The 57671-nt window shown below is 34.5% G+C and carries 38 protein-coding genes; 27 read left to right on the top strand and 11 right to left on the bottom strand.

Translation table 11 applies throughout. The features are described 5' to 3' along the window. The first annotated feature begins 456 nt into the window (after positions 1 to 456). The 9 genes from AC1VAQ_RS09265 to AC1VAQ_RS09225 all read left to right on the top strand — a co-directional run bounded on the left by AC1VAQ_RS09265 (position 457) and on the right by AC1VAQ_RS09225 (position 12402). Positions 457 to 936 (top strand): HTH domain-containing protein, encoded by a 480-nt coding sequence (locus AC1VAQ_RS09265; protein ID WP_302596611.1) that lies wholly within the window; start codon positions 457 to 459, stop codon positions 934 to 936. Positions 937 to 1083: 147 nt separating this feature from the next. After that, positions 1084 to 2214 (top strand): AAA family ATPase, encoded by a 1131-nt coding sequence (locus AC1VAQ_RS09260; RefSeq protein ID WP_302596612.1) that lies wholly within the window; start codon positions 1084 to 1086, stop codon positions 2212 to 2214. Between the two features lie 98 nt (positions 2215 to 2312). After that, on the top strand, positions 2313 to 3569 hold the full coding sequence (locus tag AC1VAQ_RS09255) for a chloride channel protein (protein WP_302596613.1): 1257 nt from the start codon (positions 2313 to 2315) through the stop codon (positions 3567 to 3569). A 782-nt stretch (positions 3570 to 4351) separates the two neighbouring features. Further along, positions 4352 to 4480 carry a hypothetical protein gene (locus AC1VAQ_RS09250; protein WP_479903833.1) on the top strand — a complete coding sequence of 43 codons (129 nt, stop codon included), beginning with the start codon at positions 4352 to 4354 and terminating at the stop codon, positions 4478 to 4480. Between the two features lie 12 nt (positions 4481 to 4492). Beyond that, a complete protein-coding gene (gene kdpA, locus AC1VAQ_RS09245; protein WP_479903832.1) occupies positions 4493 to 6229 on the top strand; it encodes a potassium-transporting ATPase subunit KdpA in 1737 nt (578 codons plus the stop codon). Positions 6230 to 6241: 12 nt separating this feature from the next. Further along, positions 6242 to 8284 (top strand): potassium-transporting ATPase subunit KdpB, encoded by a 2043-nt coding sequence (gene kdpB / locus AC1VAQ_RS09240; protein WP_302596616.1) that lies wholly within the window; start codon positions 6242 to 6244, stop codon positions 8282 to 8284. Positions 8285 to 8300: 16 nt separating this feature from the next. Further along, the gene (gene kdpC / locus AC1VAQ_RS09235; protein ID WP_302596617.1) at positions 8301 to 8903 is read left to right on the top strand and encodes a potassium-transporting ATPase subunit KdpC; all 603 of its coding nucleotides are present in this window, start codon (positions 8301 to 8303) and stop codon (positions 8901 to 8903) included. A gap of 110 nt (positions 8904 to 9013) precedes the next feature. Then, positions 9014 to 11695, top strand: a complete 2682-nt coding sequence (locus tag AC1VAQ_RS09230; protein WP_330697503.1) for a sensor histidine kinase KdpD — start codon at positions 9014 to 9016, stop codon at positions 11693 to 11695. Further along, positions 11692 to 12402: a response regulator gene (locus AC1VAQ_RS09225; RefSeq protein WP_302596618.1), complete on the top strand. Its 711-nt coding sequence runs from the start codon at positions 11692 to 11694 to the stop codon at positions 12400 to 12402. The genes AC1VAQ_RS09230 and AC1VAQ_RS09225 overlap by 4 nt, the downstream gene beginning before the upstream one ends. Before the next feature lie 79 nt (positions 12403 to 12481). Here AC1VAQ_RS09225 and AC1VAQ_RS09220 read toward each other — a convergent pair whose 3' ends face one another. Continuing rightward, the gene (locus AC1VAQ_RS09220; protein WP_303244378.1) at positions 12482 to 14611 is read right to left on the bottom strand and encodes a pectate lyase family protein; all 2130 of its coding nucleotides are present in this window, start codon (positions 14609 to 14611) and stop codon (positions 12482 to 12484) included. Between the two features lie 371 nt (positions 14612 to 14982). Here AC1VAQ_RS09220 and AC1VAQ_RS09215 point away from each other — a divergent pair, with 371 nt between their 5' ends. The 7 genes from AC1VAQ_RS09215 (at position 14983) to AC1VAQ_RS09185 (ending at position 31492) form a co-directional block, all read left to right on the top strand. Further along, positions 14983 to 16977 (top strand): methyl-accepting chemotaxis protein, encoded by a 1995-nt coding sequence (locus AC1VAQ_RS09215; RefSeq protein WP_302596620.1) that lies wholly within the window; start codon positions 14983 to 14985, stop codon positions 16975 to 16977. A gap of 325 nt (positions 16978 to 17302) precedes the next feature. Continuing rightward, positions 17303 to 20401, top strand: coding sequence for a non-ribosomal peptide synthetase (locus tag AC1VAQ_RS09210; protein ID WP_302596621.1), 3099 nt, complete (start codon positions 17303 to 17305; stop codon positions 20399 to 20401). A 17-nt stretch (positions 20402 to 20418) separates the two neighbouring features. Beyond that, complete coding sequence (locus tag AC1VAQ_RS09205; protein ID WP_479903831.1) at positions 20419 to 25884, top strand: amino acid adenylation domain-containing protein; 5466 nt, start codon at positions 20419 to 20421, stop codon at positions 25882 to 25884. A gap of 1 nt (position 25885) precedes the next feature. After that, on the top strand, positions 25886 to 26950 hold the full coding sequence (locus AC1VAQ_RS09200; protein ID WP_302596623.1) for a saccharopine dehydrogenase NADP-binding domain-containing protein: 1065 nt from the start codon (positions 25886 to 25888) through the stop codon (positions 26948 to 26950). A gap of 31 nt (positions 26951 to 26981) precedes the next feature. Next, complete coding sequence (locus AC1VAQ_RS09195) at positions 26982 to 27683, top strand: ABC transporter ATP-binding protein (protein ID WP_302596624.1); 702 nt, start codon at positions 26982 to 26984, stop codon at positions 27681 to 27683. Positions 27684 to 27697: 14 nt separating this feature from the next. Next, positions 27698 to 30265, top strand: a complete 2568-nt coding sequence (locus AC1VAQ_RS09190; protein ID WP_479903830.1) for an FtsX-like permease family protein — start codon at positions 27698 to 27700, stop codon at positions 30263 to 30265. 48 nt (positions 30266 to 30313) lie between these two features. Further along, positions 30314 to 31492 (top strand): HlyD family efflux transporter periplasmic adaptor subunit, encoded by a 1179-nt coding sequence (locus AC1VAQ_RS09185; RefSeq protein WP_302596626.1) that lies wholly within the window; start codon positions 30314 to 30316, stop codon positions 31490 to 31492. Between the two features lie 105 nt (positions 31493 to 31597). Here the strand turns inward: AC1VAQ_RS09185 and AC1VAQ_RS09180 are convergent, their stop codons facing one another. Then, on the bottom strand, positions 31598 to 32815 hold the full coding sequence (locus tag AC1VAQ_RS09180) for a L,D-transpeptidase (protein WP_479903829.1): 1218 nt from the start codon (positions 32813 to 32815) through the stop codon (positions 31598 to 31600). 174 nt (positions 32816 to 32989) lie between these two features. Between AC1VAQ_RS09180 and AC1VAQ_RS09175 the strand changes: the two genes are divergently transcribed. The 3 genes from AC1VAQ_RS09175 (at position 32990) to AC1VAQ_RS09165 (ending at position 35047) form a co-directional block, all read left to right on the top strand. Next, on the top strand, positions 32990 to 33136 hold the full coding sequence (locus tag AC1VAQ_RS09175) for a hypothetical protein (RefSeq protein ID WP_479903828.1): 147 nt from the start codon (positions 32990 to 32992) through the stop codon (positions 33134 to 33136). A gap of 78 nt (positions 33137 to 33214) precedes the next feature. Next, entirely contained in the window at positions 33215 to 33967 is a 753-nt protein-coding gene (locus AC1VAQ_RS09170; RefSeq protein ID WP_479903827.1) for a M15 family metallopeptidase, read from the top strand. A gap of 291 nt (positions 33968 to 34258) precedes the next feature. Then, positions 34259 to 35047: a DUF4037 domain-containing protein gene (locus AC1VAQ_RS09165; protein ID WP_302596630.1), complete on the top strand. Its 789-nt coding sequence runs from the start codon at positions 34259 to 34261 to the stop codon at positions 35045 to 35047. 104 nt (positions 35048 to 35151) lie between these two features. Here the strand turns inward: AC1VAQ_RS09165 and AC1VAQ_RS09160 are convergent, their stop codons facing one another. The 5 genes from AC1VAQ_RS09160 to AC1VAQ_RS09140 form a co-directional block, all read right to left on the bottom strand. Continuing rightward, positions 35152 to 35466 (bottom strand): nitrous oxide-stimulated promoter family protein, encoded by a 315-nt coding sequence (locus AC1VAQ_RS09160; RefSeq protein WP_302596631.1) that lies wholly within the window; start codon positions 35464 to 35466, stop codon positions 35152 to 35154. Positions 35467 to 35468: 2 nt separating this feature from the next. Beyond that, complete coding sequence (gene cydC / locus AC1VAQ_RS09155; protein ID WP_479903826.1) at positions 35469 to 37169, bottom strand: thiol reductant ABC exporter subunit CydC; 1701 nt, start codon at positions 37167 to 37169, stop codon at positions 35469 to 35471. Continuing rightward, on the bottom strand, positions 37162 to 38904 hold the full coding sequence (locus AC1VAQ_RS09150; RefSeq protein ID WP_302596633.1) for an ABC transporter ATP-binding protein/permease: 1743 nt from the start codon (positions 38902 to 38904) through the stop codon (positions 37162 to 37164). Before AC1VAQ_RS09150 ends, cydC begins: the two co-directional genes overlap by 8 nt. A gap of 99 nt (positions 38905 to 39003) precedes the next feature. Further along, entirely contained in the window at positions 39004 to 39363 is a 360-nt protein-coding gene (locus tag AC1VAQ_RS09145; protein WP_302596634.1) for a YbaN family protein, read from the bottom strand. A gap of 10 nt (positions 39364 to 39373) precedes the next feature. Then, positions 39374 to 40009, bottom strand: a complete 636-nt coding sequence (locus AC1VAQ_RS09140; protein WP_302596635.1) for a Crp/Fnr family transcriptional regulator — start codon at positions 40007 to 40009, stop codon at positions 39374 to 39376. 356 nt (positions 40010 to 40365) lie between these two features. Here AC1VAQ_RS09140 and AC1VAQ_RS09135 point away from each other — a divergent pair, with 356 nt between their 5' ends. The 5 genes from AC1VAQ_RS09135 to AC1VAQ_RS09115 all read left to right on the top strand — a co-directional run bounded on the left by AC1VAQ_RS09135 (position 40366) and on the right by AC1VAQ_RS09115 (position 48459). Continuing rightward, positions 40366 to 44526, top strand: a complete 4161-nt coding sequence (locus AC1VAQ_RS09135; protein ID WP_479903825.1) for an NEAT domain-containing protein — start codon at positions 40366 to 40368, stop codon at positions 44524 to 44526. A gap of 16 nt (positions 44527 to 44542) precedes the next feature. Beyond that, entirely contained in the window at positions 44543 to 45664 is a 1122-nt protein-coding gene (locus AC1VAQ_RS09130) for an NEAT domain-containing protein (protein WP_302596637.1), read from the top strand. A gap of 10 nt (positions 45665 to 45674) precedes the next feature. After that, on the top strand, positions 45675 to 46574 hold the full coding sequence (gene isdE / locus AC1VAQ_RS09125) for a heme ABC transporter substrate-binding protein IsdE (RefSeq protein ID WP_302596638.1): 900 nt from the start codon (positions 45675 to 45677) through the stop codon (positions 46572 to 46574). A 91-nt stretch (positions 46575 to 46665) separates the two neighbouring features. Continuing rightward, positions 46666 to 47637, top strand: coding sequence for a FecCD family ABC transporter permease (locus AC1VAQ_RS09120; RefSeq protein WP_303243883.1), 972 nt, complete (start codon positions 46666 to 46668; stop codon positions 47635 to 47637). A 51-nt stretch (positions 47638 to 47688) separates the two neighbouring features. Then, the gene (locus AC1VAQ_RS09115; RefSeq protein ID WP_302596640.1) at positions 47689 to 48459 is read left to right on the top strand and encodes an ABC transporter ATP-binding protein; all 771 of its coding nucleotides are present in this window, start codon (positions 47689 to 47691) and stop codon (positions 48457 to 48459) included. A 64-nt stretch (positions 48460 to 48523) separates the two neighbouring features. Here the strand turns inward: AC1VAQ_RS09115 and AC1VAQ_RS09110 are convergent, their stop codons facing one another. The 4 genes from AC1VAQ_RS09110 to AC1VAQ_RS09095 form a co-directional block, all read right to left on the bottom strand. Next, positions 48524 to 49147 (bottom strand): lysophospholipid acyltransferase family protein, encoded by a 624-nt coding sequence (locus tag AC1VAQ_RS09110; protein ID WP_303243884.1) that lies wholly within the window; start codon positions 49145 to 49147, stop codon positions 48524 to 48526. After that, positions 49134 to 50381 carry a glycosyltransferase gene (locus AC1VAQ_RS09105; RefSeq protein WP_479903824.1) on the bottom strand — a complete coding sequence of 416 codons (1248 nt, stop codon included), beginning with the start codon at positions 50379 to 50381 and terminating at the stop codon, positions 49134 to 49136. The genes AC1VAQ_RS09110 and AC1VAQ_RS09105 overlap by 14 nt, the downstream gene beginning before the upstream one ends. 13 nt (positions 50382 to 50394) lie before the next feature. After that, positions 50395 to 50904 carry a DedA family protein gene (locus AC1VAQ_RS09100; RefSeq protein ID WP_302596643.1) on the bottom strand — a complete coding sequence of 170 codons (510 nt, stop codon included), beginning with the start codon at positions 50902 to 50904 and terminating at the stop codon, positions 50395 to 50397. 261 nt (positions 50905 to 51165) lie between these two features. Then, a complete protein-coding gene (locus AC1VAQ_RS09095; RefSeq protein WP_479903823.1) occupies positions 51166 to 52350 on the bottom strand; it encodes a pyridoxal phosphate-dependent aminotransferase in 1185 nt (394 codons plus the stop codon). A gap of 425 nt (positions 52351 to 52775) precedes the next feature. Between AC1VAQ_RS09095 and licT the strand changes: the two genes are divergently transcribed. From licT to AC1VAQ_RS09080, 3 genes are all read left to right on the top strand, one after another. Next, on the top strand, positions 52776 to 53609 hold the full coding sequence (gene licT / locus AC1VAQ_RS09090; RefSeq protein WP_302596645.1) for a BglG family transcription antiterminator LicT: 834 nt from the start codon (positions 52776 to 52778) through the stop codon (positions 53607 to 53609). A 164-nt stretch (positions 53610 to 53773) separates the two neighbouring features. Further along, positions 53774 to 55654, top strand: coding sequence for a beta-glucoside-specific PTS transporter subunit IIABC (locus AC1VAQ_RS09085; RefSeq protein WP_302596646.1), 1881 nt, complete (start codon positions 53774 to 53776; stop codon positions 55652 to 55654). A 449-nt stretch (positions 55655 to 56103) separates the two neighbouring features. Beyond that, positions 56104 to 57525: a 6-phospho-beta-glucosidase gene (locus tag AC1VAQ_RS09080; protein WP_302596647.1), complete on the top strand. Its 1422-nt coding sequence runs from the start codon at positions 56104 to 56106 to the stop codon at positions 57523 to 57525. Positions 57526 to 57671 lie beyond the last annotated feature (146 nt).

The following is a 57671-nucleotide window of genomic DNA, read 5'->3' as shown; positions in this document are numbered from 1 at the left end:
AAAGCATCTGCTGTTTTTATGCCTTGGTGCTGTTTAATCATCAGTAAAATATTGGAAATGGGTGGTGATTAAGCTAGTGTTATCAATGGATTGAGTAAAAAAGGTTTATTGGGGGCCGAAAGTGGGTAAAAAAATGCTCAAAAACCACAATCATGACATCATCACTAAATAATCACTAAATAATCACTAGGTGATGAAATTGTAATGAAAGGTGATTATATATGATTAATAATAATCGCAAGTTGATGAAGTGATGATTGAAGTGTGATGGTAAAAATAGGATAAATGATGGAAGAAGATGGAGGAGGATGCAAAGTATTTAGGAATAGTATAAAAATGGGATTATTGGTATTGATTAAGTGATGAAACATCTTTTATAATAGAAAAATAGGCTTTTTACAGAGAAATGAGCTATAAATATCCTAGGATTTATAACGGAAGATAAGAGGCAATATGATGGACAAGACAATTACAATACAACAGGCAGCAGCTCAGCTTTTGGCTGAACATAAGAAACCTCTGAAATCTAAAGATTTAGCAAGGTTGGCGCAAGAAAGAAAACTAGTGGCACCGAGTGCTGCAAAAGATCCAATTCAATCGTTATCACAGGTGATTGAACGTAATATTAGATTGGACAAAGGAAATAAACCAAGATTAGTGTTCGTAGAGACCAGTGCTGGGCGCTGTATTGCTTTACCAGCATGGTATGAAAAGAAGAAAGTAGAAGAAGTAGAAAAGAAAGAAGTCGTTAGTCAAAAAGTAGAAAAGGTAGAGATTGGAATACCAGTCGACATTTTAAATAAGGTACAGCTTTATCAAACAAGCTTTAAACTACCTTCTATAGAAGCAGCTATTGTGCAACTTACGAAAAAAGGTTTAGGTGCAACGGCTGATGATCTTATTGAAAGATTAAAGGTAGAACTAGAAGGCTTGTAGGACAAAGGATAGAGTAAGATGTAAAAAAATTACACTTGAAAAATTTGTAAGTGTAATTTTTTTGCACTTAAATTTAGTGTCATCACAGGCAAGGACTTAGATGGATAAGTCTGAGTGGGATTTATATTAGGAAGTGAGCAGAATAGGATGTTAACGAAATTAGAAATAGAGAATTTTAAATCATTTAAGCATAAGACAGTGTTTGATTTTGAGAGTACAAACTATAAAATACTAAGAAATATTAATGTAACAGATGATGGCGTATTGAAGGGGGCAATATTCGTTGGAGGAAATGCAGCTGGAAAGAGTAATGCTATTTTGGCTTTAAGTGTTCTGCTGGATTTGCTATTTAGAGAAAGGAGAATTAATCTAGGTGCTTATAAATGTTTATTTAGTAAGCGTGATACGATGAATTTAAACTATGCTTTTAAGATAAAAGGGAGTCAAATTGTATATCAAATAGAATATGATACTAAAAACCGCATGTTAAGTGAAAAACTATTAGTTAATGAAGAAATGCTATTAGAAAGAATAGGTGAAACAACCAGGTCTCTTATTACCCATGTGAAACACTTTAAGCAAGATAAAGAAACATTGGCCTTAAGAACCATTTATTTTAACACAGGATTTCAGGAGTATCCACTGCTAGAGGCTTGGTTCAGGTATCTTAGAAATTCTATTTACTTAGATGCAGAGAATATACGTGCTAATGATGATAATAATATAGGGCTTAAGCAGTATTTGGATGAGTATGGGACAGAGCAAATTAATATGTTTCTTAAAGAGTATAATTTTAAATATAAAATCGAGTACCAAGAAAAGCGTAAAGAAAGTTTCATGGGATTATATGATGAGAGTGAAAAGACATTATTTTTTAGAAGACAAGGAATGAATACGCAAATTCCTTTCTTTATGGAATCGCTAGGTAATAGAAAATTATTAAGTATATTACCAGCCATTTTTAAAGTAATAGAAAATGGCGGTATGCTAATTATTGATGAATTTAGCAGTGCTTTTCACAATGAATTAGAGAAGCTTCTTATAAAATACTTTATGCATCAATCTCAGGCGGCTCAAATATTTTTAGTCTCTCATTCCACTAATTTATTATCAAATACAATTTTTAGACCAGACCAAGAATATGCAGTAGAATTTGTTGAAGAGGAAGGAAGTAAAGTCAATAGATTTTCTAATATGAAACCAAGGGAAGCTCAAAACATTGAGAAGATGTATAACCAAGGAAACTTCGGTGGTGTCCCACTTTATAATGAAATATAGTATGTAAAACTGCTAAAAGCTATCGCTCAAGAATTATTTTTTTGATATAAGCAAACAATATGCTTTATAAAAGTGTCAGAAGGATAAGGGGTATAAAGATGGCAGAAAGCAAGAATGACTATTATAAATTAATAAAAGAAATTTTAAGGTGGGTAATCTTAAGCATTGCGATGGCAATTCCTATAGGGCTTGTAGTAGGTGCCTATAATATAATTTTAACGGCAGCTAACAAATACCGTAAAGCCAATGAGTATTTGATATACTTTTTGCCCTTAGCAGGTCTAGCCATTACTTATATGTATGTTCACACTAAGCGAAATGCCTATTCAGGAGAAAACTTGTTAAAGTCAGAGGTACAATCTGCGGCAAAAGATATTCCTTTTTATATGACTTTCGTTGTATTCATAGGCTCATTAGTAACCACTTTCTTTGGTGGTAGTGCAGGTAAGGAAGGATCAGCAATTGCTATGGGTGGTACCTTAGGGGACTGGATTGCAAGGAAACTTAAGCTTAATGATGATGAACAAAGAACGTTAGTAATCTGCGGCGTAGGGAGTGCTTTTGGTGTCATTTATGATGTCCCCTTTGCAGGTGCGATATTAGGAATGGAACTTGTTTTAAAAGGAAGATTTCATTATCAGGCACTTATTCCAGCATTTTTAACAACGGTTATATCCAATGAAATTAGTACTTGGATAGGCAGTAAAAGTATAGACTTTCCTAAGTTAGCACTAGATGATTTAACCATTTTACTTATTTTAAAGCTAGTACTTGCAGGCATTATCTTTGGGATAGGTGGATTTTTATTTAATTTAGCCCTTGATAATAGTAGTAAGCTTTATGAGAGAGTAACTAAAAGTCCTTATTTAAAGGCACTTATAGGTGGTGTCATTACGATTACTTTATTTTTAATCGTAGGAGATGACTACAATGGTTTAGGCCAAACCTTTATTAGAGATTCCTTTGACAAGCCAGCTACGCTTATGGATTCTATTTGGAAAATTATTTTTACAGCCATTGCATTAGGTTCAGTCTTTCAAGGCGGTCGCGGAAATCCAACATTCTTCGTAGGGGCAGCATTAGGTAGTGCTGTAGCAAAATATATTAGATTGCCATTGGCATCTTCAGCAGCTTTAGGAATGGTAGGTGTATTTTGTGGTGCAACTTCCTTGCCGATTACTTCTATTGCTTTAGCTCTAGAATATTTTGGCGGCGATGAAATGGTAGCTATAATGATTGTTATGACTATAAGTTATATTGTCTCAGGTTTTTATGACTTAGTGACTAAAAATAAATTGCCAAAGGAAAAGAGCAAAATTTTTGCTGGTCAGGTGCATAAAGGGGATAGCAAGTAAGTAAATAAGTACATAAGTAAATAAGTAAGTAAATAAGTAAGTATGAAAAAATAATTTATAGTATCCTAAGGTGCTAATTGAAATAGAATAAGAAATTTGAAATAGGGTAGAAGGGTTAAAAAACTTTTCTGCCCTATAAATGATCAAGGGCAAAATAGATGACACAATATTTTAAATTTTATCATGCTATGCGAGATGAGAGGGGGATAAGAAGTTATCAGCTAGAAGAAGGAGAACCACTAAAAACTAGTTTTGGTATGGACTTATATAAATAATACTTACTTAATGAGGCTGACAAGAAAAGGTATATCATGCAAGGTTAGGGCTTGAAACGCTACTGCTAGAAAATGATATCATTGGCTATGTCATCGTAGGCTTCGAAAAAGCCCAAACCGATGCAACATTAGCAGAAACGAATAAATAATAAAAGAAGGCGGTATCACAAAGTTGACAATGCTACCTTTTTAGTAGACACGGTAAAAAAAGACCGTGTCTATTTTTTTGATTATTATGTGTCCTACTAAATGGGGTGAATTCTCCCAGTGGTTTCGCAACCTTTCCTTTTTGGGTTAAAGGCCCTCTAATTTTAATGCAAATTTAATGTGATATAAAATTTTTCTAATCCTACTTTAATTTCAGATGCTATAAAATAAATCGCAGATAAGATATAGAGAAACCAACTAAAAACTATGAATAACTAAAATTTATAAATGTGAAATCTATAATACTTCAAGTTTATTTTAGGTGAGTAAAAGAAATTAAGAGGGGGGACCTGATATGGAATGCCTGTGCGACACAACTTAGATTTATATAGCAGTTTTTATCCTACAGGTGCAGTAGCCTATGATGAAGGAGATTGCATGCAAGGGACAGAGAAAAAAGCCTTAAAATCAAGGAAAAATAATAAATAAGAGGTGGAGAAAATGAGTGATGTTATACAGTATGTATTATACTTGGTAATTTTAATATTACTTGCAATGCCTTTGGGCAAATATATAGGAAAGGTTATGAATGGAGAAAAAACATTTTTAACTAAAATCATAGGATCAGTGGAAAGATTAATTTATAAGATTATACATGTGGATGAAAATGAGGATATGGACTGGAAAAGGTATGCAATGAGTGTAGGGGTATTTAGCATTGTGTCCTTGGTCGCATTATTTTTAATTCTTGTTTTTCAAGGCGTACTACCTTTAAATCCTGAGAAAGTTGATGGTATGAGCTGGCATTTAGCCTTTAATACTGCAGTAAGCTTCATTACAAATACGAACTGGCAAGCTTATAGTGGTGAGATGCAGTTATCTTATCTATCACAGATGTTAGGGTTAGGGGTACAAAATTTCGTATCAGCAAGTGTTGGCATTTGTGTACTTTTTGCTTTGATTAGGGGATTTCTTCGTGCTAGAGAAAAGGGGATTGGAAGCTTCTGGGTAGATTTAACTAGAGTCGTTTTATATGTCTTAATCCCCTTATCACTTGTTCTTTCACTTGTACTTGTATCACAAGGTGTTGTACAAAATTTAAAATCCTATGAAACAGTACAACTTGTAGAACCTGTAATCTTAGAAGATGGCACGGTTATTACAGAAGAAGTGGTACCTATGGGACCAGCAGCAAGTCAGATTGCAATTAAACAATTAGGGACTAATGGCGGGGGATTCTTCGGTGTTAACTCAGCACATCCATTTGAAAATCCTACACCGTTATCAAATTTACTTGAAATGATATCTATTTTACTAATACCCGCAGCATTATGTTTCACATTTGGTAGAAATATTAAGGATATGAAGCAAGGTAAGGCAATATTTTTAGCCATGCTGATTATGTTAGTGGCAGCTATGACAGGAGTAGCTGTGAGTGAAAGGGCTGCAACACCACAATTAGAAAATAATTATTCAGTTGAATTAGATACAGATGGGCAAGCAGGCGGTAATATGGAAGGCAAAGAATCGAGATTCGGTATAGCTTCTTCTGTTACATGGGCGGCATTTACAACGGCAGCATCTAATGGTTCTGTAAACTCTATGCACGATTCATATACACCACTTGGCGGCATGATTTTAATGTTACTAATGATGTTAGGTGAAGTGGTATTTGGTGGTGTAGGCTGTGGACTTTATGGCATGATAGGCTTTGCAGTACTTACCGTATTTATAGCAGGGCTAATGGTAGGGCGAACACCTGAATACCTAGAAAAGAAAATAGAGCCTTTTGAAATGAAAATGGCAGTAATCATGTGTCTTGCAACACCAGTAGCCAATTTAATAGGTAGCGGTATCGCAGTAACTATACCTAATGTCGTAAATAGTTTAAATAATTCAGGGGCACATGGCCTTTCAGAAATCTTATATGCTTTTGCTTCTGCATCAGGTAATAATGGGTCAGCATTTGCGGGATTCGGAGCAGATACATTATTCCTCAATATTTTAATAGCACTTTGTATGTTGGTGGTTCGTTTTGTACCGATGATTGCCACATTAGCAATGGCAGGTAGTTTAGTAGGCAAGAAAAAGATTGCGACAACAGCAGGAACACTTTCTACATCAAATGCTATGTTTATTGGTTTACTCATATTTGTAGTGTTACTTATTGGTGCATTAAGCTTCTTCCCAGCTTTAGCACTTGGACCAATTGCAGAACATCTACAAATGATAGGTTAGGGGGAATAAATAATGAATAATAAAATGATAAAGCGTGCACTAAAAGATTCATTCTTAAAGTTATCACCTAAAGTTCAAATTAGTAATGCGGTTATGTTTTTAGTTTATGTTTGTGCCATTATTACAACTGGTCTATATGTCTTATCGTTATTTGGGATTAAGGATGCACCATCAGTTTATATAGCTGGTATTGCCATTGTTTTATGGTTCACTGTACTTTTTGCAAATTTTGCAGAAGCTATAGCAGAAGGACGCGGTAAAGCACAGGCAGATACCCTAAGGGCTTCTAAGAAAGATGTAGAAGCTAAGAAATTAGTTGATAAAAAAGATAGAAGTGTCTACGATATCGTTGCATCTTCAACATTAAAAAAAGGTGATGTTGTGATAATAGAAGCAGGGGATCAAATACCTGCTGATGGCGAAGTAATCGAAGGGGCAGCTTCTGTAGATGAAAGTGCTATAACAGGTGAATCAGCCCCTGTTATTAGAGAAGCCGGTGGTGATAGAAGTGCTGTAACAGGTGGAACATTAGTTACATCTGACTGGATTATAGTAGAGGTTACAAGTGAAGCGGGTGAAAGTTTCCTAGATAAAATGATTGCCATGGTAGAAGGTTCTTCTAGAAAGAAGACCCCTAATGAAATTGCACTACAAATCTTCTTAATTGCTTTAACCATTATCTTTATCTTAGTAACCGTTTCTTTATATGCATATAGTGAATTTTTATCTAAACAGTTTGATATGAGTAATCCTACCTCTATTACATCATTAATTGCTTTACTTGTATGTTTAGCACCTACCACAATAGGGGCACTCCTTTCAGCTATTGGAATCGCTGGAATGAGCAGATTAAATGCAGCAAATGTATTAGCTATGAGTGGTAGAGCCATTGAGGCAGCTGGTGATGTAGATATCTTAATGCTTGATAAGACGGGTACAATCACTTTAGGAAATCGTCAAGCAGCAGAATTTATTGCAGTAGATGGACACAGCGTAAAAGAACTTGCAGATGCAGCGCAACTTGCTTCATTAGCAGATGAAACACCAGAAGGAAGAAGTGTCGTTGTTTTAGCTAAAGAGAAGTTCGGTATTCGTGAACGCAATTTAAAAGAGTTAGATATTAAATTTGTACCTTTTACAGCCAACACAAGAATGAGTGGTGTAGACTCAAAAGAGGGTGAAATTCGTAAAGGTGCAGCGGATGCTATGAAAAAATATATTATGCAAGCAGGTGGAACTTATAGCAAAGAATGTGAAAGTGTTGTGACAAACATTGCAAATAAAGGTGGGACACCTCTAGTTGTTTCAAAGAATCATGAAATATTAGGTGTTATTTATCTTAAAGATATTATTAAAGTAGGCGTTAAAGAAAAATTTGAAGACCTTAGACGTATGGGAATTAAGACAATCATGATTACTGGAGATAATCCACTTACAGCAGCGGCTATTGCAGCAGAAGCGGGTGTAGATGACTTTTTAGCAGAAGCAACACCAGAAGGCAAACTTCAAATGATACGTGATTTCCAAGCACAAGGGCATTTAGTTGCTATGACAGGTGATGGCACCAATGATGCGCCAGCTTTAGCCCAAGCGGATGTGGCAGTAGCTATGAACACGGGGACACAAGCAGCTAAAGAAGCAGGAAATATGGTAGATTTAGATTCTTCACCAACCAAACTTATTGATATCGTAAGAATAGGTAAACAGCTTCTTATGACAAGAGGTAGCCTTACAACATTTAGTATTGCCAATGACCTTGCAAAATACTTTGCCATTATTCCAGCATTATTTATGGCAATATTTCCAGAACTTAATGCACTTAATATCATGCATTTGCATAGTGCAGAAAGTGCAGTATTCTCAGCGATTATTTACAATGCGTTGATTATCGTAGCTTTAATACCATTGGCATTAAAAGGTGTGAAATACCGTGAAGTATCATCAGGAAAACTTTTATCATGGAACCTTGTAGTTTATGGTTTAGGTGGCATTATTACACCATTTATCTTTGTAAAATTAATTGATATGTTTATTGTCGCTATTGGGTTAGTATAGTGGGGAGGCCTTTATAATGAAATTTATTAAATCCGTTTTACTAAAAACGATTCTAATCTTTTTTATCTTTAGTTTACTATGTGGTGTGATTTACCCTCTCATTGTAACGGGAATTTCACAAGTTTGCTTTAAAGATAAGGCAAATGGGAGCATCATAGAAGTAGATGGCGTGCGATATGGTAGTGAACTATTAGCACAAGAATTTACAGGTAATCAGTATTTATGGGGGAGGGTAATGATTTCAAATCCTATTTCACTTGAAGAAGATGAAAATCTTCTATATTATGCAGGTCCTTCTAACTTAACACCAGCTAGTGAAGCATATGGTGATTTAATAGCAGAAAGGGTTAGTAAAATTCAAGCAGCCAATCCAGATGCAAAGTCAGAGGAGGTACCTGTTGATCTCGTAACAGTTTCAGGAAGTGGATTAGACCCTCAAATCAGTGTAAATGCAGCTGATTATCAAATTCCAAGGATTGCGAAAAGTAGAGGTATGAGTGAAGAAGAAGTACAGAAAATCATTGATAAATATACTGATCATAAGTTATTTGGTATATTTGGAGAAGAGGTTGTAAATGTACTTGAAGTAAATTTAGCGTTGGATGGTATTTTAAAATAATAAGTGATAGAATAATGGAAATTATCAATATGTAAGAGGGTTAATTTATTTGTTTATATAGAGAAAGTTTATAAATAAGATTTTAAAAATAATTAAAGGGAGAATATATAGTGGAAGAATTGTATAGAAATCCAGATATTATTTTAAAGCAAATTGAAGATGACCAAGCAAGAAGTAAAAAAGGGAGATTTAAAATATTTTTTGGTTACGCAGCTGGCATAGGAAAAACCTATGCCATGTTGTCGTCTGGGCATTTGATTAAGGAGCAGGGCATCGATGTAGTCGTAGGTTATATAGAGCCTCATGCAAGGCCCGAGACGATGGCGTTATTAAAAGGACTAGAAGTCATTCAGCCTAAAATAATTAATGAAAATAATATTGCAGTCAAAGAGTTTGATATAGATGTAGCTTTAGAGAGAATGCCTGAAGTGATTTTAGTAGATGAATTAGCTCATACTAATGCTAAAGGGAGTCGCCATGAAAAGCGTTATGAAGATATTAACGAATTACTAAATGCAGGGATTGATGTATGGACCACTGTAAATGTACAGCATATTGAAAGTTTAAATGATGTGATAGCGGGCATTACAGGCATAACGGTAAGAGAGCGTATCCCAGATTTTGTATTTGATAAGGCAACGCAAATAGAAATGGTAGACCTTGAACCCCAAGAACTTATAGAACGTTTAAAACAAGGTAAAGTCTATAGACAGGATAGAGTGGGAAAAGCAGTAGAAAACTTTTTTACGATGCAGAACTTAGTTGCTCTTCGTGAAATTGCCTTAAGACGCATGGCAGATTGGGTCAATCAAGAGCAAGTAGCAACTCTGGGAGTAGAAAGAGAGGGCGCGGCTTCGGAACATATTTTGATGTGTTTATCGTCTTCGCCGTCTAATGCTAAGGTAATTAGGCAGGCAGCTAGGATGGCAAAAGCGTTCCATGGACATTTTACAGCTATTTATGTAGAGACGTCTGAATATAGTTATATGAGTAAGGAAGATTTAGCAAGGCTTCAAGAGAACACAAGGCTAGTTGAACAATTAGGTGCAAAGGTTATTATTTCTTATGGTGATGACATTGTACAGCAGATTGCAGAGTATGCTAAGATTGCAAAGGTTACGAAAATTGTTTTAGGAAGGACATATACAAAAAGGAGTATCTTTGGCGTAAAGGAAAGCTTTTCGGAACGTTTAACTAAGCTAGTGCCACAGCTAGAAATCTTTTTGATTCCAGATACCTTTAATAAGAAATATGTAAAACCTAAAAAGTTGAAATTTATAGGAGAGGGCATAACAACTGACTGCTATATTGCAGTAACTAATCTAGTAGTTGCGACCATCATATGCAGTTTATTTGCCAGATATAATTTTAAAGAAGCAAATCTGATATTGATTTATATTTTAGGTGTATTAATGACATCGATGCTTACTAGATATAGGGGAACTAGTATTATTTTTAGCATAATTAGTGTGTGTGCTTTTAACTTTTTCTTCACAGCACCGATTTACACATTTTCAGTAGATGACACTGGTTATATTATCACCTTCGTAGTGATGCTTATTACAGCTTTTGTAAGTTCTACATTAACTCAAAAGGTAAAATTAATTGCGAAAGAGGGAGCTAAAAAAGCTTATCGTACAGAGGTATTACTAGAAACTAGTCAAAAGTTACAGCAAGCTAATAATTTTAAAGAAATAGGTGAAACAACGATTAATCAGTTAGGAAAACTGTTAGACCGTAGTATTTATTGTTACATAGGAAGTCCAGAGGAGCATCCTATCCCATTAGTCTACAAAGTGGCGCCAGAGGCTAAAGATAGGTTGCCAAAGGAAGAGTTAGCAGTAGCACAGTGGACTTATAAAAATAATAAGCATGCAGGTGCTACAACAACTACATTGCCAGGTTCTAAATATTTATATCTTAGTATACGTAATGGAGAAAAAGTATTTGGTGTAGTAGGGATTGAGATGAAGAAGGGCAAGATTCCAGCTTTTGAAGAAGGTATTATGTGTGCCATGTTAAATGAAGGAGCACTTGCTTTCGAGAAGGGAGAGTTAATTTATAGAGAAAGGAAAGTAGCCATTAAGTTAGAGCAAGAACAGCTACGTGCTAATTTATTGCGGTCAATTTCCCATGACTTAAGGACCCCACTTACAAGTATTTCTGGCAATGCAGGTATGCTAATGAATAATGAAGATAAAATATCGCAGGAACAAAAGAATCGCATCTATGAAGATATTTACGATGATTCTATTTGGCTTATTAATTTAGTTGAAAATTTATTGTCAGTAACGCGTATTGAAAATGGTGTTATGAAATTAAATCTGCAACCAGAGCTTATTGATGATGTGATTACAGAAAGCTTAAAATATGTGGATAGGCGCAGTGTAGGGCATGAGATTATAGTAGAGGAAGACGATGATATGCTCATGGCAAATATGGATGCTAAGCTTATTATACAGGTCATCAATAATTTACTGGATAATGCCATTAAATATACAGAAAGGGGCTCCCAAATCAAGATAAGTACACGAAAAATAGGACGTACTATTCAAATAGATGTGGCAGATAGCGGCGAGGGTATAGTAGATGATCAGAAACGTGAGATATTTAATATGTTTTATACTGTTAATAATCAAGTGGCAGATGGCAGAAGAGGCATGGGTTTAGGGCTTGCACTATGCAAGTCTATAGTCAATGCGCATGGTGGTGAAATTTATGTGTTAGATAATAAACCTAAAGGTACTATTTTTCGATTTACCTTAAAAGCGGAGGAGGTTCATATTAAATGATAAATGGAAAACCGAATATATTAGTTGTGGAAGATGACAAACCTATCCGTAGTTTGATTACAACCACATTAGAAACTCAAAATTATAAATATATTACAGCAGAAAATGGTGCAATTGCTATATTACAAGCTGTTACGCATAAACCAGATATTATATTGTTGGATTTAGGTTTGCCAGATATAGATGGAGTAGAAGTGATTAAAAAAATACGTACATGGTCTATGATGCCTATTATTGTTATTAGTGCTAGAAGTGATAGTAAAGATAAAATATTAGCATTAGATGCGGGGGCTGATGATTACCTTACAAAACCTTTTAGTGTAGAAGAACTCTTAGCAAGGTTAAGGTCTACTTTAAGGCGAATTCAATATCTAGAAATGAGAGGTGCTGATGAGGAAAATAGTTTTACAAATGGGAGTTTAACTATTGATTATGCAGCAGCTGAGGTGAGAGTAGATGGGAAAGAGGTTCATTTAATGCCTATAGAATATAATCTAATATGCTTATTGGCTCAAAATGTAGGAAAGGTGCTAACCCATCAATTTATATTAGATAAGGTATGGGCTAATGCTATTGAAAGTGATGTGGCATCTCTTAGAGTATATATGGCATCATTAAGAAAAAAAATAGAAGGAACAGAAAACAAAGGGAAGTATATCCAGACACATATAGGTATCGGATATCGTATGATTAAAATAGAAAAATAAGTTAAGGATAAATTAAAGAGAAAAAGGCTACTGCACGCAGGTGCAGTAGCCTTTTTTATATAATAAAGTTATGAAAAAACTAGTTTAAAGCAATGTAATATAGATTTGCTGAATCTGCTTTAGTAATGATATGGTAACCAGCACTTAGGTCTACTGTTAGGATACCGTTAGTAGCTGTATAATTGACACCATCAATTTTAATGTCTTTGTTAAAGTTAGAGTTAAAGACTAAAGTTAAAGTTGCATCTTCAGCAGCAGTGAATTGAATACTTGTAGAAGATTCAATCTTTAAGCAAGTTGATAAATCTAATCCATTGTAATTAACAGTACCTTTGCTTGTAGAAAGATTACCATTTATAGTGAAGAAACTACTATTTGTGCCATCAGCTGTAAAGTTTTGAACTTGTGTACCAGTTGTTACTCCGCCGTCATTATCAGAGCCGCCATTATTATCAGAACCGCCATTGTTATCAGAGCCGCCATTATCAGGTTCTGAAGGAGATGTTTCTACAGAATTTCCACCAATAGAAACAAGGTCTGATTCATAGCTTTTAATAGCTGACATAAGTGCTTCATTTACACTGTAGTCTGTATCATCATCTGAAGTAAATGACCAAGAGAAGTCTCCACCATTAGTACGTCCTGCATAAGTTGTTACCATGTATTCTACACTTGCAGGATCATCTGGCGTATAGTTGTACATTGATGAACTTGTATCGAAGTTATTGTATTTATTGCCACCGCTTGCTGATTGATATGAACTTGGTACAGCTTCATATCTAGAGGTTGCAAGATAAGCATCAAATTCTTTGCTATCTTGTGTTTGGTATACAAGGCGTTTAGCACCTTCGATATAGTTGTTGTAAGCTTTAATCATACCGCCAGCTTCGCCAGAGAAAGTACCTTGGTTACCATCTGCAATATCGCTACCTTGAAGTGAGATGAGCATTGGGTATTTACAATTTCTAAAGTAGTTAGCTTCTACAAAAGCAGAGCCGCCTTTTGTAATACCAACGCCATATTTAGAGTTGCCATCGAAATAGTTGTTGTAAATATGTATAGTACCTACACGGATACGAGGATGTCTAGAATCTGAGTGGTCATACCAGTTGTGATGGTAAGTTACAAAGAATTCTTCAGAGTCGCTCATACCGCAAAGAGAACATTTTCCTGAGTCATAGAAGTGGTTATAAGAAACTGTTACATAATTAGAGAATCCTTTTACGTCACAAGAGCCATCCCCTTTTGCTTGGTCTTTATCACTACCAGCTGTACCATAGAAGATGTCATTATTATGTACCCAGATATTTTCATTATCTGTATCAAGAGAAATACCATCATCTGGGAAGAGCATAACACCTAGATTTCTAATTTCTACATTATGCGAATCCCTTACAAGAAGTCCCCAACCATTAATTGTAGCATCTTCACCTACACCTTCAAAAGTTGTATTATAAGAACCTTTGATTTGAATATATCCGTTGCTATTAAGTCCTGAAATATCAGAGCTCTTAATTGTTCCGATCATACGGATAATAAGTGGAGATTTATCATAGCCTTTTTGACGTTTTGCCAAGATATCTGTAAGACCTGTACATGTTGTAGTAGAACCTTTTGAGCTTGTAACAACATCAAGTTGTACAGTATTTACTGTATCAGCTGAGATATAAATAATTTGTGCATTAGCAGGAATGCTACCATCATCATTATAACCACCAGAACCTGTACCCATTGGTGAGTTAGGTGAGAATGCGAAACCTTCTCTAGTATGAGCAGTTACATTAACTGCTGATGTAATAGCTTGTTTAGCTACTGCTTCACTGCCATTAATAATAGGAACAACTTTAATAATATAGTCGCCTTCTGGAAGTCCGAGTACATCGGCTCTCATATAAGATGAGTATTGTCTAATAAGCTCAGTGTCTAATTGTTTATAAGTGCTATCAGAAGCATTAGCTGATTTGTAGTAAACATTGTAGCCAGTTGCATCTGCAACCATATTCCAAGTAACAGCAACTGATTCTAAAAAGCCTTCGCTAGAAGTGATAGCAACAGAAGAAGTAACATTTGTTGATGAAGCATAACTTACAGAGTAGTCTGCTGTATTAGCATATAAAACAGGTGAAGCTACGACAGTAGTAGCTAAAGCAGCAAACATTAATTTTTGAGAAAACCTATTAATTTTTCTTGCAAAATGATTATTTTTCATATTGAAAACACCCCTCAGTATTATTTGATTACTTCAAATTAAACATAGACATTGCGCATGGGTATATTTAAGAAGAATTAATTGCTAAATATTTAATAGAATTATCACAAAAATTTATAAATTTGTCAATAAGCATAATGAAAAATGAGTATAATTGTATTAAGTTGTATAAAAATAATGTATGAAATGTAGAAACTACATGGTGGGTAGTAAAAAAATAATTAATATATATTGAAGAATTCAAGAAAAATATGGTGAAAATGTACAAGTAAAAATAACTGGATAAAAAAAGGAAAATAGCCGATATATTGAAGGGCAATATGAGCGCTAAAAGAAAACATAAAATTGGACTAGACAGTCAGGGAGGACATATGAGGAAATTAAGCATAAGAAAACAGCTGATTATTAAGTATGTGAGTATTATTTTAATATTTGCAGCAGTCAGCTTAGGTGGCGGAATAAAATTAGCGGAGAAAGCCCTTATAAGAAATTCAGGGTTATTACTATCTAACTTTGCTTTAGAAGTAGGTAATAATATAAGTAAAATTATAGACTTAGAAATCAAAAATATTGAAATGGTAGCTGAGGCGCCTATATTACGAGATTCACAAATGCCTCAAGAAGAAAAATTAAATTATTTAAGAGATGTAGTAGAAAAACAAGGCTATAAAAAAGCTGCATTAATTGATTTACAAGGGAATTGTGTAACAATCAATGGTGAGATTGTAGATGTTTCAGATAGAGAGTACTTTAAAGCTGGACTTAATGGAGAAAGCTTTTTAACAGCACCATTTGTAAGTAAAGCAGATGGGGGATTACAAATCTCAATTACTGTACCAATTAAGCAAGATGAGAAAGTAACACAAATCTTATTCTTCTCCAAGGATGCAGAGGAATTTTCAAATATTACAAATAGTATTGGCTTTGGAAATACAGGGACAGCCTATGTAGTTGATAAAGATGGTACAAATATTATCAATAGAGATATCCAAAAAGTAATTGATAAGGTAAATCGTATTGAGGATGCTAAAACAGATCCAAAGTATACAGAGCTAGCAGCTATTACAGAAAAGATGATTGCAGGAGAAAATGGCACAGGTCAGTATTTATTTAATGGTGCACAAAAATTCTTAGGATACGCACCGATTAAGACAACAGGTTGGGCAGTAGGAATCACAACGGAATTAGAAGATATGCTTTCTGGTTTAAGTGAATTTAAAACTGGAATGATGGCTTCAATGGGGCTGATGATTCTAGGGATGATCGGACTTAGTTATGTAGTAGCAACTAGATTATCTAGAAGACTTACAGTTGTACAAGAAGAAGTTAATCAAATGGCTTCAGGAGATTTCACTATAAATGAAAAAACACATAGCGTTATCGATGAAATTGCAAACATTGATTTAGCACTTCAAGAAACAAAAGCATCTGTAGGAAAAATGATTGCGGATTTACAAAATTCATATGATGAGACAATGGGTCAATACGATACATTATCACAAGCAACTAATCATATTGGAAGTGGGATTGGCAATATTAATGTTTCAATCGAAAGTTCAACACAAAGTTGTGAAGAACAAGCGAATGAATTATCTAATATCAGCAACATTTTATCTGAGTTAGATGATAACCTTAATGAAAATAGTGATAAGATGTTACAGATTAACAGTAAGTCATTAGAAGTAAGTAAACAGGCAGAAATAAGCTGTAATGATATGAATAGTCTCTCAGAATCAATCAATAGTTTAAACAAATCGTTTGAAAGCTTTGCAGGCGAAATTGATGAAATGAAATTAAGTATGAAAACAATTGATGAGATGACAGTACTTATTAATTCTATTGCAGAGCAAACTAACTTACTGGCTTTAAATGCAGCTATTGAAGCAGCAAGAGCAGGTGAAGCAGGTAAAGGCTTCTCTGTAGTTGCTGATGAAATTAGAAAGTTAGCAGAACAAAGTAGAAATTCATCTGAAAAAATCAATACTGTAATTAATGAGCTTTTAAATAAAACAGAGTCTATGGTAAGTACAAGTATGACACTAAAAGATGAATTAGAAGCAGGTAGTGAGAATATACATACAACAATAGATTCATTTACCAATATTGTAACAGCAGTAGAAGAGATTTCGCCTATGATTGACGAAGCAAGTAAAAATCTTAATGCAATACTTGTTCAAAAAAATACAATTGTAACACAAGTAGCAACAGCATCTGCAAGTTCAGAAGAATTAACAGCAGCATCACAAGAAATATTAGCTGCAACAATTAACTTAATGAACAGTAGTAAAGAAATCTTAGAAATTAAAGATAAAGTTCATGGATTCATGGAACGTGACAAAGAACGTGTAAATAAATTTAAAATTTAAAAATAAGCGTCAGTATAAAACTGACGCTTCAGGCTGTAGACAATTAACTTTTCCATAGTATTTTACTAGTCTAGAAATAGAAAACAGAGGTAAAAATGGACCTAAACTGCTCTTTTTACCCCTATTTTAATAGATTTTCTTGAATAATCCTCACTTAATTTGTGAGTTTATTTTGGGAAAATTCATTTGTCAACAATCTGAAGCGTCAGTATAAAACTGACGCTTATTTTTATTATATTGACAATTTTGAGAAAATAAAATAATATATAAATTAATGATAATGATGTTCATTATCCACTTTAGATTACTTATTAGGGGGGATAGGATGATAGAGAGGCATCAAGGGATAATGCCACTTTCAGGCATACAAGAAGCATATTACATAGGACGAAATGAGAGCTTTGAACTAGGGGGAAAGTCAGCACAGGTTTTATATGAGTTTAATTTAAAACTAGATGCAGAAAGATTTGAAGTAGCCTTTAATAATGTAGTAAAGAGACATCCTATGCTACGTACAATCATTATGAATGAGATGCAGCAAAAGATATTACAGGAAGTACCTTATTATAGTATTTTAAAAGAGGATATTTCGGATAAAAGTACAAAAGAACAATGCTTAATGCTTCAGCAATGTAGGCAAGAAATGTTTAATACAGTCTTTAAAACTGATAAGTGGCCCTTATTTGAGATAAAGCTTATAAAAATAAATGAAGAAGAAAAACATTTGTTGATGAGCTTTGATTTATTAATAGCAGATGGGAATAGTTTATTAGTTATGATAAGGGATATTCTGGCTTATTATTACAACAAACAAGCTCAATTACCTACGTTTACGAGGTCATATGAAAGCTATGTAAATGATAAGAGAGAATATAAACTGACAAGCAAAAGATATATCAAGGATAGGGCGTATTGGAGAGAAAAAATTAAAGAAATTCCTTTAGCACCAGTACTTCCAGAGGCTTATGGAATGCAAGGTGATAATGCAGTAAAAAGAGTTATGGTAACTATCAAGAAAGAGTTATGGGGGAAGGTAAAAGATCAAGCTACCAGACATGGTGTATCACCTACCGTAGCTGTTCTTTGTGCGTATACACATGTTTTAGGCCATTGGAGCGAGCAGAAGAACTTTACTATTAATATGACCTTAACGGAAAAAGTGAAATATAAGATGGAAGATGTAATTGGAGATTTTACAACATCTATATTAATACCTGTTTATGAAGAAGATAGGGCTCTTGAGTTTTGGAAAGCAGCAAAACAGTTGATGTATGTTTTTATGGAGGCTTATAAGCATAGTAGTTTTGAAGGTGTAGAGGTCATAAAAGAAATTGCTAGAAGTCAGCAAATGGAAGGCTTAGCTGTAATGCCAATTGTATTTACAAGTATGTTATTTAAGGAAGACCTGTTTAAAGAATTAGAAGGGCTTGGAGAGTTGGTCTTTAGCATTAGTCGTACACCACAAGTTTTATTAGATTGTCAGGTAGAAGAAAGCAATGGCAACTTGATAATAACTTGGGACTATATTGAAGATAGATTAGATGCAAAGGTTATACGTAGAATGGTTGAACAAATGAAAAGTCTAATTGAATTAGTGGGGAATAGTACAGAAAAGGTGGATGAAATATTTCAGTTAAGTGATAAAGAGTATGCAACCTGGGAATATTTCAACACAAGTACTGATAATGAATATTATAATCACAAAAAGGAAAGAAACTTACTGGCATTTTTTAAAGAGGCTGTAGCAAAGTATCCTAATGAGAAGGCACTTACAGACAAAAGGCAGTCTGTAACTTATAAACAACTAAATGTATTAGCCAATGAGGTGGCATATGAGCTAGCAGAAAAAGGCATAGGGCAAGGCTGTAAGGTAGGTGTAAGTACGGAGAAATGCATCAGTACCATTGCCAATATATTAGGTATTTTAAAGGCTGGGGCAGTGTATGTTCCTATTGCATATGATTTTCCGGAAGAAAGAAAAAGGATTATGATGCAAAAAAGTGAGTGTAGCATATTACTAACACCCTTTAAGGGTGAGATAGGAAGTTTAAAAGAGATAAAAGATATTTGGGCAAATATAGAAGAAGAGGATTTGGCTTATATTATTTTTACATCAGGGAGTACAGGTGAACCTAAAGGGGTAGAAATATCACATGTTGCTGCATGGAATACTATTTTAGGGGTAAATCAAAAATTTAAGGTTACGAAAAAAGATGTATTTATAGGACTATCATCTTTAAGCTTTGATTTATCCGTATATGATTTATTTGGTGCATTTCAAGTGGGTGCAGAAGTAGTATTAGTAGAAGATATAAAAGATACACAAGATATTAAGAGGATATTAATAGAAAATAAGATTACAGTATGGAATTCGGTACCATCCATAGCAGAGCTGTTAACGAAGGTTCTTTCAGAAGGGTACAAAAATATAGATTTAAGGCTCATGTTATTAAGTGGTGATTTCATTCCTATTAATTTGCCAGATAAACTTAAAAGTTATTTTACAAACTTGAATCTTATAAGTTTAGGAGGCGCAACGGAAGCAGGGATATGGTCTATATATTATCCTATTACAACGGTTGAAAGTCATTGGAAGGCCATACCTTATGGCTATCCATTACCTAATCAGTCTATGTATGTGTTAGATGCACAGCAAAAGCTTTGTCATTTTAATACAAAAGGAGAAATCTACATTGGCGGTGTATCTTTGGCAAAGGGGTATGTAAATGATATAGCAAAAACAGAAGCTGCTTTTATCAATCACAAGGTATTTAAAAGGCTTTATAAGACAGGAGACTATGGCAAGTTGCATGAGGATGGCTATATAGAGATTGTGGGACGCATAGATAAGCAAGTGAAAATTAGTGGTTATCGTATAGAAATTAGTGAGATTGAAGGGGTAGCACTTAAGTATAGAGGCGTAGAAAGAGTTATTGTTCAGCCTAACGAGATGCGACATGGTTTATGTATGTTTATTGAAACGAATGAAGACATTGATATAGGAAGGCTGTCAACATTTTTATATGAGCAATTACCACATTATATGGTACCACAGCAAATTGTTCAGATGAGCCACTTTCCGCTTAATTACAATGGCAAGATAGATAAGGCAAAGTTATTTGCAACTATTTGTGAGCATCAGGTTCAGATGAAAAAGCCAGAAACACCACTTCAAAAATTTGTATTAAATATCTGGAGAGAGGTATTGGGACAAAGCGAGATAGGTATTACACAAACCTTCTTTGAGTTAGGAGGAGATTCTCTCAAAGCGATACAAATCAAAGATATTATAGAACAACAGGGTTATCACATTAATATGAAGCACATTTATGAACACAATACTATTGAAAAAATAGCAGCATATTTAGGGCAAGGGCAAGAAGAAAAGCAAATACAGGAAGATATGATATTAGGTGAATTATAAGAGAAAAGGAGAAAATAATGGATATCAAAGAAATGCTAAGAAAATACCAACAGTTAGGCGTATTTTTATGGACAGAGGGAGAAAAATTACGTTTTAGTAGTCCTATAGGCATTATGAATGAGGCTTTAAAAAATGAATTAAAAGAAAATAAAGAGGCTATTATTAAGACATTAAAAGCTATTGAGAGTAAAGAAGTGATTCCAGATTGTGCCCATCGTTATGAACCATTTTTATTAAATGGGATTCAATCCTCATTTTTAGTAGGGTTAACAGATGCCTATGAATATGGCGGAACAGATTGTCATATTTATGTGGAATTACAAATGGAAAAGTTAGATATAGGGGCTATGAATCATGCTTGGGAGCAAGTTATTCAAAGGCACGATATGTTACGCGCTAAAATATTACCTAATGGCTATCAAAAGGTAATTGATAAAGCAAAAGGCGTGGAAATAGTAGTAGATGACGTAAGAGAATTGACACAGCAGGAATTTGAAGCTTGTGTATTAAAAAACAGGGCAGCGTTAGAAAACAAAATTTATGATACAGAAACGTGGCCATTATTTGAAATTAGAATAACACAGGGGAGTTTGTATAGCATTATGCATTGTTCATTAGATATGCTTATTGCAGACTCAATAAGTGTATCTATTTTATTAAAAGAAGTTATGCATTATTACTTTAAACCTGATGAGGCATTAGAACCTTTAGAAATTACTTATCGTGATGTGTGTTTATATAATGAAAATAAAAAATATGAAACCGCCTATGTACAAAAGCGAAGAGAAGACAAAGCATACTGGTTAGAAAAGGTTAAAACGTTACCGGGGCCTCCATCATTGCCAACGATAAGTGCTATGGAAGAGAAAAAGCCAATGTTTACCCATAGGCAACTACTACTGGAGAAGGAACAGTGGCATGCTATGCATCATATAGCGAGTGAATATGGCCTTACAATGTCTTCGTTAATTTTAGCAATATATGCAGAGGTTATAGGGTTATGGGCTAAGAAACAAGAGTATTGTTTAAGTGTTACGATTATGAAACGCCCTAATATTCATAAGCAAATTTATGATATTATTGGGGACTTTACCAATGTAAATATTCTCGGGGTGCAAACCAAGAGGGATAAAACATTTTTACAAAGGGCACTTACTATCCAGGAAAATCTGTGGGAAGATTTGGAGCATACAACTTATACAGGGATAGATGTGTTACGTGAGATAGGAAGAGAAGAAGGAAAAAATGTTGTCATACCTTTTGTTTATACAAGTACTATAGGTTTAGATGGTTATAGTGATGACCTCATTCAAATAACCTACAAAAAAAGCAGAACACCTCAGGTATTCATAGATTGTCAGGTAGGGCAATCTGGAGAGCAATTAGAAATTTGCTGGGATGTAAGGGAGAGTGTATTTAAACCACATGTGGTAGATGAAATGTTTGAGGCTTTTAGATCAGCATTAAATAAAGTAGCTAATGATAAGGAGACATGGCAGCAAAAGACTGTTGTAACATTACCAGAAGCAACACAAGGTTTAAGAGATAGAGTTAATGCAACCAAGGTAGAAATTAATAAAGCCAATATTGTAGAAGGTTTCTTAACAAGCGTTAAAAAACGCGGAAATCAGGTGGCACTTATATGTGATGATACAAGTTATACTTATGAAACCTTAGCCCAATATGCCTTTGCTTATACGAAGTTATTGCTGGAAAAAGGTCTTCAAAAAGGGGAGGCAGTCATTATAAGTGAGAAAAAAGGTCTTGCTCAAATTAGTGGAATCTTAGGGATACTTTTAGCTGGTGGTTATTATGTGCCTATTGATTACAATAGACCTAAGGTACAAAAACATGCAATTGCTAAAGAGTTAGGTGCGCGATATGGCATTGTGACAGAGACCTCGTTAGAAGACTGGAAAGATAGTTGCCTTACTGAAATCATAGTAGGTGAAGTAGAAAAGGTATCAAAAAAAGAGCAAAAAATAAGTATGGAAACAGATACCACTAAGCCAGCTTATATTATTTATACATCAGGTAGTACAGGCAAACCTAAGGGTGTTGTAATGAGCCATGGCGCTGTATATAACACATTAGTGGATATTAATGAGAAGTTTGAGATTACAGAAGAAGATAAGGCACTAGGTATTGCAAATCCAGCCTTTGATTTATCTGTTTATGATATATTTGGTGTATTTCTAGCGGGTGGCACATTGGTACTTCCTGATTCTGATAAGATGAAAGACCCAGAGTATTTAGTTTCACTATTATTAGAAAAGGGTATAACGGTATGGAACTCTGTACCAGCTTATATGCAGCTTATCATGCCTTATTTAATGAAAAACTCAGAAGGCTTAAAACTTCAGAAGGTTTTATTATCAGGAGATTGGATTCCTATTTCACTGGTCAAAGATTTAAATAGTTTATTACCTAAAGCAACGCTAGTAAGTCTCGGTGGAGCAACAGAAGCGGCTATTTGGTCTATTTATCATTTCATCACCAAGGCAGATGAGGAAAAAGTTAGTGTACCCTATGGTGTGCCTCTAGCTAATCAGAGATTTTATATTTTAAATAGTAATAAAGAACAATGCCCAAATGGCACAGTAGGGGATATCTATATTGCTGGAGAGGGACTTGCAAATGGTTACTTTAATGATGAGGAGTTAACTAAAAGTAAATTTATGACAAATGCTATTTTGCAAGAGAGGCTTTATGAAACAGGAGATTTAGGGCGTTATCTTGAAAATGGCGAAATAGAATTTTTAGGACGTGAAGATAGTCAAGTTAAAATTAGAGGACACCGCATTGAATTAGGTGAAATTGAAAATGTACTTAAGAATTGTACGGCAGTTGATTCGGCGATAGTGATTGCTGATACTTTAGAGGAAAAAGAAAAACAATTACATGCTTTTGTAGTGCCGGCATATGAATCCAAATTGGATTACACAGAAGAGAAGAGTCAACTAGAAGAAAAATTAACGAGATGTGCAGAAGAATATACAGCACATGTTAATGGTGAGAAGTTTAAAAAGTATATGAGTTATGCCAGTGATTTTGCGCTAGTAGAGATAATGGATTTCTTCTGTGAGAAAGGTATTTTTACTCAAGAGGGACAAATAAATACCTATCAAGAAATCTTAACAAAGATTGAAGCAAGAGTTGAATATCATAAGCTTGTTAAAAGGTGGCTTACAGCTTTAAGTGAAGAAGGCTTTATTCAAAAGGTAAGCGAGAGCACATCAGATATTTCGTATAAGTGCTGCAAGGTGGGAACAAAGGCACAAATCAATGCACTAAGAGAACTTCTACTCAGTAATGAAGCAGAGGAGTTAGAAAGTCAAATATCAATGAATTACTTTAATGCATCTGCTGAAAATATTCATGAGGTATTAGTAGGAAATAAAGAACCACAAGAGATTTTATTCCCTGAAGGTAAAACAGAGTTAGCCTTCGGTGTATATCATAATAATATTTTCTCAAGGTGTCTTAATAACTTAGCCGTTGAGGCAATTGTGATGGCAGTTGATGAGCTATTAAAAGAGCATCCTAATCATACGGTACGCATTATGGAAGTAGGAGCAGGAACAGGTGGTACGACAGATGATATTTTACCCCATCTAAAAGGTAAAAATATTGAATATTATTTCACAGATGTATCAGCATTCTTTCTTAATAAGGCAAGAGAGAAGTATGCTAAATATCCTTGGATGAAATATCAAGTATTTGATATTAATGAAGACTTTAAGATGCAAGGTATTAAAGAGTCTTCAATAGATATTATCTTATGTGCCAATGTACTGCATATGTCAGTAAATGGTTATGATGCAATGCAGGTATTAAAGTCAATTGCTACAGCAAAGGGATATTTAATCATCATCGACGCAGTAAAGGAATTAAATTCATTATTAACATCTATGGGATTTCTTTATAGAATTGATGCAACAGATGAGAGAGGTGATAATATTTTCTTTGAATTACCACATTGGTATAGAAACTTCGAGCGTGCTCAGACAGAAATATTATTTAAATATCCTGCAGAAGATAATTTCTTAGCTTGCTCATATCAAAGAATTTTCATTAGCCGCTTTAATGAAGAAAAAGTAGGCTTGACAGATGGTGATGTTTTTAAATATTTAAAAGACAATGTTCAAGATTATATGATGCCAGTAAGTATTGAAATTTTAAATCAGTTCCCACTTACAGCCAATGGAAAAGTAGATACAAAAGCATTGAGAAAGCATTTAAATGTACATAAGGAAAACAATGTCTTAATAGAAGCACCGCAGGGTGAACTGGAACAGCAAATAGAAAAAATCTGGCGAGAGGTTTTAAATGTAAAACGTGTTATTAATAGAAATGAAGCATTTTTTGAAATAGGAGGAGACTCTTTACTCCTGGCACAAGTTATTGGAAGAATCAAGGAAGAGGTTAAAGAAGCACAGGCAATGGAATGGAATACTTTAATGCGTATACTTATGCAAAATAGCACCATTGAGTTATTTGCTAAAGCCCTTGAGAGTAGTCAAAAGGAAACAGAAAAGCTAGATGTATTTTCTGTTATTGCAGAAGGACATGAAGAGCCTACAATTGTATTATTCTCAGATGGTACAGGTACCTTATCTATTTACAATGAATTGGTAGAGCAAATCAAAGCAAGGGTGTCAAATAAGATTGTAGGATTTAGCTGTAAATATGATGAGATTTATTTAAAGTGTGCAGAGCAAGAGTTAATTGAGCAATTAGGTGTAAGGTGTGCAAATCATTTAAAAGCCTTTGGCAATAAAAAGTATATTTTTATTGGTCATTGTTTTGGGGGAAATATTGCATTAGAAACGGCTAGAAATCTAAAAAATATAGGCATAGATAATATTGAACTTATTATGATTGATACGAAACGCTGGTTGACACAAATTTCAAATGAAATTGCTTTAGAAAAAGGTTTTGCAACTATCTTAGGTGCGGACTTACATAAAGCTGGCTATGATGTAGATAATCAAATTATAGATGAAATTATGAAAGAGCATAAGGCAGTAAAAGATAAGTTTATTGAGCAAAGTGAATTCTTACAGAGAGTTAAAGAAAAATTAGGCGACGAGGCAATGCAATATAGCATATTTGAAAAAGATCAAACACAGCGTATCGCTAGTATTTATAGGGCGATGCCAAATGCTAGTACACATCCTACAGCTTTTGAATTAAAAGAGTTCAATCAGCTCTATCAAATATTTAAGAAAAGCGTAAGAAGCTTTATTGATTATAAGCCACAAGCTTATGAAGGTAATGCTACAGCTTTTTATTGTACAGAGAATGATGACATATTTAGCTTGGTTCCTGAAAAAATGTACTATACAGCGGAATTAGCTGTTAAGGGAGAAATTACTAAAGTAAGTGTTGAAGGAAAACATTTAACTTGCATGGCTTCACCTCATGTAAATACCATCGTTGAGGTAGTTGTAGAAAAAGTGAAAGCAGCGAAGGGAGAGTAAGATGAAGCCAACTGTAGGTGTTTTAGGAAGTAGCGGGGTAGTAGGTAAAGCTGCTTGTAAGTATTTAGCAAGATTTTTTAAAGTAAGAGGTGGGCAGCGCAAAGAACCTACGGAAGACATTAAAGCTTTAGATGACTTTAAATATATTAAGACAGATATTTTTGAGGAAGAAAGCCTTAACCAATTTTGTAAAGGTTGTGATGTTGTCTTAAATTGTGCAGGGCCTTCTTATAAAATCAAAGAAAAGGTAGCTGTAGCAGCTTATAAGGCAGGAGCTATTTATGTAGATGCTTCAGATATATTGTTAACGGAGCAAGAAGTAAGGATAAAAGTAATGCCAGAAGGTAGATATGTCGTAGCAACAGGCTATGTCCCAGGTTTATCTGGGATATTGCCTAAGCTAGTAGAGGGGAAGTATTTAGATCAAATCGAAGAGGTTTATTGTTTCCAAGGTGGAAGGCAACCTTATTCTAGTGCAGCACTTGAAGATATTATTTTAAATTCACTATCGGATTCAGGATATAAAGGAATTTATTATAGCCAAGGCAAGTTGCTACAGGAAGATATGGAAAGTGAAGAAAAAATCCAATTACCAGGTTTTTTGGAACCAGTATATATTAAAAGCTATTTAAGCAAAGAAATGATAGATGTGGCAGAAAGGCTAGGAATTAAGGAAATGCATTGGTTTAATGCGTTGCCAGATTTAGAGATAGCATTAGAACAAGTAAATTATACAGAGAATTGCATGAATCAATATCGAGAACATATGGAGAAATGGTCAGCACTTCTTTATGAATTTTATGGTGAAAAGCAACAAGAGAAGAAGCGTTACCGATGTATTGTAAACTTACAAGATAGTAATATTGTCTGCGGAGAAGTGGCAGCCCTTGTTGTAAAAAGCATATTAAATAAGAAACCTAAGCAAGGAATACATTGGGCAAAGGACATCTTAGAGGTATCTGAAGTCATACAGTATATGAAAAAAAGTGAAGCACTACAATTTGCAATGATTGAAATTCCTTATGATTCAGGCGATTTATTGGAAACTGAAAGTGGTGTGTTGTAAATAAGAATGACGAAGTAAGTGGAGGCCATATATGAGCTATTTAGAGGTTAAAAACTTAGAAAAAAGTTATAGTAATGGAAGTATCACAACGAAGGTTGTAGATGATATAAGTGTAGAAATTGAAAAGGGTGAGATTTGCGTTATCCTGGGCCCTAGTGGCTCAGGTAAATCCACTTTTTTAAATATAATAGGTGGATTAGATCAAGTTGATAAAGGCACAATTGTAGTAGATGGTGTAACGATTTCAGGCATGAAGTCTAAGGAATTAATAGAATATAGGAGAAAGTATCTAGCATTTATATTTCAATTTTATAATCTGGTACCAGACTTAACAGTTAAAGAAAACATACTTGTTTGTGAATATTTAGCAAAAGATCCCCTTAATGTAGATGAATTATTAGAGATGGTAGGTTTAACAGAACATCAAAATAAATTTCCTTCGCAACTTTCTGGTGGGCAACAACAAAGATGCGCTATTGCGAGGGCATTGATTAAGAATCCTAGGGTATTACTTTGTGACGAACCGACTGGTGCGTTAGATTATAAAACCTCTAAGGAAATGTTAGTGTTATTACAGAAGGTAAACAGATTATATGGCACTACAATGTGTATTGTAACGCATAATGAAGCGATTAAGTATATGGCACATCATGTGTTACATATAAGAGATGGAAAGATTGCTAAGGATTATAGAAATGAGACCCTTGTTGAAGCCGAAGAATTAACTTGGTAAAGACAAGGGTTAAAATGGATATAGAGGAAGGAGAAATTATGTTACAAAAACGTATTTTAAGAGATTTGAAACATAATTTATTTCGTTATTTAGCCATATTAGCCATAGTAGTGCTAAGCATGGCAGTTGTTGTGGGATATGGCAATACAACTTTTGCAGTAGAGGGAACCATTCAAAAGTATTGGGCAATTAATCATGTAGAGGATGGCGAGTTTAGCGTTTATGTTCCTCTTACGAAAGAACAAGATAAAGAACTATCTGACATGGGCGTACGAACAGAAGCTACATTTTATATAGATTTACCGGCTCAAAAGGAAACAAAGGTACGTATTTTTAAGGATAGAGAATATATTAATCAGGTCAATATTGAAGAGGGTAAGGGAAATCCCACGCAAGATGAAATTGTATTAGAAAAATTATATGCAGCAGATAATGGCTTTGCAGTAGGGGATGCCATAACAATTGGAGAGCAGCAATATAAGGTTGTAGGTATTGGAACCGTTGCAGACTATTGTCATCGTGTAGCTGAAATATCAGACGTAGGAACAGATGAAAAGTTTGGTTTAGGCCTTGTGGGTGCGGAGACATTTGAGAAGATATGTGCTCAAAAAATAAAAGGGACAGAAGTCAAATATAACTATACATACATATTAAATGATGAAAGCCGAGAGAAAGATTTAAAAAAATATTTGCTAGATATGAAAGTAGATGAAAGTAAAATTACAGATACTTATATAAAAGAAAGAATTAAAGATATTAAAGATGTAAAGAAATACATTAATACAGGATTTAGTGAAATGGAAGAAGGCAGTCAGCAACTTACCAATGGGATTATGAGTATGCATCAACAGATGGGTGCTAGTTTACCTAATAATATAATGACAGGAATAGGCTCACTAGAGCAAGGTGGAATAGAATTAACGGCGGGCATAGCACAGATGCATAAGGAAATATTAGATTTCATTGATGATGAGCTAGATTATGAATTTAATAACTTATCAGCATTTCAAGAAGCAAAGACGAATACGCGGGTAAGGGATTTTGTAGATAGCCATCAATCATTTTATATGATTGCCTTAGTAGCAGGTGTTTTATTAGCTATTCTAATTGCGTATATCCTATCTATATTTGCTATGCATTCTATTGAAAAAGATAGTGTAGTCATAGGAACCCTTTATGCGATGGGATATAGGAAAAAGGAGTTAGTGAAGCATTATATTAAATTACCTGTAATCGTTGTTAGTATTGGGGCGGTTATAGGAACTTTTTTAGGAATATATATGACGCAAAGCTGTATTATGCCTAATTATTCTCATATGGAGATTGCCACAACATATCCTATGCCTTTAATGATTTATGGCATTGGAATGCCAATCTTCATGGTAGTTGTAATTAATTTATTTGTGTTATCTAAGAATCTGAGTAAAGAGCCACTTAAATTGTTAAGAAAAGAAAGAAAGGCTGATAAGGTAAGCACAATAGATATGGGAAATATAAAATTTATGCAGCGCTTTCAACTTAGACAGGTGTTAAAAGATAAAAGAAATAACTTAATTATGATTATGGGATTAGGCTTAGCCATTATTATTATGATGTTAGGGATAAGCTTATATAGCAGTATAGTTTATTATGCGGATAGTGTAACAGAAGATATGCAATATAATTACATGTATGTTTTAAAGAATCCATTAGAGAAGCAGCCTGCGAATACAGAGACTGGCTATACGAAGAGTTTTACAATTTATTGTTCTATGGCAGGAACAGATTTACCAGTTGTGCTGCAAGGAGTGGAAGAGGATAGCAAATATTTTAAATTTGCGAATGAATTAGAGGATGATATTAATAAAGTTTATATTTCAGATTCAGCTGTTGTAAAGTATGGATATAAAGTAGGTGACAAGGTAGTATTTACCGATTCTTTAAATAATAAAGATTATGCCTTTACTATAGCGGGTACAGTATCTTTTAAAAATGGTATTTACTTTTTCATGAATAAAGAAGCTATGGAAGAATTTTTTGACCCAGATGGCAATGCTAATTCAGAGGAAGAGGATAAAGAGGCACCATATTACAATACCTTGTTTAGTGATGAAGCCGTTGAAATCCCTTCTGTTATGCTTTCAAGTACAGTAGAAAAACAAACTGTACTAAAGACAGCTAGAAGCTGGGTAGATGATACATTGGGCATTATAGGTATGTTTTTAGTCATGTCTATCGTGATATTTATACTCGTGATGTATTTACTTGTTAAGAACTGCATAGAACGTGCCACATTTAGCATATCGCTGATGAAGGTATTTGGATTTAAGGAAAAAGAAATAGAGGCAATGTATTTGGGAAGTATTAAGTATTTCGTAGCATTAACGATACTTATTATTTTCCCAGTAGGGACAGTATTGATGCAGTACCTCATTCCAGCAGTTAATGCGACTATGAAATCTGGTATGAGGTGTTATATGGCATGGGAAGAATACCTGATTATGACAGGCATTATTATAGGTGTGTACTTGCTTACAAGAATATTCTTAGGAAGAAAGCTCAAAGATGTCTCTCTTGTGGAGATATTAAAGGATCGTGAATAGTAGGAGAAACATTAAGCATAGGAAGTGAAATTAAGGGGGCAGATTATTGTGAGGAGAAATAAATTTGCATGTACAATGCTTATAATCATGATGGGATTAACAGGATGCAGTGAGGGCAGTAATGAGGTAGCCAATACGCAAATTGAGGAAACGCAAGAAACGCAAGAAATGCCAATAGAGACGGCTCAGGTGGAAGAGGCGGATGAATTAGAGGTAGATGGCAGAGTAAAAATGATAGAACAGGAGCAAGTATTTCTAGAGTTCCCGGCCATTATAGAAGAGGTTTATGTGCAGGAAGGCAGTAAGGTTAAAGCAGGAGATGTATTATTACGCTTTTCTTATGGAGACTACCTGGAAAACATAGAAAGCACAAAAGCCAACATAAAAAATTTAGAAAACGAAGTGGCAAGACTTCAAAATTATATTAATACTTATAAAGCACAGGAAGAAGCTATCAAAAAGGAATTAGAACTTAGAAAATATTATAAGGCGAATGATGCAGATCCTCAGCTTAGTAATTTATATATAAGTTTAGAAGCTGCTCAAGAAGCCTTAGAAATTGCAAAGGAAGACTATATAAAGACTAAGGAAGTTTATGAGGTGGGAGGGGCCTCACAAAAGGAGGTTGAAGCTGCTAAACAGCAGGTTAACTTAAAGGAAGGTGAAGTGGCTTCTATAAAAAATAATATTGAAGTCCTTAAAACAAGTAATGACTTAAGAATAACTACTTTAGAAGCCCAATTAGAAGAAGTACAAACAAATGTTAAAGCAAGTGACCAGGAGGTAGCTTATAATTTAAATGGAACGCAGATTAAGTTAGCACAGGCACAAACAGATTTAGCTAATATGAAAAAAAGATTAGTTAAAGATAATATTGAAGGAGACACTTTAATCGCCTTAAAGGATAATCAAATTGTAAGTAAGGTAAAATGTATAGCAGGAACTAGAGTTTCAGGAAATGGTAATACACTTATCGAGTTATCGAATGAAGACTCTTTAATCGTTGAACTTGAAGTACCTGTTGAGGAGGGCAGCCAAATTGAAGTTGGCCAAGAGGTTACAGTAACAAGTGAAGATGACGAAGGAGAAACTCAAGGAACGGTAAGTACAATTTTACAAAAGGTGATAGAGGAGGATGATGATTATATTCCAGTACAAGTCAAATTAGTATCTAATACAAATGGCTTTTTACCAAATCAAAAGGTAAAAGCTAAAATAAGGATTTGAAAAAGTTTATTATAGAAAATAAGGACACCCTAACGCATTCTATTCATGCGTTAGGGTGTCCTTATTTTTTTAATGAAAAGTTATTTGATTTTACGACTTTTAAAATTAGCTGATATAAACTGTAGTTCCGGAAATTAGATTATCATAAAACCATTTAGCGTGTTCAACAGAGAAACGGATACAACCTTGAGAAGCTTTTTGGCCAAGTACACCTTTGTTTTCTAAGAGGTAAGAACCCGTTTTATCAAAGATAATGGAATGATATAAGTAACTTGTACCTATGAAACCAAAAGCATATTTACAGCAGTAACCTTTATTTTGACCGAAGCTAGGCACCTTATATGTAAGGGCAAATGTTCCAGTTGGTGTAGGTGTATAATCTCTACCAGTTGAACAAATAAAGCATTTAATGAGTTTCCAATTATTTTTGCTACCTTCGAAGATATATGTACGTTGTTCATCAAGTCTAGTCCATACAAGATATTTAGTTGGACTGCTTAAGTTTTTACTATTGATTGTTGATTCAACCCAATTTATTTTTTCTAGGGAAATAGGATCACCATAATCATTTGTGATACGAGCAGCTTGTTCTTTGCGAGAGTATTCTTGAAGTAGTGGTGTATTAAGCTGGCCCATGTAGCTAGAATTGGTGTAATTGATACTTAGCCCTGTGGCACTTTGAATGACTGTTGCGATATATAAGGTATTTTTATCAGAAACTTGTGGCGCACGTTCAAGAATTTCGCCAGCGCCTATGGTATAGCTGCTTTCTTTGAGTATAGCTTCATCTTGCCAATAGATATCTAAGAGAGATACCTGAAGAGCTTCATTAGAGAAGTTTTTAAGTCTATTTTCAGTAGCAACAAGAGGAAGCTTTTCGCCTGGAATAAAGGTACAAGTATTATCAGAGATAGAAAGTGTACCAAATTGACGAAGTGCAGCTAATGGAACAAAGGTACGTCCATCACAAGAAATGGTTTGTGTCATCATATTACCCAATTGGACATTTCCGCCATAAAGTGTGAAAGCACTAAGTTTTACAGAAATAGCAGAAGCAGTAGTAATAGAATTTTTCAGTGGTGCAGAAATATTGATGGAGTTATTACTACTTGTGACGATGCAACCAAGCTTTCTAAGATCAGCAACAGCAACATAATTTGTGTCATAAGCTTTATAAGTATTAATAGAAACATCTTTATAAATCAATTTCATGGGACTATTTTGCAGTGTACCTAATACGTATGTCGAGTTAGGTTTTGCCCATAATGTGGTCGGAAAGATGAGTACAAATGCTAACAATAGAATCAAACGCTTTTTTGTCATTCAAGACACCTCACTTATAAATTAGTCATTAGTAAAAAATGGAAACTATAATCTAATTATAAAGTGTAAGAATAATTAAATAAATTGATAAAATGGTAGAAAATTACAATAAAATTATAGTAAATTATTGGTAAAATTTAACTTGAAGTAGTAATATTGGTATATGCCATTGATATGAAGGGAGCAGAAGAGCAATTCGGCTCAAGTAATGGCCAATTACAAGAGAAGTTAGGAGCAGCTGAGGCAAGAAGCACGCTCGGTGAATTAGGTTATGGGGAAGAGTTAATTATAAAAGCCAATAAGCCAATAAATGGCATATAAATGGAATAATATTTTTATATCATGCCCATACTCTAAATAGATATTTAATCAATATATATTTAGGGAGGGGAACAAAAGATGGATGAAGTCATATATACGAAGGGCCCTAAGCGAATAAAAAAGGGACCTAGCTTAAATGAAGAGAAAAATGAAATAGGCCAAATCATAGCAGATGCAGTAGTAGGTGCTTTGGTAGGTGGCATTTTAGTCATAGCCTTTGCACTAAGTTATCGTTGGGGCTATCATATAGGAGAATATTTCGATTCACGTAAGGTTACTTGGAATTTACAGCTTGTGAATGCAGAGAATACAGTACCAGATAACTATAAGGTAGATTTAGTTGTACTTAGAAATGGGCAGTCAGTAGATCGTAGGATTTATGAAGATTTGCAAGAGATGATGGATGATGCAAGGGCCAATGGATTATCACCTTTAATTTGCTCATCTTATCGTTCTCATGAGGAGCAGATGGGGCTTTTTAATGCAGAGATTAGTAAGTATATGGCACAAGGCTATTCTGAAGAAGAGGCTAGAGAGAAGGCGGCGCAGTGGGTCGCAATACCAGGTACAAGTGAACATGAGTTAGGATTAGCCGTAGATATAGTATCTATGGACCATCAAATGTTAGATGCTTCCCAAGAGCAGACGCCAGAGCAGCAATGGCTTATAGCAAATAGTTATAAGTATGGTTTTATCTTACGGTATCCGTCAGATAAGAGTGAGTTAACTGAGATTTCGTATGAACCTTGGCATTATCGATATGTAGGCAAAGAAGTAGCTCAGGCAATTACAGAGCAAGACTTGTGTTTAGAAGAATACTTACAGCATTAACGAACTGTTTATTATAAAATGATTTCACATCACTCAAAATCATAAATAACCAATTTCATAAATGTGAAATCTATATTAGTCAATATAAAGTAATCATGATAGATATCAGCAAGAAGATGTAAGACGAACATCTACAAAGAAAGTGCTGCGAAACTATTTAACTAGTTTCGTAACACTTTTTTGCTTTGTATAAGTATATTTTTTTTGATAATGAAATAATTTATTACGATATATATTCGATATATATTCTGAAAAGTAAATGAAATTTGTTAGTAAAGAGGGGTATAACAGATGGAAGATATTAAAGGTTTAGTTGAAGCATTTAGCAAATGTGAAGAGGTGGAGGGAATTGCATTAGGGGGGTCACGTGCTTTAGGCAATAATGATGCAAAATCAGATTATGACATTTATATGTATCTAAAAGAAGCTTTGACAATGGAAAAAAGAAAGCGTATTTTAGAAAACTATTGTAATTATATGGAGATAGGTAATGCTTATTGGGAAGAAGAAGATGACTGTGTACTTAAAAATGGTATCGTTATCGAAATCATTTACAGAAAGATAGATGAAATAGAAAATGATTTAAAGTCAGTGCTAGAATTTAATCAGGCACATAATGGCTATACGACTTGCATCTGGCATAATGTAGAAACTTGCAAAATCCTTTATGATGCAAAGGGGAGACTCCAAGCATTGAAAGAAAAATACAATATACCTTATCCTGAAAAGTTAAGAGAAAACATCATTATTCAAAACCTGTCCCTACTTGAGGGGAAAATACCTTCTTATAACTTACAGATTAAAAAAGCTATAGAGCGCGGGGATATTGTAAGTATCAATCATCGTATTACAGAGTTTTTAGCAAGTTATTTTGATATCCTATTTGCACTTAATCGTCAGATGCACCCTGGAGAAAAAAGGCTAATTAGTTTATGTGAGAAGCATTGTACATATTTGCCTCAAAACTTTGAAGTAAGTTTAAAAGTGTTACTGACTAGCCAAAGTCAACCTGAAAAAATTATGCTAGTAGTAGAGCAGATTATCAAAGAAGTAAAAGAACTTGTAGCGAAACATTTATAGTAAAAGGAGCTATAAAACCGAGATGAAGTTTTATAGCTCCTTTATTCATCAATACTTATAGATAGAAATTATATTACAATTGCATTTGTTTTTTTAGGACGCATTTACATTTTCTTTTGTTTATGGTCTTCAAGTAAATGTTTAATCGCCATTACTGGATGATACAAAAGCATCCAAGGGCCGCTAAAACGCATAACCTGCTTAATCTTTTCTTTGTATTTAGGCGCATAGCAATGAGTTTTACAATTGCTGCAGAAGGTTTTATTTTCCCCATGTCTGCAATGGCTGAGTCTTTTTTGGGCAAAGGCATTTAAGTCTTCACAATCTAGACAGAGGCCATTTTTATGTTTATGCTTTTTGCGACAGTAGATGCCAATCATGGCAGTAACAACTTTTTTTTCCTGTTCAATACGACTCATTTTTAGGAAGCTCTCCCTTCTTCCATATGATAAACATAGTCTACAATACTCATTGTTGATTGTCTATGACTTACGATGATAATAGTCTTGTCTTTACTATGAGCCTTTAAGGCATTTAAGATAATACTTTCATTTAAGCTATCTAAGTTACTTGTTGGCTCATCTAGGAGAATAATTGGACTATCATGTAAGAAAGCTCTAGCAATACCAAGTCTTTGGCGTTCACCGCCTGAAAGGCTATCACCAAGTTCTCCAACTTTAGTTTGGAAGCCGTTTGGTAAGCTTTGAATGAAGTCGTAGAGATTAGCCTTTTTACAGGCTTCAATGAGCTCATCCATAGTGGCATTACGTTTAGCAATACGAAGATTTTCCTCTAGAGTTGAATCGAAGAGGTATGTATCTTGTGTTACGTAAGCCATATTTTTACGAAGGCTTGAGGTATTAATGTTATTAACATTTGTACCACCAATGCTAATTTTCCCGTTTTGTGCTTCATAGAAATGCATAATAAGTTTGAGTAAAGTCGATTTACCACAACCACTTTTTCCTGAAATCCCAATGATTTGACCTTTTTTAAAGTCTAGAGAAAGGTCTTTTAAGATTGGAACATCTTTATAGGCAAATGAAAGGTTGTCCACTTTAATGCTAGGTGTTTTAACTTCTTTGCCATTTGTAACTTCTGAAACAGTAGGAACTTCTTCTAGTAAGCCAAGGACACGTTCGCCGCTGGCAAGTGTCTGAAGTAAGTTATTTGATAAGTTACTAAGGGCTACAACTGGTCCATATGAACTCATGAGGCAGATTAAAGCAACGAAGAAACCATCGAAGTTGAGGCTACCATTTTGACAAAGCATAATACCTACGAAGAGCATAAGGGCAGAAAAGCTAAGAAGAGCTGTTTCTGTAATAGCTTTTGTAATACCTTCGTGAGCTTTGATTTTTTCAACGCTTTTGTCTGCAAGGGCACTTTTGGCCTGAATTTTATCATGACGTGTTTTACCTTGATCAAAGAGGATAATTTCACGCATCCCACGAAGTGATTCAAGGAAGTATTGGTTAAGGTCGCCAACTTTTTCACGATAGTCACGGCCGTAGTCGCGAGAACTTTTAGCCGTGTAGTAAGGGATAATATATCCGATAGTGATATAAGCTGCAAGTGCCACGCATGCCATTGGGAGTGAATAATAACCAATGATGCTCAACATAATGATACAAGTGATAATAGCAATAGCAATTGGTGCAATTGTATGCGCATAAAATACTTCTAAAAGTTCAATATCTGATGTGATAAGGGCAATAAGTTGACCATTATCTTTTTCATCAAGTTTGCTAGGTGCTAATTTTCTAAGTGCTTTAAATACTTTATCACGCATGAAGGCAAGTAATCTGAAAGCAATATAGTGACCACTTGATTGTTCTAGGTAGCGGAGGATACCACGCATAACTGCAAATACAATGAGCGTGATATAAACTACTTTTAACTCATTGAAGAGTGGCAGTATTTGAAGGTCTAATTGATTTAAGATACCAATGGCACCTACAACTGTAATTCCGATAGCTGCTAAGAATCCAAGTACCCCCATTGAAATAGTAATCATCATAACGCCTGCAAAAGGTGAAACGAGTTTAAGTAAGTTGCACATGACTGAAAAGCCACTTCTTTTACTTTTTGGATTGTTGTTTACTGTGTTATGTTTAGGCATACATTTCACCTCCCATAAAGATGTCTTCTAGATTTTTCTGACTCATAAATAAGTTTGTATAAACATTATCTTGAGCTAAAAGCTCAGAATGCGTACCGTGTTCTACGAGGACACCCTTTTCTAATACAAAAATTTCATCACATTCTGTAACATTAGCAAGACGGTGAGAAATTAAAATAACCGTTTTTGTTTTCGCTAATTCTTTAATAACCTCATAAATGATTGCTTCACTTTCTGAATCAATATTAGAAGTTGCTTCATCGAAGATATAAAGTTTTGCATCATGGACTAAGCTACGCGCTAAGGCAAGTCTTTGAGCTTGACCGCCTGAAAGGTTAGATGCATTTTCAAGGAGCATAAAGTCAAGGCCGCCTTCTGACATTACGAAGTCATAAAGGTTAACTTTTTTAAGTACAGCTAACAACTCGGCATCTGTGGCATCTTTTTTGCCCATTAATAAGTTGTCACGAATGCTACCTTGGAAGAGGTAATTTTGATGTTTAACGATACAAACATTTTCCATAAATGATTTTTCATTAATCATATTAAGTGGTACACCACCAATTGTCATGGCGCCATCAAAATGTTTGTTGAAGCCCATTAATAAAGAAACAAGTGTAGATTTACCACATCCAGATTCACCTACGATTGCTACAAAATTGTTTTCTTTAATTGTAAGTGAAACATCTTTTAAGATTTGACGTGTTTCATCATAGCTAAAGTTTAAGTGAGAGATTTCAATATCTCCATTTTTGAATGGTTTTGATTCAAGCGTTGTATCTCTAGGTGGTAAATCAATAAGTGCAAAAATATTTTTTGCAGCAGCCATTCCATTCATAGCTACATGGAAGAAAGAGCCAAGTAAGCGAAGTGGAATGAAGAATTCACTTGTTAAAAGTAAGAAAACAACTGTTTCACTTAAAGTGAGGTTACCATTTTTAAAGGCAATTAGTGCACAAATAATACCAAGTGCAGCCCCGCCATAGGCAATAAGGTCCATAAGTGTAATGGAGTTAAGCTGCATAGTAAGAACTTTCATTGTGATTTTTCTAAAATGCTCTGCATCAGTATTCATTTGTTCGTTGTAATATTCATCAGCTTCATAAACTTTAAGTGTTGTAAGACCACCTAGGTTATCTAAGAAGTGGTCACCAAGCCCTGTATAAGAAGCCCAGTATTTACTAAAGAGCTTTTTGGCAAACTTATTAACGGCAATGATAGACATTGGAATAAGTGGCACACATACGAGAAGTATGAAAGCAACTTTAATGTTTAAGAAAGATAAAACAATGAATAAAGTAATTGGTGCGAGTAAGCTATAGAAAAGCTGTGGCAGATAGCGCCCAAAATAAATTTCAATTTGCTCAACACCTTCACTGGCCATTTGTACAACTTTAGAGGTTGAAACTTCTTCATTATAATGAAGACCTAAATCTAAAAGTTTGTTGTAAATGAGTGAACGTAGTTTATCTTTTACTTCGCTACTTGCCAGATAAGACATACGTGTTGCCTTAATATTTGCTATAAAGCGAACGGCGATGGCAAGGAAGATAAGGCCAAAGCCTATAAATAGTGAAGTATTTGTTAATTGGCCAAAAAATAAACCTTCTATTAAGAAGGCAGTAGCAAAGGTTGCAATAATATTAAAAATTAGCCCTACCCATTGGAATAAAACAGTTTGCACTATGAAGCGCATACTTTGGGGGACGAGCTTAACAAGTCTTGAATTAAACATAGTTTTCTAGCTCCTTATGTATATGATTTTTCTGATAGTTTGGTTGTTTGTGCATTTGGATGTAATTATTACTTTGATAAATTTTGTATAAGAGATGTACTAGATCGTTTTAATACGAAAGATAAAGTAATAATATTTTGTGATATATAAGCATATAATGAGCACTTTAACCCAGAGAATATCTACGAAAATCAGTGGAAAGAGTAACATTGTTGAAGCAAAGGCTAATAAACAAATTTTTGTTTTTAAAGTCATGCTACGATGTGTAACGAAACTCTCTAAATGATTTTTGTAAATTTTGGTTTGTGTAAACCAGTTATGAAATCTTGTTGAACCTTTTGCAAAGCAGAAAGATGTGAGCAACAAGAATGGGGTAGTTGGCAGTATAGGTAAAATAGTTCCTACTAGACCTAAGGCCAATGCTATACAGCCCACTGTCAAATATATAATTTTACGCATAAGGCCTCCTTTATTGTGCCATTAACTTTTCAAGGTCTTCTATTTTAAATGAATCCTTGTAGTAATCAATGATATTTTCTTTTTTTAGTTCTGCAAGTACTTTTGAAAGCGCAGGTCTGGTAACACTTAAGTAATTGGCCATTTCACTGCGGCTTAAGGAAACGGTAAAGAGTGGCTGCTTTGTCTCGTTATAATGATTTAAGAGAAAAATAGCAACGCGTTTTCTTAAGGAAGTAATACGGCTATAGTCTATTTGTGTATTTGTAGAAATACTACGCTGTGCCATGAGCCTGACCATATTAATAAGGAATTGACTCATGTAAGAACTAGTCTGTTTATTCATAGTAAGAACAGCACTGCCATCTATTAGTAGTAAAACGGTATCTTGAATTGCATGCAGCGTATAAGGCATTGTGGTGCAACCTGCACAAATAATATTTTCGCCAAATACATCTGGGCTGCAGAGGGTGTTTAATATAAAGTTATCGTTTGTCATATAGGTTTTACTACTTTGGATTTTTCCTTCTAATAAGATTCCAAGGTTAAAGAAATCTTCTCCTTGTTTACAAATAACCTCATCTTTTTTATATGTATGCAAAGAAACCGGTAAATGTGATAGGACAGAGATAATATCTTTAGTGGACATCTGTTCAAATAATGCAACGTTTTTTAATTGGTGTATATAACTAGCAAACAGTGCTGTTACCTCCTAATCTATAAATGCTTGGATGTTCTTTTTGAGAACTATTATTATTTATCATACTAAAAAATGGGTAAAATGTAAATATGAAATGAAAATTATTCTCAATAACGTATCGTAGGATACCAACTAGTGTTGAATCTATTGACGTATAAAAAAGGAAGATGATATAGTGTCTTTCAGTTGAATTAATTGAGAACGATTCGCAAAAAAGAACAAATTGAAAAGTTAAACGGCAAATCGAAAAAACATAATGTGGAGAAGTATAAGAAGTATAAGATAAAGTACAAGGAGAGATAAGAATGGCGAAATCATTAAGAAATAAATTAGCAAATATGGCACTTTGTTGTACAGTAGTTACCGGTACAGTGGGGCAAGTAGCACCAGTATTTGCACAAGGTGAATTACAAAATGAAACGACAGTAGTAAATGAAGTAGCTACAGAGCAGGAAAACACTGTAGGGGGCGAAGAGACAAACAGTGAAGTGATTGAGGGAATTCAAGAAGATGAAGTAGTTACAGAAGATAAAGTAACTGAAGAAGTATCTGATGAGCTAAATAAGGAAGTAACTGAAGAAGTGGTTGATGAGGTAGAAACATCAGAAGGAAATGAGCAAGAAGAAGCAGAAATTCAAGACCAAGAGAATCAGATTGAAGCAGATAAAGATATACAAGAAGATGAAGTGATTGGTGAAGTAATTGATAAAGTAGTGGATGAAGCTGAAGTAATTATGCCAGAGGGTGAAGTGAAAGAAAGCCTAGACGTAGCAGAAGAAGCAAATACATTAGAAGTGACAGAAGAAGTGACAGAAGCGGACCCATGGGAAGATGAAGCTGCGAGTGCAACACATGTTGGCAGCATTAAGGTATTAAAGGCAGATTCAGAAGCAGAATCTATGGCAGCTCAGTTCTTTACACAAACCAATTTACCGATTGAAATCGTTGATGGTAAAGTTTATTTAAAACTTCAAGTTGCAAAGGATGGTTTAGGATTTAAAGATGTAATCACATCTCTTGAGAAAAAAACAGGAGAAAGTGAGTATGAAAGTCTTAATCTAAAATATGCGCAGCAAGATGAGGTACGTTATATTGTAACAGAGATTGATTTTGATGATATTGAGCAACCAGTTACTTTAAGATGTGGCCTTAATATTGGTTTTACGATGAAGCAAGAACTTCGTATCTTTTTAACAGAAGAAACTATTAGTTATCTTAAGGCACAAGGTGTAGGCGCTGAGAAAACAGCAGTTACAATGAATGTAGTACATACAGATGAAACAGCTTACCAAGCAGCAGATGGCACAATTACAATTACAGCAGCTGGCGGTAGCGGAAGCTATGAGTACACAGTTGATGGCGGACAAAACTGGAGCCAAACAAATGTATTTGAAAAATTAGCAGCAGGTACATATAGTGTAGCAGTTCGCGATATGGCGCAACCTGATAATGTAACAGATTTTGAAACAGTAGAAATCGTTGCAAAAGAAAAGCCAGATACAGAAGTAGTGATGCCTGAAGGCCAATATGCAGTAAATATTGAAGTACTTCATGAAACAGAAGATAAGCCTTCTCATGCAGCAGAATACTTTACAAAAGAAAATATAGCTTTAGATATTCGTGAAGGTAAGGCTTACTTAACACTTAAAGTAGCAAGAGATTCTGGTAGTTTCGTAGATATCATGCAAGGATTAGATATCTTAGAAGGAGATACATATAAAGCATTAGATTTAGACTATGTAGAAGATGAAACAGGTAGATATATTGTGACAGAGATTGCATTAGATAGCTTAGATGAGACAGCTTATGTAAGATGTCATGTAGTTTTACCATTTATGACGAAAGCTTATCCAGTACGTATCAAACTTGCAGCCGAAAGCCTTAATAAGATTTTAGCAGAGCAAAGTCCAGTTGTTATTAAATCGGTAGAAGCAACAAATGCAAATGTCAATGATGGCAGCATTAAAGTGATTGCAGTAGGCGGCAGTGGAAATTATGAATATACAATTGATGGTGGTCAAAACTGGGTAACTACAAATGTATTTACAGGTTTAACAGCAGGGACATATAGCGTAGGTGTACGTGCGGTGGAATACACAGATAATGTAACTGATTTCCAAGAGGTAGTTATTAAAGAAGCTACAGCAATGCCAGAAGGTAATTACTTAGTAGACATTGAAGTATTACATGAAACACAAGATCAACCATCACACGCAGCAGAATACTTTACAAAAGAAAATGTCACTTTAAATATTCGTGAAGGTAAAGCTTACTTAACACTTAAAGTAGCAAGAGATTCTGGTAGCTTCGTAGATATCATGAAAGGATTAGATATCTTAGAAGGAGATACATATGAAGCATTAGATTTAAGTTATGTAGAAGATGAAACAGGTAGATATATTGTGACAGAAATTGCCTTAGATAGTTTAGATGAGACAGCTTATGTAAGATGTCATGTAGTCTTACCATTTATGACGAAAGCTTATCCAGTACGTATCAAGTTAACAGCAGAAAGCATTAGCAAAATTTTAGGTGTACAAGTACCAGAATCAACACCAGTAGAAATTGCTGTAGCAAAAACAGATGCAACAGGGCTTACTGGTACAATTACAGTAACAGCAACAGGTGGAAATGGTACATATGAGTATACAATTGATGGCGGTGCAAACTGGCAAACTACAAATACATTTATAAATCTTGCAGCAGGAACATATAGCGTAGGTGCAAGAGATGCTCAAAATACAGAAAACGTATCAGCATTCCAAGAAGTAGTAATTACAGAAAAGCAAGCTTCGAATGATGGCGGACTTCAAGATGGTTATTACTCAGTAAACATTGATGTTTTACATGAAACACAAGATACAGCATCTATGGCAGCTGGATTCTTTAACAAAGAAGGTTTACCACTTCGTATTCAAAATGGTGAAGCATATTTAACTATTCAAGTACTTAAAGATGGTATGGGAATGAAAGATGTTATCACATCTCTTGAACAACGTATTGATGGGGAATATAAATCATTATATTTAAATTACTTAAACGATAGCAGCAAACGTTATGTAACAACAGAAATTAAAATTGGTGCAGTAAGTAATACAGCTTATCTTAGATGTGGTATCTCAGCAATGGGAAGTATGAAACCGGTCCTTAGAATTAAACTTGATGAAAGTAGTATTGAAGAAGGTGCGGGAAGCATTAATACAGCATTTAAATCAGATGAAGCTATGACTATCAATAAAGTAGAAGCTGAAAATGGTAAAGTAACTATTTACTTAAATGGTACAGATGAAGAGCTTACAGCAAGTGATTTCACAGGGAAAATTTATTTAAATGATGATACAACAGGTAAAAGCTTAACACTTAATAATTTCAAGATGGAAAATGAAGTGATTACATTTACATATGATGCAGTTGAGGCAGCTGAAAAAGATCAGACAGTTGTAGTAGGCATCACATTAAATGAAGTAGAGACAAAGTCAAATGCATTTACAGTTAAAGGGCTAACAAGTACAATAGCACATACAACACTTAGAATCAAAGAGAATGCTAAGGAAATTAAATATATCAAAGGCTATGCAGATGGCACATTCAAACCAAATGGCAAGGTGACAAAAGCAGAAGCGTTAAGCATGTTAGCACTTCTTGTAGACGGCGTACAAAATGAGTATTATTCAGCTAATATCAGCATTCTTCAAGCTGATAAAGATGAAGCATCTATGGCGGGACAGTTCTTTAAAAATGCTGGTATTGCTATCAAAAAACAAGGTGAGAGTTATTTCGTAGAATTAGAAATTGCAAATGAAGGTTTAGGTTTTAGCGATATTATTACTGGTATTGCACAAAAAGTGGATGGAGAATACAAAGCTGTAGAAGTACGTAAATCAGCAGATATGAAAACAGCTTATGTGACATTAGAAGTTGCAAACTTAGAAGAGGCAATTACATTAAAAACAGGTATTGCCCCAATGGGAAGTGTAGCACCAGAACTTAGAATTATAATTGATACAAAATCACTTGTAGAAACAGAATTCGTAAGTACATTTACAGATGTTGACATGTGGGCAAAAGATGCCATTATGTTATTCGAAGAAGCTGGTGTAATAGGTGAAGCGGCAGAGTCTGCATTTAATCCAAATGAAAATATGACAAGAGGCGAATTCGTTAAAGTTATTGCACAGGTGGCAGGATTAGAAGCATCTGCGGATTATGAACATGGCTTCAAAGATTTAACAGGAAGCAGCTATGAAAAATATGTAGCAGCAGCTACAGAAGCAGGTTATATCAATGGTTATGGAGATAACACATTTAAACCAGAAGGAACAATCACAAGAGCAGAAGCTGTAAAAGTAATTAATAAGCTTATTGGTCATACAGAAGAGACAAATGTAGATATAGAAAATCCATTTAAAGATTTATCAGCAAATCACTGGGCATATGCTGAAATCTTAAAGGTAACAGAAAACTAGAAGGCGGGACATTTATATGTTACAACTTACGAAAAATACAAAGCATTTAGGACAGAATTTAAGACGTTTAAGTACACCAATATTAACAATATTGTTTGCCATGCTACTCACTGTAGTAGCATGGGGACAAGATTTAGATAAAGGGACTTATACGATTACAAATAACGTAAGCCATGATAATCCTGTGGGTGAAGGCATGGCAAGGTCATATACAGAAACAGTATCAGATGTAGAAGTAAATGATAGTGGTACTTTCGTAACGCTAGCTTTTAACAATACACAATATATGGGTGATTTTACGATCTCAGTAGGTGGCAGTAAAGTGACTTGTGAAACAACAGCTTTAGCAGGCAATATTAAAAAATTAAAGTTTAAGGTGCCAAGCTTAAGCACAAGTATTAAAGTAGGACTTTATGTAGAGCCAATGAATACAACTGTAGAGTATACAGTAACATTAAATGAAAGTAGTTTAAAGCTTATCAAAAAAGCAGAACCAGTAGCAGAACCTGTAAAAGAATCAGCAGCAGAAGTTGTGCAAAATAGCAGTAGCGCATCTAACAGCAATGCAAGTAGTACAACTAGTTCAGTATCTAGTTCAGCATCTAATGCAGCAAATAATATGACAAGCAGTACGACAAATAATAGTAGCGCGGTGGCGAACAAAACAAATACAACAAGCAGTAGTTCAAAACAGGAACAAACACAGGCTGTAAGTCAAAAAGCACAGGACACTACTTCATCAGAAACAGCTAAAAAATCAGAGACTACAGTACAAAAAGGTGAAAAAACATCTCAGGAAGAAGTAGTTACTGAAAATATCACAAATGATGCAAAAGTACAAAGCCAAGAAGTAGCAGATGCTAATGATGCTAATATAGAAAAGACAGATGAAGCATCAGCACAAGTTGAAGAGAATTTTGAAGAACACAATCAAGATGAAAAACAAGCTGAAGTACAAGGTGAAGTTCAAGAAGAAACTGAGCAAGATGGAGCTAAGACAGAGAACATAGAAGAAACAGAAAACGTAGATGCAGTCACATCAGCAAGTAAAAATACTATGAAAAATATGATGCTTATCATAGGTGTAATTGTAGTAGCAGGAGCGATTGGTAGCGTGATTTATTTAAAAAGAAAGTAAGGAGTAAGTTGTGAGAAGACTAAAGAGAAGTATTTATTTGGGACTAAGTTTAGTAGGTTTAATGGCATTTAGTGGCTGCGGTGGAAATGCAGTGGAGCAAACTCAGGGAGCTAGTGTTCAAGATGAAAAAGGCACAACTGAAGAGCAACGCATTGTGGCACTTTCAGTATCCTTAGTTGATATCTTAGCAGAACTTGATGTAGAAATGGTGGGCGTACCCAATTCACAGTATAGTTTAAATGAAAAGGTGGCAGATGTAACAAAGGTAGGATTACCAATGTCGCCGGATATTGAAATCATTGCTTCATTAAATCCGACACATGTCCTTTCGCTTACGACACTTGAATCAATGGTAAGTGAAAAACTTGGGACAGTAGGCATACAAGGTACATACTTAAATGCAGAAAACATTGATACGCTTAAGGCATCTATTGCCACAATCGGTGAGATGTTTGATCGAGAAGCAGAAGCTGCTGAATTGATTGCTAATTTTGAAGCAGATATCAATGCAACAATAGAAAGCGTTAAAGGAAAAACTTCTCCTAAAGTACTTATTCTCTTTGGTTTCCCAGGAAATTACCTAGCAGGTACATCAGCATCTTTCGTAGGTCAAATGGTAGAAATGTTAGGTGGTACAAATGTGGTAGCAGATAGCAATACAGCATATGCCAATGTCAACTTAGAAGCCTTACTTGTCTCAGAGCCAGACATTATCCTTCGTATGACACATGGTGTGAAGGAAGAAGTACTTGAAATGTTTGAAAAAGAATTCAATGAAAATCCAATCTGGAGTCAATTCGATGCTGTAAAAAATGGCAACGTATATGATTTAGATGATAGTTTATTCAATGTAAGTGCCAGCCTAGAAACAGCTAAGGCACTTAGTGAATTAGCAGAAATTATTTATTAGTGAAAAGGGGCTAGGACACTGAGGAGTGACATAGCTCCTTTTCATTATGTTAGGTTTAAAATTAGTTAAATACATTTAAATGGGAGTTAAAATGAATAAGAAATATATAAAGACAAAATTTGTAGTAGTTGGCATGTGTATTGTGCTTTTAGGATTATTATGTATGCGAATTGGTAGCATTAATCTCACCCTTAAAGAAATCGTTGAGGGGCTTATCAAAGGAAATAACAGCCAAGTTGAAATTATTAAAGCAGTAAGGTTGCCACGTATATTCGTATCTGTACTAACAGGTGCAATGTTAGCGACATCAGGGGTACTTTTACAAGCAGTCATGAAGAATCCTTTAGCAGACCCTGGTATCGTAGGGATTTCTGCAGGCGCAAACTTTATGAATAGTTTGGTACTTACATTTGTCCCAACCTTATTTTTATCAGCACCATTTTTTGGACTTATAGGTGGACTCATTGCCTGTAGTCTTGTATATGCCTTCGCATGGCGAAAAGGTTTTCAGCCAAAACGTATTATTTTAGCAGGTATTGCAATTAATGCATTCTTTGAAGCCTTAAGTGAAGTTATTTCTTATATGGGCTCATCAAGTATGATGTCTAGTTTATCAAGTAGTGCTCAAAGTACAACGAAAGGTTGGGACACTGTAATGCTTATGAGTATCTATGGACTCATAGGTCTTATACTTGCATTTTGTTTATATAAAAATTGTGACCTTTTAGCGCTTGGAGAACGTAATGCAGCAAGCCTTGGGATGAATGTGAATAAACAACGTATAATCATTTCAGTAGTAGCGGTATTATTAGCCATCATTCCAACAACACAGGTAGGGATGATTAGTTTCGTAGGACTTGTCGTACCTCATTTAGGGCGCCTTTTAGTAGGAACAGGTCACAAATATTTAATACCATTTACAGCTTTATTAGGCGGGGCATTATTATTACTAGCAGATTTTCTAGGCCGTACAATCATCTATCCATTTGAAATTCCAATAGGTGTCATGATGGCATTATTAGGTGCACCATTCTTTTTATATATGCTAAAAAGAAGTGAGTAATGGTTTAGGAAATTTATTTAAAAACATTTATTCAAAATGGGAGTTAACAAGATGAAAGTTAAAAATATACAGTTCGGACATGACAAAACAAATTATTTATTTAATGATTTAAATTTAGAAATACCAAGAGGTAAAATTACAACGATTATAGGACCAAATGGTTGTGGCAAATCAACACTTTTAGGCCTTTTAACGAAGGGACATAAAGTTAAACAAGGTGAAATTACTTTAGATGGTACAAATATCACTACTATTAAACAAAAGCCGTTTGCACGTAAGGTAGCTGTACTTCATCAGCATAATAATGAAAACTTACAGATTACTATTAGGGAATTAGTAGCTTATGGGCGCACGCCGCATCAAGGCGTTTGCGAAGGGATTACAGAAGAAGCAGAGAAAATCATAGACTGGGCATTAGAGTGTACCAAGCTTTCTGAGTTACAACATCGTCCATTAAGTGCGCTTTCAGGCGGCCAAAGACAGCGAGCTTGGCTTGCCATGGCACTTTGCCAACAGCCTGAAATACTATTTCTAGATGAACCAACGACTTATTTAGATATGTATTATCAAATGGAACTTTTAGATTTAGTAAAAAAGCTAAATGCCCAATACAACATGACTATCGTAATGGTTTTACATGATATCAACCAGGCACTTAATTATAGTGATCACATTATTGTTATGAAATCAGGTAAAGTCTTAAAGGTAGGTACACCTAAAGATATGGCAGATGAAAAGCTGATTCAAGAAGTCTATAAGATTCAAGGAAAGTTTTATGAAGAAGATGGGAAGTATTATTTACTCCCATTAGCAACTTGCTAAGTAAACATATATAATAAGAGAAAAACCTGCTAATGAAAATTATAAGATTTCATTAGCAGGTTTTTTAAGAACATTGAGATTTTGAATGAATAAACTGTTTATAAAGCTTAAATTGTTTTAAGTCTTCTTGCTGAGTAATACCTAGATGATGGGCCGTAAAGGTGATTTTACTAAAAGGAAGAACAATGGTATAGTAGTCCCATCTTTTACTAAGCTTAATAGCTTTACTGTAGTTAACATTTAGTAAAATACATGGTTTTTTTGCATGTTCGGAAAGCATGAAGAGGAGTTTTTTAGGCTCTTTATAAGGCCCTAATGGACCATCTAAAGCAATACATATTGTTTCATTACCTAATTGGCTTGTTTCCTTAAGTGTAGCCAAAAAAGGTCGAATGGCTGCACCATCTGGTATACGGAGTGTTTTAGTATGATAGGTTGTAAGAACGCCATGTATATAGTCTCCTCGTTTATCTTGAGTGACTACAACGGATATGTTGTGGTTATAGTGGCGTAGCTCTCTAAGTAAAAGATTCATTGTAAAACTATCACCATGCCAAAAACCAATCATAGAGCTATCAAAATCTTTGGGAAGAATATCTCCTTGAAGTTTAATAGAACTTGTACGTGCAACGAATTCAATATATGCAGTATAAGTTACAATAAGAAGTTTATCTTTATATAAATTCATTTTGGCCCATAAGGTAACCAGCTTGTTTGTGATAACTTTTAATCGTTGATTTATAGTGGCAAAGCGCACGTTGTGCGATTCTTTTGTTTGCATATTTAGATGCTGTTTCATAAGCACCCTCCTTTAATTTTTCCCATTCGCTTTTATGATTTATTAAATAGATGATTCGACCTACCCAATCTTCATGAGAATCTAAGGTCATAAATCCATTTATATGATTTTTAACTACATCTACAACACCAGTTGCTTCAATAGCTATAACAGGTGTACGCGTAGCCATAGCTTCTAAAAGTACAATACCCTGTGTTTCAGATTTAGATGCAAATAAGAATAAGTCACAAGCACCGTAGTAATGTGGAATTTCAGCGTTAGGAATACTATTTAATAAAATTATATTTTCATCTAACCCTCTATTACTTATTTCTTCTTTTAATATTTCTTTTAGAGTACCATCACCTATTAATAACATTTTAAAGTTATTACCTATTTTGTTTTTTAATTGTTCAAGCCCTTCTAGCATGAAAGAGATGTTTTTTTCCTTCTCGAGTCTTGAGACACTGCAGAAAAGGTATCCTTTATCGCCAATATATTGTTTTCGAATGGCTGCTACTTTATCTTCTTGAAAGAAAGCTGTATCCAATCCTGTTGGTAAAATTTCAATAGGCGCATGTACTTTTTGTGAGGCTAAAATTTTATGCATGAGTTCTGTTGGTACAAATACCATCTGGCATTTATTGAGATAGCCTTTTATTAAACTTGGAACAATATGTTCTTTGAGTGTATAAATTACATTATTAGATAATTTCGTTGAAATAGTAGTGTTCTCATTACAAGCAGAAGACTCAAGTGATTTAATGAAAGATATGTTATGCAAGTAATGTTCATAGCGTGTGTGATATGTGTATATCACAGGAATTTTATATTTTTTACCTAAATAAAGGGCTGTCCAACCAATAAGCATAGGATGGTGTACATGAATTAAGTCAATTTCTAACTCCTTAAATTTCCTCATAATAAATGGATCCATCATATTGGGAATTGCCAGTCCGTTTTTGGTTGCTTTAAAGGAGTTGTAGCGAATAACATATTCTTCTTCTACCTGATTTTTATAACTTGGAGTGAAGATATAGACTTCACAGCCAAGTGCCCTTAATCCATTGCTTAGTCGTTCTATTGAAATAGGTACGCCACCTATAAAAGGTTTGTAATTATTAGTTAACATTGCGATTCTCATTTTTTACTGCCTCCTAGATGAATTGACTTAATATTTCTTCTTTAAAAAGGTATCCACTATAAATGAGGACTGCATTCCAAATAGTAATACCTATGGTAGAAGCTATTGTATAGGTAAAAAAGTTTAATTTAAGCAAACCTGCTGGAAGTGAAATAATTGTCCTTACCATAGGGATGAGTTTACTAATTAACACCCATAAGTAGCCCTTTTGTTGTAAATAGTTAAGTTGTTTTTGAATAATATTTTCTTGTTTTGGAAAACGTTTGAGGTACTTTGTTAAGATAAAGTCACCAAAGTACCAACCTATTGCATATAAAATCCAACTAGCTATGAGAGCAGAAAGTACTGAAATACCTAATACAAACCAAAAGTTGGTATTTGAATTACTAGTCCATATACCAGCCACTGGTAAGATGATACCTGCGGGGAAGCCGGGTAAGTTGAGATATTCTAAAAAGATAATAATTGCCATTAAGAGTAAGCCATACTCCGACATATAAGATAATAAGGTGTTTATTTCCATTATAAATTCTCCTTTATAATTTAATATATATTGCGAAATGGATATCTTGCTTATTTGTACTAATAGAATAACTTGTAAAAGTAAGTAAAACCTATAGAGAAATCTTAAGAGAGGAGTAAGGCACTAGGATAAATATGTAGACAAAAAAAGCAGCCGCTTTAGCGACTGCTTATGAAAGTCATAGATTGATGCATTATTCATTGCATCTTAAGATATGGCGATATAAAAAAGCCGCAGTACTTCCGTACTGCGCTATTTTATTTATTTGTATTCAGCTATAAGTTTTTCAAAGGCTGGTAATGAATCTACGATTTGTGATTGTTTCACACAATAAGAGATTCTTACGTAGCCAGGGCAACCAAAATCATCACCAGGTACTAGGAGTAATTCATATTTTTTAGCTTTTTCACAGAAAGCATTTGCATCTTCTTCAAGTGCTTTTACAAAGAGGTAGAAAGCGCCATCGGGTCTTACACAGTTATAGCCAAGTTTGCTGAGACCATTATAAAGGATATCTCGATTTTCTTTGTAGGCATTGATATCAGAAGTTGCCTTTACGCATTTAGCAATAACTTTTTGGAATAAGCTTGGGGCACATACATAACCAAGCGCACGGCCTGCACCACAAACTGCAGCATAGACATCATTGCTATTTTCCATTTGATCAGAGACAGCTATGTAACCGATACGTTCACCAGGAAGTGAAAGGGCCTTGCTATATGAGTAACATACTAATGTATTTTTATAGTAGTTCATTGTATAAGGTACTGTGATGCCATCGTATACTATTTCTCTATAAGGTTCATCTGAGATTAAGTAAATTGGATGACCATATTCAGCTGATTTCTCTTCAAGAATTGTACAAAGCTCTTTAATTGTTTCTTCTGAGTAAACTACACCAGATGGATTATTAGGTGAATTTATAATAACACCTTTAGTTTTAGGAGAAAGTAAGGCTTTGAAGTTTTCAAAATCAATTTGGAAGTTATCTGTATTTACAGGAACAACTTTAAGTTGGGCACCTACTGATTGAACGAATACACGGTATTCTGGGAAGAAAGGTGCAAAGGTAATGAATTCATCACCTTCTGTAGCAAGAGCCTTTAATGAGATACATAGAGAAGCAGCAGCACCTACTGTCATATAAATATGATTTGGTGTAAGTGTTGTATTAAACCTTTCATTAATATAGTCTGCAATGGCAGTTCTAACTTCTACATCACCTTGCGCAGAAGTATAGCCATGAAGAATGGCTGGGTCTGTAGAGCTTAAAAGTTCCATAATCGTTTCCTTTACGCATTCTGGTGCAGGTACGTTAGGATTTCCGATACTAAAGTCATAAACATTTTCAGCACCTATTTCAGCAGCTCTTTTTTTACCATACTCAAAAAGCTCTCTAATAACGGAACGTTTTGTTCCTAATTTAACCATTTCATTTGAAATCATATGTTGTACTCCTTGTCTTATTAAAATTTGTTTCGAAAATACTGTATATAATATAATTTAACAACTATTTTAGGGTGTTGACAAGTTTTTATTATAAAACAAAGAAAGTTTTATTTATAAAGAAGAAACAAAGTAGGAATTTAAACATTCTCATGGATTTGTTAATATTTGTACAAAGTGAATAAAAAAAATGAGGTTTGATGCCGGTATATGTAAAAAATATAAAGAAATGGTTGACATATTTGAAGCTATATTGTATTATGTTAATATAATTAATAAACGGATTGTTACTGGTAATGCAGGCTATACCATTTTGTGAAGGGATAATCTTTATCCTGTTATTCGCGGAGGTGGTGTAGCCTTTTTTGATAATTTGGCGGTGACCGTCTTAATTATTAAGGATATAAAGGAGGAATACACCGAAGATGAAAGTTGTTAAAGTCATAAACAATAACTTAATTAAGTCCGTAGATGACAAGAATAATGAAATACTAGTAATGGGATGTGGACTTGGCTTCAAAAAGGTAGCTGGTGATGAAGTTGATGAGAGTTTAGTTGAAAAAGTTTATACTTGTAATGAAAAAACAAGCTCAAGTCAATTAATTAGTCTACTTGAAAAGATTCCTCTAGAGCATATCCAAGCTACTAATGAAATTATCAGTTTTGCAAAAGCCTCTTTAGGCAAAAAGTTAAATCAGAATATCTATATTACTTTAGCGGATCATATTAACTTTGCATTAGAGCGTCAAAAACAGGGGATTCAAATCAAAAATGCCTTACTGTGGGAAATCAAAAAGCTTTATAATCACGAATTTTTAGTAGGAAAAGAAGCTTTACATATTATAAAGCGTCGTTTAGGCATAGAGCTTCCAGAAGATGAAGCAGGTTTCATTGCACTTCACTTTGTAAATGCCTTAATGGATGATTTATCTATGGAAAAGACCACAGATATGACAAAGATGATACAAAAGATATTAAATATCATCAAGTATCACTTTAATCTAGAGTTAGATGAGTATTCAATTCACTATGAACGTTTTATTACACACCTTAAATTCTTTGCACAACGTATTTTTACAGGTGTCACAATAGATGATCAAGATGATCAGTTCATAGAAGTACTAAAAAGAAAGTATAAAAAAGAATATGAATGTACCCTTAAAGTAAAAGATTACATTAAACAAGAGTTTGATTGGGATCTTACAGAAGATGAAATGATTTACTTAACTATTCATATCAATAGAATTACAAACATATAAAACTAAAGATTTATAAACACACATATTTATTAAAATAGGGTTGTTACTTTGAGTAGGCTATACCTAAATAAAAATAAATTAGCAAAAGAAGCTAGTTAATTTTTGTTTAGGTATTTTTTATTACTCAAATTACCCTTAGACCTAAGAAATAGGGAGGAAATACGATGAATTACAAAAGTTTAGCAGAAACTATTCTTGGCCTTGTAGGCGGCGAAAGCAATATCAAAGCACTCGTACATTGTGCAACTAGACTACGTTTTACTTTAAAAGATGAGAGTAAAGCGGATACAGCAAAATTAAAAAATACAAAAGGTGTTATGGGCGCTGTAAGCAATGGTGGACAATATCAAGTTATTATTGGTAGTGACGTATCACATGTTTTCAAAGAAATCATGGCAATGACAAAGCTTGATAATAGCGAATCAGGTTCAGAGCAAAAAGATAACCGTAAATTAGGGGCAAAAGTAATTGATACAATTACAGGAATCTTTACACCAATCTTGCCAGCAATCACAGCGGCAGGGATGATTAAAGCAGTACTTGCATTGCTGATAGCAACTAATGCACTTTCAAATACTTCACAAACATATCAAGTACTTAACTTTATGGCTGATGCAGGATTTTACTTCTTGCCAATTATATTAGCAAATTCAGCAGCTAAGAGGTTTAAAGTGAATGGCTACTTAGCAATGATGATTGGTGGCATGTTATTACATCCAAACTTTACAGCTATGATTAGTGGTGCTAAAGAAGCTGGAACCGGCATTGCAGTATTTGGATTAAATATTCCGCTTGCAAGTTATGGTTCAAGTGTACTTCCAATTATTCTTGCAATCTGGTTCATGTCTTATGTAGAACCATTTGCAGATAAAATTTCTCCAAAAGCAGTTAAATATTTTACAAAACCACTTATTACATCATTAATAGTAGGTATTGCAACATTAACACTTATTGGGCCACTTGGTTATATGCTTAGTGATAAAGTAGCACAAGCTATTTATGCAATTGAAAGTTATGCAAGTTGGTTAGTACCAACAGTACTTGGTGTATTATCACCAGTCTTAGTTATGACAGGAACACATTATGGTATTATTCCAATCGGTATTAATAACATTATGACAGTAGGATACGATACATTTGTAGGGCCAGCGATGATGGCATCTAACGTTGCTCAAGGTGGAGCAGCACTTGCAATTTCTTTAAAAACAAAAGACTCAGATTTAAAACAATTAGCAAGTACATCAGGGATTACAGCATTATGTGGTATTACAGAACCAGCATTATATGGTGTTAACTTAAAAACTAAAATAGGTCTTTATGCATCTATGATTGGTGGCGGACTTGGGGGATTATTCTTCGGAATCTTTAGCGTAAGAAGATTTGCTACAGGTTCACCAGGACTTTTAACATTACCAGTATACATTGGTGGAGAAACAATGAGTAACTTCTTCTATGCATGTATTGGGGTAGCAATCAGTATTGTTGTTGCATTTATCGTAGCATATGTGATGTACAAAGATGCAGAAGGCGTAAAATTAGCAGAAACAAAAGAAGAGAAAACAGAAAAAGTAGCAGTAGCAAAAGAAGGGATGAACGTAGTTTGTTCACCATTAACAGGAGAAGCAGTTTCTCTTGGACTTGTAAATGACCCAACATTCTCAGAAGAAATCATGGGTAAAGGAATGGCAATCATTCCAACAGAAGGTAAGGTAGTATCTCCGGTAAACGGAACAGTTGCAATGATTTTTGACACAAAACACGCTATCGCAATCAAAGATGAAAATGGCGTTGAATTATTAATTCACATCGGATTAGATACAGTTAAATTAGGTGGTAAATACTTTACAGCTCATGTAAAAGCTGGCGATAAAGTAGAAGTAGGTACACCACTTGTAGATTTTGACTTACAAGGTATTAAAAATGAAGGATATGACTGCATTACACCAGTTATCATCACAAATACAGCAGAGTACGCAAGTGTACTTGCTATTGATGATAAAGCTGTTAAATGCGGGGAAGAAATAATAAAAGTAGTTGCGAATTAGGGCGATCTAAGTGGGCTACTAGGAATAAGGGCAGCTGAACGCTACTGTCTTCGTAAATTGTGACAGTCTAAGCTCATATTAGGAAGCAACGGTGGAAAACTCGCTTCGCTCAGACACTCCACCTAAAAGCGCTTCCTAATATTTCACTAAGACTGTCAACAATTTACTCCGAAGGTAGCTTATCAGCGTCCCTTACTCCTAGCTAGGCTATGTTAGATTGAATTCTCCACTGGGTAGAAAAGCGAATTGGTGAGCTTGAAAAGAAGAGTGGCTTTAAAATAGGATAAAATGAGAGGTGAGAGAGGGATCGTGAAATCTCACTTACCTCTTTTTTGTTAAAATAAGGAATTTGTGTTATAAGAGTAAAATACAGCAGATTTAAAATATAAAAGGTTAAGATATTAGAAATTTAGTTTATAAATTATATAGAAAGAAATGAGGACGAGAATATGAGTGGATTACCAAAGAATTTTTTATGGGGTGGCGCTACAGCTGCTAATCAGTGTGAGGGTGGATATTTAGCTGGAGGAAAAGGATTAGGAACAGTGGATGTGATTCCTCATGGTGAATATAGAAGAGCAATTATGAAAGGTGAAATGCATTATAAAGATTTACCAGAAGATAGCTATTTCCCTTCTCATGAAGCTATTGATATGTATGGTAACTATAAAGAAGATATTGCGTTATTTGCAGAAATGGGATTCAAATGTTACCGTTTTTCATTTGCATGGTCTAGAATTTTTCCAACAGGTTTAGAAACAGAGCCAAATGAAGAGGGACTTAAATTCTATGAAAACTTTATTGATGAGTTATTAAAATACAATATTGAACCAGTCGTTACAATTTGTCACTTTGATTTACCACTTGTACTCTTTGAAGAATATGGCTCATGGAAAAGTCGTAAGGTCATTGATGCTTATGTAAGATATTGCCAAGCAATTTTCAAGAGATTTGATGGTAAGGTTAAATACTGGATGACATTTAATGAAATTAATATGCTTATGCATTTACCATTTATGGGTGCGGGGATTATGTTTGAAGAAGGAGAAAACAAACTTCAGGTACAATATCAAGCAGCACATAATGAACTTGTAGCATCGGCACTTGCAACTAAACTTGCGCATGAAATTAATCCAGAAAATAAAGTGGGTTGTATGCTTGCAGCAGGAGATTACTATCCATATAGCTGCAAACCAGAAGATGTATTTGCAGCCATTGGCAAAGATAGAGAGAACTTCTTCTTCATTGATGTGCAATCAAGAGGAGAATATCCAAATTACGCTAAGAAATTCTTAGAACGCAATAATATTCAAATTGAAATGGGTGCAGAAGATGTGCAAATCTTAAAAGAAAACACAGTAGATTTCATTGCATTCAGCTACTACTCATCACGTGTTGTAAGTGCAGATCCAACAGTCGGTGAGAAAAGACAAGGAAATGCTTTTGCAGGTATTAAAAATCCACATTTAACAGAAAGTGAATGGGGATGGCAAATTGACCCACTTGGTCTTCGTATTACAATGAATACACTATATGACCGTTATCAAAAACCACTATTTATCGTAGAAAATGGTTTAGGTGCGGTTGATACACCAGCCGAAGATGGCACAATTAATGATGACTACAGAATTGCTTACTTAGAAGCACACATCAAGGCAATGATCGAAGCAGTAGAAGAAGATGGTGTAGATCTTATTGGTTATACACCATGGGGTTGCATTGATCTCGTAAGTGCATCAACAGGCGAAATGAAAAAACGTTATGGATTCATCTACGTAGACAAAGACAACGCCGGCAACGGAACACTCAAAAGATCCAAAAAGAAAAGTTTTGACTGGTACAAAAACGTTATTGCAAATAACGGATTATAAAATAATTCCCCAAGGAGCTACCTCAAAAGGTAGCTCCTTTTTGCATCGAAATCTTCATGGGGACAGGTCTCTAAAGTTGCTGTTAATAGAGTGGGGACAGGTCTCTAAAGTTGCTGTTAATAGAGTGGGGACAGGTCTCTAAAGTT

The sequence above is a fragment of the Cellulosilyticum sp. genome (genome assembly GCF_982396655.1).
The sequence above is the reverse complement of the archived record's forward strand: the minus strand, read 5'-3'. Positions and strand labels throughout refer to the sequence as shown.

Coding starts and splice junctions, on each gene's coding strand:
- AC1VAQ_RS09180 (WP_479903829.1), bottom strand. CDS start 32,815: ATGACAAAAAAGCGTTTGATTCTATTGTTAGCATTTGTACTCATCTTT.
- AC1VAQ_RS09120 (WP_303243883.1), top strand. CDS start 46,666: ATGAATAAGAAATATATAAAGACAAAATTTGTAGTAGTTGGCATGTGT.
- AC1VAQ_RS09215 (WP_302596620.1), top strand. CDS start 14,983: ATGAGGAAATTAAGCATAAGAAAACAGCTGATTATTAAGTATGTGAGT.
- AC1VAQ_RS09160 (WP_302596631.1), bottom strand. CDS start 35,466: ATGAGTCGTATTGAACAGGAAAAAAAAGTTGTTACTGCCATGATTGGC.
- AC1VAQ_RS09205 (WP_479903831.1), top strand. CDS start 20,419: ATGGATATCAAAGAAATGCTAAGAAAATACCAACAGTTAGGCGTATTT.
- AC1VAQ_RS09175 (WP_479903828.1), top strand. CDS start 32,990: ATGAAGGGAGCAGAAGAGCAATTCGGCTCAAGTAATGGCCAATTACAA.
- AC1VAQ_RS09200 (WP_302596623.1), top strand. CDS start 25,886: ATGAAGCCAACTGTAGGTGTTTTAGGAAGTAGCGGGGTAGTAGGTAAA.
- AC1VAQ_RS09115 (WP_302596640.1), top strand. CDS start 47,689: ATGAAAGTTAAAAATATACAGTTCGGACATGACAAAACAAATTATTTA.
- AC1VAQ_RS09220 (WP_303244378.1), bottom strand. CDS start 14,611: ATGAAAAATAATCATTTTGCAAGAAAAATTAATAGGTTTTCTCAAAAA.
- AC1VAQ_RS09140 (WP_302596635.1), bottom strand. CDS start 40,009: ATGTCCACTAAAGATATTATCTCTGTCCTATCACATTTACCGGTTTCT.
- AC1VAQ_RS09150 (WP_302596633.1), bottom strand. CDS start 38,904: ATGTTTAATTCAAGACTTGTTAAGCTCGTCCCCCAAAGTATGCGCTTC.
- AC1VAQ_RS09130 (WP_302596637.1), top strand. CDS start 44,543: ATGTTACAACTTACGAAAAATACAAAGCATTTAGGACAGAATTTAAGA.
- AC1VAQ_RS09145 (WP_302596634.1), bottom strand. CDS start 39,363: ATGCGTAAAATTATATATTTGACAGTGGGCTGTATAGCATTGGCCTTA.
- kdpB (WP_302596616.1), top strand. CDS start 6,242: ATGAATAATAAAATGATAAAGCGTGCACTAAAAGATTCATTCTTAAAG.
- AC1VAQ_RS09165 (WP_302596630.1), top strand. CDS start 34,259: ATGGAAGATATTAAAGGTTTAGTTGAAGCATTTAGCAAATGTGAAGAG.
- AC1VAQ_RS09225 (WP_302596618.1), top strand. CDS start 11,692: ATGATAAATGGAAAACCGAATATATTAGTTGTGGAAGATGACAAACCT.
- AC1VAQ_RS09085 (WP_302596646.1), top strand. CDS start 53,774: ATGAATTACAAAAGTTTAGCAGAAACTATTCTTGGCCTTGTAGGCGGC.
- AC1VAQ_RS09100 (WP_302596643.1), bottom strand. CDS start 50,904: ATGGAAATAAACACCTTATTATCTTATATGTCGGAGTATGGCTTACTC.
- AC1VAQ_RS09190 (WP_479903830.1), top strand. CDS start 27,698: ATGGATATAGAGGAAGGAGAAATTATGTTACAAAAACGTATTTTAAGA.
- AC1VAQ_RS09255 (WP_302596613.1), top strand. CDS start 2,313: ATGGCAGAAAGCAAGAATGACTATTATAAATTAATAAAAGAAATTTTA.
- AC1VAQ_RS09170 (WP_479903827.1), top strand. CDS start 33,215: ATGGATGAAGTCATATATACGAAGGGCCCTAAGCGAATAAAAAAGGGA.
- cydC (WP_479903826.1), bottom strand. CDS start 37,169: ATGCCTAAACATAACACAGTAAACAACAATCCAAAAAGTAAAAGAAGT.
- AC1VAQ_RS09265 (WP_302596611.1), top strand. CDS start 457: ATGGACAAGACAATTACAATACAACAGGCAGCAGCTCAGCTTTTGGCT.
- AC1VAQ_RS09135 (WP_479903825.1), top strand. CDS start 40,366: ATGGCGAAATCATTAAGAAATAAATTAGCAAATATGGCACTTTGTTGT.
- AC1VAQ_RS09095 (WP_479903823.1), bottom strand. CDS start 52,350: ATGATTTCAAATGAAATGGTTAAATTAGGAACAAAACGTTCCGTTATT.
- kdpA (WP_479903832.1), top strand. CDS start 4,493: ATGAGTGATGTTATACAGTATGTATTATACTTGGTAATTTTAATATTA.
- kdpC (WP_302596617.1), top strand. CDS start 8,301: ATGAAATTTATTAAATCCGTTTTACTAAAAACGATTCTAATCTTTTTT.
- AC1VAQ_RS09105 (WP_479903824.1), bottom strand. CDS start 50,381: ATGAGAATCGCAATGTTAACTAATAATTACAAACCTTTTATAGGTGGC.
- AC1VAQ_RS09260 (WP_302596612.1), top strand. CDS start 1,084: ATGTTAACGAAATTAGAAATAGAGAATTTTAAATCATTTAAGCATAAG.
- AC1VAQ_RS09250 (WP_479903833.1), top strand. CDS start 4,352: ATGCCTGTGCGACACAACTTAGATTTATATAGCAGTTTTTATCCTACA.
- AC1VAQ_RS09210 (WP_302596621.1), top strand. CDS start 17,303: ATGATAGAGAGGCATCAAGGGATAATGCCACTTTCAGGCATACAAGAA.
- licT (WP_302596645.1), top strand. CDS start 52,776: ATGAAAGTTGTTAAAGTCATAAACAATAACTTAATTAAGTCCGTAGAT.
- AC1VAQ_RS09110 (WP_303243884.1), bottom strand. CDS start 49,147: ATGAATTTATATAAAGATAAACTTCTTATTGTAACTTATACTGCATAT.
- AC1VAQ_RS09080 (WP_302596647.1), top strand. CDS start 56,104: ATGAGTGGATTACCAAAGAATTTTTTATGGGGTGGCGCTACAGCTGCT.
- AC1VAQ_RS09195 (WP_302596624.1), top strand. CDS start 26,982: ATGAGCTATTTAGAGGTTAAAAACTTAGAAAAAAGTTATAGTAATGGA.